This window comes from Bacteroidales bacterium (assembly GCA_013314715.1).
In the GTDB taxonomy this organism is placed as follows: domain Bacteria; phylum Bacteroidota; class Bacteroidia; order Bacteroidales; family GWA2-32-17; genus Ch61.
On record JABUFC010000018.1, the window covers coordinates 1 to 57,195 of the forward strand.

Consider the following 57,195-nt stretch of genomic DNA (forward strand, 5'->3'; position numbering starts at 1 on the left):
TTACTGTTATTGAAGCGGTGGATGCACCGGTACTCCAACTATAAGATGAACCACCACTCGCGGTTAAGGTGGTGCTTTGACCATTACATATCGTTGAAGTGCCACTTATAGATGGAGTTGGTAAGGGATTAACCGTAACATTTATGGAGCCATGTCCCGTGGTACAACCTGTTGGACTTGTTACCGTAACAGTATAGGTACCACTAGAATTTACAGTTATTGTTTGACTTGTAGCCCCTGTATTCCAATGATAAGCGGGATAACCAGAGCCTGCATTAAGTGTTACACTGCCTCCAGAACAAAAAGTGGTGGGTCCACTTGCAGTAATAACAGGATTAATTACTTCTGCTGGTACATAAGTAATATATAAATCTGCTTTATTAATACACATAGCTGTTCCACTGCATATTTGAAAAGTATTAGTTCCACCATAAACATAACCTGGTAAACCGCAAATATATGAACCTGTTGCACCAACAGAAGTTGCACAAGGATTAACATCACAAAAACACCCTGAATTTCCATCATAAGCAGTAGATACTGGTTGACCATTAACATAACCATTTATTGAAGAGCCAACACAATTAGCTGTCCAATAATATACTTGTATATTAGTAACTAAATTACCCGGTGGCACAGGGTCAACAAAAGTCATGTCCTTACATGGTGGAGTGTCTCCACAATAACTTCCCGGGGTATTGGTACACCAATAATCGGCACCGCAAACAGCACATCCACCACAAGCTTGAAATCCACCATATGTAATGGTGGTCATAATCGTTGTTTGAGCCAAAACAAATAACGAATTAATCCCAAAAATTAATAGTAATATTACTTTTTTCATGGTTTTCAATTTTAAGCAAAATTACTTATTTTTACGACATAACCAAAAAAAAGTTTAAAAATGTTAAAAAAATTAAATGTGCAATAAAATGCTAATAAACCCTGTAGTTGAGTATTATCAATTTACAGTGAATGAGGTATAAATTAGTTATTTTTTAACGTAAACTTAAAATAAAATTACTTAAATTTAATTTTAAAATTGGTCTAAAATCTTTCTCTGAAAAGAAAGTTATAGGATATTGAAATAATCCATACCTTTGCAGTATATACTTAATGAATGAAAAGTTTTTTATTTATTTTATTTGCTTTTTTGTCGATTGCTACATATGAACAAAATTTCGACAAAGCTGTTGTAATTACCGAAAAAGATTCTACACAAATACATTCAAATATGTATAGGTACAATAAGCAGTTTAAAGCAGACCTTTCAAATTATTCATTCCCAACTGATACCGGATTGTATAAAAAGGTATTTCATAATCCACCCGTTTGTCAGGGCAATACGGGGACATGCTGGTGTTTTTCTACCACATCTTTTTTCGAGAGCGAAGTTTTTCGCCTCACCGGCAAAAAAGTAAAACTATCTGAGATGTACGTTGTTTATTGGGAATATGTAGAACGAGCTATTGATTTTGTAAAAACTCATGGTAAAACTTATGTCGATGAAGGTTCAGAAGCCTCAGCTTTACTTAGGATTTATCAAAAATATGGTGCTGTACCCCTTGCTGCATACGAAGGCAAACCTACATACCGAAAGCAGCATAGCCATAGAACAATGGTGAAAGAAATAAAGAATTTTTTAGCACAGGTAAAAGAAAATAATATCTGGAACGAAGTATATGTGGTGAATGTAGTTAAATCATTGCTCAATGCAGAAATGGGCGTTCCTCCCACCTCGTTTTTGTATGACGGAAAAGAATACACCCCCCAAGAGTTCTTAAAAGAATATTTGCAAATAAATCCGGTTGCCTATTTCAATTTTATGTCAACCCTTACAGCTCGTTATTACGAAAAAAGCGAACTTATTGAAAACGATAATTGGTGGCACTGCAGAGAATATTACAATGTTCCAATCGATACATTTGTTAAACTTATTAACAAGGCACTAGAAAATCAATACAGCGTGTGTCTATGTGGTGATGTAAGCGAAGCCGGCTATGACCATAATGAATTAAAATTAGCGGCTATTCCAATTTTTGATATTCCTGAAAATCAAATAAACGAATCGTCAAGAGAAATGCGTTTACAAAACCAAACAACCACCGACGACCATTGCATTCATATGGTGGGTTATTACTATAAAAATGGAAAGTATTGGTATTTGATAAAGGATAGTAATGGAAATACCTTTGATGGTCTATTCCCCGGATATCGCATTTATAGCGAGGATTACGTTAAATTAAAAATGATGAATATTTTGATTCATGGTAATGCCGCTCGATGGTTATTAGATAGAATCGTGAAATGAATGCGAAAGAGTTAATACGAAAAATGTTACCGGGCTTATTGCCCCTTCTTATTTTTATCATAGCCGATGAAGTTTTTGATACTGTAGTAAGTTTATCTATTGCAATTGCTGTTGGTATTTTTCAAGCGATATGGATTTTTATCAAAGAAAAAAGATTCGATTATTTTGTATTGCTCGACACCGGATTAATTATAATTCTTGGTCTTATCTCCATCATATCGCACGATGAATTGTTTTTTAAACTTAAACCAGGAATCGTTCAGGTCATTATGTGCATCATGTTGCTATTTATAGCATTTGCACCTCCAACGTTTTTAGCAGCTATGATGGGACGTTATGGCTTAAACACAGAATTGAACGAAGAAAGTGTTCGTATTTTACGTAGAAACATGAAATTATTAAGCGTTTTATTATTACTCCATACCGGATTAGTTTTTTACTCTGCATTTTACATGTCAAAGGAGGCTTGGGGTTTTATAAGCGGCGTGTTACTTTATCTTATTTTTGGTGTATATTTTTTGGCTGAGTTTCTTCGTATGTATTGGAATAAAAGAAAATTTGCCAGCGAAGAATGGGTTCCACTGGTTGACGAAGCAGGGAAAATTGTTGGCAAAGCCCCTCGCTCTATGGTTCATAAAGATAAAAATTTACTACATCCGGTTATTCATGTACACATATTTAATAAAGAACGAAAATTATTTTTGCAAAAAAGAGCTTCAAATAAACTTGTACAACCTGGGAAATGGGATACTGCTGTAGGTGGACATATCTCATGGGGCGAAACCATTGAACAGACGATAAAAAGAGAAACATTCGAAGAACTTGGCATAGAATTACAAAAAACAATATTCATCGGAAAATATATTTGGCATTCCGAAATCGAAAGCGAATTAATTTATGTATTCATAACCGAATATAATAACACTATATCTCCCAAAAACAACGAAATAGATGACGGAAAATTTTGGTCAAAAAAAGAAATTGAACTAAATTTGAACAAAGGAATATTTACACCTAATTTTGAACATGAGATTCCATATATAGAGCATTTTTTCGATAAAAAAAATAAATGGTAACATGTTTATTTTAGCAGATAGCGGTTCAACTAAAACAACTTGGTCCATTGTTGACAAACATGGTCATATCATTGAAAAAGAAACAATAGGGCTTAATCCGTTGCATGTGAATAAAGAACTAATTAGCAACACTGTTTTTCATGTAACAAAAGACATCCCCTACCACGAAATTCAATATATTCATTTTTATGGTGCTGGCTGTGCGTCAAAAGAAATGCAAAAATTGGTTCAACTTGCTATAAAAGATGTTATTAATAACAATAATATTTTTGTTGACAGCGATATTTATGCTGCCGCTCATGCTTTACTCCAAAATCAAGAAGGTTGGATTGCTATTCTTGGCACTGGTTCTAATTTAGCTTATTACGATGGTAAAACTATTTTAAAACATACCCCATCGCTTGGATATATTTTAGGCGACGAAGGAAGTGGTTCATATTTAGGGAAAGAACTACTAAAACTATATGCTTATAAAAAAATAGATAAAGAGCTATGTAACGAATTTGAAAAGTTTTTAAACCTCTCATTAAACGAAATACTCGTAGAAATATACCATAAACCCAATGCAAATCGTTATTTAGCCAATTTTACGTATTTTATTAAAAAACATCGCCAACACCCCGATATACAAACACTACTCAACAATGCTTTTGAATTGTTTTTAAAAACTCACTTAGAACCTTTTATAGATAAATATTCACAAAACATTGCTTTTTGTGGATCAGTTGCTTCTATTTTTAAAGAAGAATTAATACAGGCTTGCCAATTTTATCATTTAAACATTCAAGCTATTGAATCGTCTCCCATGAAAAAGCTTATTCGCTATCATCTTAACAATAAACGTATATAACTAGTTTTCAGAAGTATTAACAAACTTAACAATTTCTTAACATACCTTCTTTTATAATATTCGACCTTTGCAAAAATATATAAAACATATAATTATGGGACTTAATAGTTTTTTTCAAATTCTTGTGCCAAAAGACAAAAAATTTTATCCTTCGTTTAAAGAAGCAACTAGCAATTTAGTGGAAGTTTCAGAAGTGCTCATTTCACTAATGAAAACTGATAACTGGGATGACAGAATAAAACTCATATCAAAAATTAAAGAATTAGAAAAAAAAGGTGATGATGTCACTCATAAAATGTTTGATATGCTCAACAGTTCCTTCATAACTCCATTCGACCGAGAAGATATTCACAATTTAATCTCATCCATTGATGATGTAGTCGATTATATAAATGGTGCTGCTCAACGATTTTTATTATATAAACCCAAATCGAACTCTACCGATTTTTTAAAACTTGCTGAATTAATTTTTGATGGTTCAAAATCAATTCAAAATGCCATTGAGCATATTGACAATTTAAAACATCCTCAACAAATAAAAGAAGCTTGCATTCACGTTAATGAAATTGAAAACCTGGCTGATGATGTTTACCACATTGCCATTTCACAATTATTTGAAAAGGAAACAGATACAATAGAATTAATAAAGAAAAAAGACATTCTTCAGATTTTAGAAAAAGCTACCGACAAACTTGAAGATGCTTCGGATGTTATTAAGTCTATTATGATAAAACAAGCTTAATATGAGTACACTTGTTATTATTATTATAGCCATTGCCCTTATTTACGACTTTTTAAATGGGATGAACGATGCAGCAAACTCAGTAGCAACTATAGTAGCAACTAGGGTTTTATCTCCATTTATGGCAGTTCTATGGGCAGCAATATTTAATTTTGCTGCTTATTTTATATTTGGCTTACATGTTGCCAATACGATGGGCAAAGGCATAGTAGAACCTCATGTTGTTGAACCTTGGTTTGTATTTTCTGCATTAGTTGGCGCTGCTGCATGGGTATGGTTATGCACTCAATTAGGTTTACCTATTAGTGTTTCGCATGCTCTTATTGGTGGTATGGTTGGACCTGCTTGGTTCGTTTTTGGACCCGATGCTGTTATAGGTTCAGGTATTATAAAAGTTGTAATTTTTATATTTGTTTCCCCTATTGTAGGCTTTATTTTAGGTTATTTATTTATGATTTTAACCAAATTTATACTTAAAAAATCAAAACCAAATAAAGTAGATGCATGGTTTAGAATATTGCAGCTCTTATCTTCAGCTTTTTTTAGTCTAGGACACGGCAGCAACGACGCACAAAAAACTATGGGTATCATAGCAGTACTTTTATTTAGTACCGGATATTTGGGCACAGAATTTTATGTCCCAGAATGGGTCGTTATTTCGTGCTATGTAGCAATTGCATTAGGAACTTTAACAGGCGGATGGAAAGTAATAAAAACTATGGGTGTAAATTTAACAGACCTTAAACCAGTTCATGGATTTGCCGCCGAAACAGCAGGTGCTACTACATTAGCCATGTCTGCGTTTATGGGAATACCGGTAAGCACAACCCATACCATATCAGGGGCTATTATGGGAGTTGGCGTAACCCGAAGAGTATCGGCTGTACGTTGGAAAATTGCTCAAAATATTATTGGTGCCTGGATACTTACTATACCAACTACAATGATAGTTTCAGGACTTTTGTATATTTTAATACGAACCATTGTTTTTTAAAAGTACATCATAACCATAAAAAAGCCTTTGTTCTGAACAAGGGCTTTTTTTATTCATATGTTTTTTCGTACTTTAGCAAAATTTTTAGCTTAAATTACCAAACTAATGAATAAATTTTGCTTTTTAATAATTATACTAACCTACTGCTCACTTTCATTTGCTCAAAAAAATATCGATTCGTGCATTACATTTCCAATGTTTTCGGCTAACTATATGCTTCAAGTTCCTTCAGGCGATATGGCTAAACGTTATGGATTAAATTCAAATGTAGGTGGCTCTTTTATGATTAAAAATAAAAAAAATATCCTAATAGAATTAAATATCAACTTCATTTTTGGAAATAATTTAAAAGGTGATGCCACTCATTTGTTCGATAGTATAAGTACTTCTAATAACCAAGCCATCATCAATGAAAATGGCGAATATGCTAAAGTCCGTACCTTTGAACGTGGTTTTTTTGCAGGAGCTAAAATAGGAAAAATTATTTCATTTGGAAAACCAAACACCAATAGCGGTATATTAGTTACACTAGGTAGTGGTTACTTACAACATAAAATTCGAATAGAAAATGATGGTAATAATGCACCTCAAATCTTAGGCGATTATAAATTAGGTTACGACAAACTACGATATGGCTTAGCAATAAGCGAATTTATCGGATATGTTTATTTTAGCAAATCGCAAGCACTAAATTTTATGGCAGGTTTTGAATTTTATCAATCATGGACAAAAAGTGGCAGAAGTTGGGATTTCAATTTAATGAAAAAAGACGACGGTCATTATTTAGACCTTTTACATTCGCTTAAAGTTGGCTGGATTATTCCTATCTATCGAAAAGAACCTCAGCCTTATTATTTTTATTAATTATGCTTTGGATATATAGGTTTTCGTTATTCGCATATAAATTATTAATTCAAATTGCCTCATTGTTTAATGAAAAAGCATCGCTTTGGATTAGCGGGCGAAAAAATATTTGGCAAAAAATATCGCAATTTCAAGTATTAGCTCAACATCAGGTTCTTTGGATGCATGTATCGTCATTAGGTGAATTTGAACAAGGTCGCCCACTTATTGAACAAATAAAAAAAAACTATCATAATATTCAAATTATCATCACCTTTTTCTCGCCTTCAGGCTATGAAATTAGAAAAAATTATACTTTTGCTGATGCTATTTTTTATCTCCCCCTTGACTCGCCCAAAAATGCTCAACGGTTTTATGATATCATAAAACCCAATTGGGTTATCTTTGTTAAATATGACTTTTGGTTTTTTTATATTCGCGAAGCATATTTACGTAAAATTCCTATTTTCCTTATTTCGGCCGTTTTTAAACCCAACCAGATATTTTTTAAATTTTATGGACATTTTTATAGAAAAATGCTTCGTTATTTCTCGCAAATTTATGTTCAAGACGATACATCCAAATTATTACTTCAAAAAATAAATATTAATTCTATTGTAGCAGGCGACACTCGATGCGACAGAGTATTGCAAATAGCTCAAAGTCCCTTACCATTAAACAACATAAGAGATTTTATTAAACAACGTGTTGTAGTTATTGTAGGAAGCGCTTGGGATAAAGACATTAAAATTCTTAAAAATATAATAGAACAAACTCAAAAAAATAATGTTTTATGGATTATTGCACCTCATGTTGTTAATGAAGAACATATTCAAGACTTAATTCAAATAATCGACCTCCCAGCTATTCGCTATACTCAAATAAACGACATCAATAATAATATTAAAAATGGTGTTTTATGGATAGATACGATTGGAATTTTATCATCATTGTATCAATTTGCAACAATTGCATACATAGGAGGAGGATTCGGAAAAGGTATTCACAATACTTTAGAGCCTGCATCATTCGGAGTTCCAGTTGTTTTTGGTCCCAACTATCATAAGTTTAATGAAGCCGAAGACATGATAAAACTGGGTGCTGCTTTTTCGATTAGTAATGCTGATGAAGCTTTTCAAATAATAAATCAATTAATTCAAAACGAAACATTTCGCTCAAAAGCTTCCATAAAAGCTCAAATGTACATTCAAAAAAGTGCAGGAGCCACACAAAAAATAATACAACAATTATTTCACTAATCTTTAATCAACTATAATTCTTTTACTTAAAAAGATAATTCCACGTCTATTTTATTTTTAGATAAAGTTGTACTTTTGCGAAAATTATTGTTTAACTAAATCCATGAAAATGAAAATTATTACATTGCTTGTTGTTTCGGGATTAAATTTTTCGCTTTTTTCACAAAATGTACTTATTAGTGGATACGTAAAAGATAAAAAAACGCATGAACCACTACCAGGTGTTAACATTGTTCTCGACGATAATTCGGGTGCTGCTACCGACGTAAATGGTTTTTATTCTTTCAAATCGAATAAAGGAGGCTATCAAACTATAAAATTTAACTTTTTAGGATATCAAACTTATTCTCAAACCATTAACTTATCAGACAAAGAACAACTTAATTTAAATGTCGAATTAGAAGAAAATATACAAGTAATTGACGAAGTAGTAGTAAGTGCTTCAAAATTTGAGCAAAAAATATCGGAAGTTACTGTTTCGATGGAAGTTATAAAACCTAAATTGCTCGAGAACAACAACGTAATTTCAATGGAAACAGCTATAAATAAAATCCCTGGCGTTGATATTACCGGCGATCAACCTAGCATTCGTGGTGGTAGCGGATACAGCTATGGAGCAGGCACAAGAGTTATGTTATTGGTTGATGATATGCCCTTAATTTCACCCGATGCAGGTGATATAAAATGGAATTTTTTGCCTATTGAAAATGTTTCACAAATAGAAGTTATTAAAGGTGCAGCATCTGCATTATTTGGTTCATCGGCACTTAACGGAGTTATTAATGTGCGTACGGCCTATCCAAAGTTTGAACCCGAAACAAAGGTTACCATTTTTAATGGAATATATATGAATCCAAAACGCAAAGAACTTAAATGGTGGGGACAAACACAACCCTTGTTTGTAGGATCCAATTTATTTCACATGCAGCGTTACAAAAATTTAGATATTGTGCTGGGAGCTAGTGGCTACAGCGATAACGGATATCGTCAATCCGAAACCGAAGAACGCATTCGCGGAAATTTTAACCTTCGATATCGATTTCCCAAAAAAGAAGGATGGGCAATTGGGCTTAATGGAAATTTAATGAATATAGATAAAACCGACTTCTTTTTGTGGCAAAATGCCGACTCCGGAGCATGGCGACAAGACCCTGCATCAGTAACTCGTAATATTGGAACACGTATTAATATAGACCCATTCTTTACATTCTATACCTCACCTAACGATAAGCATAATATTCGTACCCGATACTTTTATGTTAAAAACAGAGTGCCCGGAGATTCTTCAAAAGATAGTCATTCGGGCTTATATTATGCAGAATATTTATTCCAACATCAGGTAAAAGACAATTTTACATATAGTTTAGGTGCATTACATGTTTATAGCGATATTCAGGGCAAACTATTCGACAAACACAATGCCACCAATATAGCCATCTACGGACAAATGGACAAAAAAATAAATAAATTTAATCTATCAGCCGGGATTAGAGCCGAGTATTTTAGAATTGATAAAACAGAATCCAAATCGGTTATCAATGGTGATACTATTGTCGATATCCCTATCCAACCGGTAGCTCGTATTGGTGTAAACTATCAATTAGCCGAACATACTTTTATTCGTTCGTCATTTGGGCAAGGGTACCGTTTCCCTTCTATTGCCGAAAAATTTACTTATACCAATGTAGGTGCATTAAACATATTTCCCAACCCCAATCTAAAACCCGAAACTGGTTGGAGTGCCGAAATTGGCATTAAACAAGGAGTTAAAATTTCTAATTGGAATGGATACCTCGACGCATCAGCATTCTGGCAAGAATACAACAAAATGATGGAATACACATTCGGCTTTTATGACCCTAAAACATATAGAGCTCTTGATATTCATAACCCAGATGACCTAACAATTATTGCAACATATGGATATAAAGCACTTGGTTTTCAATCACAAAATATTGGACACGCAAAAATTACCGGCTTTGATATAACCTTTACCGGAATGGGATCATTTTTTGGCATTCCTGCAACCTTATTGGCAGGCTATACCTATACCAATCCTATTGATTTAAACGATAAAGATTCGTCCAAGAGTACATCGTCTAATATGCTAAAATACAGGTATTACCATTCATTAAAAGGCGATTTTCAGCTAGATTTTAAAAAGATTTCAACAGGCATCAGTTTGCTATATCAAAGTTATATGGTTAACATTGACAAAGCTTTTGAAGATTTAACCGGCGACGGTCCTGGAGTAGGAATTGAACTTTTACCCGGTTTATATGAATATAGACAAAAACACAACAAAGGCTACATAGTATTTGATTATCGTATATCGTGGAATATTACAGAACAAAGTAAACTATCGTTGGTAGTAAAAAATATATTTAATAAAGAATACATGGGACGACCAGGCGACATTCGTCCACCACGAAATGTTTCATTACAATATATTTTATCACTTTAAAAAACTATCTTTGCAAAAAAAACAATGACTCCTTCAGAACGATTAATTTTAGTTTGTAACGACGACGGATACTTTGCTAGCGGTATTGCATCTCTGATTGAAGTTGTAAGACCTTTAGGCAGAGTAATTGTTGTTGCACCCGAAAAAGGCGAATCAGGTAAGTCGCATTCTATTACTATGACAACTCCCATTCGTTTAAATTTAATTAAAGAAGAAAAAAATCTATGCATATATGCTTGCTCAGGAACCCCTGTCGATTCACTTAAGTTAGCATTACATCAGGTACTTGATAGAAAACCAGACTTAGTGGTTTCGGGCATCAATCATGGTAGCAATTCCTCCATTAGTGTAATTTATTCGGGTACTATGGGAGCTGTTATCGAAGCATGCCTTAATGGCATTCCTGCGGTAGGTTTTTCGTTACTCGACTATGCCACCCATCCTGATTTTACTGCTTCAAAACATGTAGCTAAAATCATAGTTAATAATATTTTACAATTTGGACTTCCCAACGAAGTTTGTTTAAATGTCAATATTCCTAAATTGCCAATTAAAAAATTAAAAGGCATAAAATTATGTCGTCAAGCCAAAGGAGTTTGGAAAGAAGATTTTGTAAAACGTCTTGATCCCCATAATACACCCTATTACTGGATGACAGGGAATTTTGATAATTTTGAACCAAACGCTACCGATACCGACGAATATGCACTTGCCAATGGATATGCTTCGGTAGTCCCTGTTAAAATTGATTTTACCGCCTATCAAGCATATAACTTTTTAGAAAAATGGAATTATGAACTCTAAATTTTCTAAATATAATCGAATTTGGGTTGGTTTAATTGTCGGTTTAATCTTTCCCATTTTGGGGTTACTTGTTCTTTATTTATTTGACCGTTCTTATCATTCATTAAGAAACTTTTTGATATTATCTTATCAATTAGGAGTAATGTCTAACCTTTTAAGCATAAGTTTATTAGCGAATCTTGTAGGTTTTTATTTTTTTCTAAATAAAGAATGGTACTACGCCGTAAGAGGTGTAATGATAGCTGTTTTAATTTGGGGAGCTGTTATTTTATTTATACGTTTAACCATTCCAGAATTGTGAAATATTATATCATCTGTGGCGAAACATCGGGCGATATGCATGCTGCTAATTTGGTCAAAGGATTAAAAAAATATGACCCAACTGCACAAATTAGAGCATGGGGAGGTAATTCGTTAATAGCACAAGGAGTAGAAGTAGTTAAGCATATTCGCGATTTGAGCTTTATGGGACTGGTCGAAGTCCTGCTTCATTTAAAAACAATCAAACATAATTTTAAATTTGCTTACAGCGATATTTTGAATTTTAATCCGGATGTGTTGATTTTAGTTGACTTTCCGGGATTTAATCTTCGTCTTGCTAAATGGGCAAAGAAAAATGGAATTAAGGTTTTTTATTATATTTCGCCTACTGTATGGGCATGGCACCAGTCTCGCGTATACCAGGTTCGCGACTATGTTGACAAAATGTTTGTTATACTGCCATTTGAAAAAGATTTTTACAAAAAATTTAATGTCGATGTTGATTACGAAGGACATCCTATTTTAGACATCTTAGCATCCGAATTGAATAAAACAGAAACTTTTACCCATTTCTGTAACCGTCATCAATTAAATGAAAAAAATATCATAGCCCTCTTGCCCGGAAGTCGTAAACAAGAATTAACTCAAATGCTAAAGGTTATGACTTCAATCACCGCAGATTTTAAAAACTACAATTTTGTTATTGCCGGTTTATCTTTTCTACCTAAAGACTTGTATTCGTTTGCATTAACATTACCTAATGTGCAAATTATATACGACGACACGTATGCTCTACTAAAACAAGCTAAAGCAGCTATTGTTACCTCTGGAACAGCTACATTAGAAACTGCACTTTTTAAAGTACCACAAATAGTTTGCTACAAAACCAATCCAATAACTTTTGCTATAGGTAAACGCCTTGTCAAGGTAAAATATATTTCGTTGGTTAATCTAATTTTAGGAAAAGAAGTCGTTAAAGAACTGATTCAATATGAATTTAACCAACAAAACTTAAAAAATGAACTTCAAAAAATCTTAACCCCCGAAGAACAAAATAAAATCCTCGATAATTATAATCAATTACAACAACTCATTGGAACATATGGCGTTTCCGAAAGAATTGCTTTTAAAATGTTGGCTTATTTAAAAAATAATGAAATTTAGATTTATCATATTGTTTGTTTTGATAATTTCCAATTCATTTGCCCAACGGTTAAAAATTGCAGTTTTTTACAATCAACATATTTCGTCTTGTATCTTAAGTGTTTATATTGGTTCATATAAGATTTTTTCAGATACAAACTACATTACCACCATTCACCAAAACGAAACCTTTTTTATTACAGCCATGGGCGATTCTGTTGAATTAAAAAATGTTGCAGGACGAATAGGTTATTACAAAAAATTACAATTCGTTGGAAACGAAATAAATAATATACTTAAATATAAACCTACTCGTCCATCATTAGGGCAACGATTTTACGATGATGATATGCTTGTTTCTGCTTCGAAAGGCTTATTATTTTTTATAAACCAAGTCGATATAGAAGATTATATTTGTGGTGTAGTAGAAAGCGAAAGCGGCTATCAACCTGCTATTGAATTCTATAAAACACAGGCTATTCTTTGTCGTACCTTTGCTTTAGAAAATATCGGTAAACATTACACAGAAGGATTTCATCTCTGCGATGGTGTTCATTGCCAGGCATATAAAGGCAAAAATTATAGCCTATCGTATCATAGTATTATTGCTCAAGCCGTTAACGACACCAAAGATCTAATTATTGTCGATTCGGAAAATAACGTGATAACAGCTACTTACCATGCCAACTGTGGCGGGCAAACTATGAATTCTGAAGATGTTTGGGGAAGAGCCAAATATTACTTACGTTCTGTAAATGATTCATTTTGTCAATATCAACGCAATACTACATGGGAAAAGAAAATTCCAATCACCGATTTCAAAACATTCCTCCGAACAAATAAGTTTTCGGAACTTAGTATTCAAAGCGATTTGTCGTTTAACCAAGCTTTTCGAAAAGCTTATTATAAAATCAATAACGATAGTGTTTCACTTCGTAAAATTCGTGAGTCGTTTAATCTTAAATCTAGCTTCTTTTCTATTAAACCCGATGGTGATTCGTTGATTTTTAAAGGCAAAGGTTATGGACATGGCGTTGGCTTATGCCAAGATGGAGCTATACAAATGGCAAAAAAAGGCTATTCGTATGCCGATATTATCACTTTTTACTTCAAAGGTGTGCGTGTTGTAAGTTACAAATCGTTGCCTTTTTATCAATCCATTCTAGGCGAATAAATCTTATTTCGTTTCTTTTTAATGATTCGCAATGGGTAAAGAAAGTAAATTTTCGTGCTTAAGCATGTATTGAAAAACCTGTAAATTACACTTTGCATAAAATTCCATTTCTTTTAGTTTATCCATTTTTTCATTAGAGTAATCGTGTAAATCGTTATTTCTATAATTATATAATTTTGAGTTTCCATTAGGATAAGAAATTAAAAGATATTCATTGTCAAAAACCCCTATTTTATCATCATTGTTAACAAAAATGTAGGGTCGTTTTTCTTTTAATAAATCTATGCCTAAAGTATTATTGATGTATGGAAGTTTTAATACCCCCATAATTGTTGGGAATACATCTATCTGCCCGCCCACATTATCAAATTTTCTTGGCTTATCAATTATTTTAGGAGCATACATAATAAATGGTATATGATGATAATCGATAGATATTTCGTAATTTGTATGAATAGGTGCACCATGATCGGCTATAAAAACAAAGATAGTATTATCGAACCATTTTTTCTTCGATGCTGCATCTAAAAACAATTTGAGCGACCAATCGGCATATTCTACTATTTGCTTTTTAATATCTGTATTATGAGGATGATAATAGTCAGGAATTACATAAGGACCATGATCGCTAGCTGTTAAAAATGCTACAAAAAAAGGCCTTCCCCTTGAATAAAGTTTATCAATAATCGGTAACGAGTATCGAAACATATAATCATCGGGAACACCCAATGTCGATTTTACTTCGTTAGTAGGGTAATCGGTTTGGCTTATTACCTGCTCAAAATCATTCGCCCTTAAAAAACCTTCAACATTATCAAACTGCCCATCGTGTGTAGTAAAGTAGGTTGTGCTGTAACCTTTAGATTTTAAAACACTTGCCATTCCGTAATAACGTACAATTGTTTTTAAATTATGACGATTAAAAATAGATGGAAACGAAAAAAGTGTTCCAAATATCCCATTATGTGTATGAATTCCAGCCGAATAAATATTCTCAAAAAAATAAGATTGTTGCGAAATGCTGTCAAGAAAAGGAGTCAAACCATCCTTATTTCCAAAACACCCCATTTTTGCAGCACTCATGCTTTCCATTATAATAACAACAACGTTTGGTTTCGGTATTAGTAATGTATCGGGACAAATATTACGTGCAATAGGAGAAGAATAAGAGGTATTTTCAATATTCAGCCATTTTTGAACATTTTCAATAGCAATTTTATCGTCAATAAATTGATAAGTTCTATTTTTATTCTCTTCAATATAACTATGAACCAAGGTAAATGTAGGATTTAAGCCAAGTTGATTCAGAAATGCATTATTGCAAAAATAAGCAGTTCCAACCCTAATGGGTGATTTTAGTTGAATACGTCCACGAATACCAAGAATAATAAGACTAATTGAAATTATCGCAATACTTAAATTCAAACCAAATTTTGCATAATAAATAGTTTTTTCTTGCTTAAAAATACGCTTCAATATTTTATAAAAAGCTACTAATAAAACAATAAGCGGAATAGCAATTACAAAATAGCGGGGCTCTTGTATAATCATAGAAAACACAAATCGAGGATTATCCATCCAATCGAAAGCTCGCATCGAAAACCTTGCAAAAAACTGGTTGAAATAAGGTATATCAGCCGCACAAATAATAAATGCAAGACTGAAAAGTATAAATATCCAATAAAATAAAAACTTTTCTATCCAAATTAGCGATTTGCGAAACAATTCCATTGTAAAGAGTAGAACCGCAGGCAATATTATAATATATCCCGAAACAACTAAATCAAAACGTACCCCCATAATAAATGCTTGAAAAATAGTCCATAAACTGTCATATTGTATATCAATACGTTTGATTTCAGATAAAAACAATATCATTCTGAAAATCAAAAATATGATTAGTACGGTTATATAAATTAAAACTATTCTCCGAAGTGTTTGCGAATGCTTAAACATTATATCTTTTCTAATCAAATTAAAAAATAATACTATTTTTAATAATTAAAATGCAAAAGTATAAAAATAATTCAAGCTGTAAATAATATAAAAGTTTAGTAAGATGATTTTTCAACACAAATAAATAATACTTTGCTATTATTAATAATCAAGAATTTACCCTAAACTTTCGGGTAAGGTTAAAATGTGGATTACGAATAATTAAAATATAAACACCTGATTTTAGCCAAGTATTAAATTCAATCATTCTTCCATTGGGCTGAACAACTACAGATTGAATGGAAGTGCCCGTAATATCGTATAATTCTAAGCGATAATTTTCGTTTTCAAAAACAGGTCCTACTACTAAACGTGAGGAAATTTTATCATAATAAGCATTTGCAGCTTCGCTAGATATATTATTTTTCAAACTATCAACAGGTTGTTGAGCCCAAATAGTCGATGTAAAAAAAACAAATGATATGATAAAACATGTTTTCATTCATCGTTTTTTACGCCAATATTTAAATTATGTTACATTTTTTTTGCCAATTCTATAACTTGATTTAACTTTTCTTGAGGAATTTTAGCTCCAATATGCTCTATAACATTACCAGCTAATAATGCAGCAATTTTTCCAGAAGTTTCTATTGGTAATTGATTGCAAAGCCCATATAAAAATCCGGATGCATACCAATCGCCTGCTCCTGTTGTATCAATAGCATTTGCTTTAATAGCCGGTATTTTGTATGTTTGTCCATTATACTTTATGAGCGAGCCTTCTTTTCCTATCTTAACAATAGCATATGAACAATATTCGGCAAGTTCGTTGAGCGATTCTTCGGGCGACTTACCGGTGAAAGCTTTGGCTTCTTCTTCGTTGGCAAAAACAATGTCAACATATTTTTTCATAAACGCTTTGATAAAGTCGAGATTATCTGCAACAATATTAAAACTTGCCAAATCGTAAGAAATAAGCATACCTTTTGCTTTTGCCATTTCTGCTACTTTCAACACCAAATCTCTATTAAAAATTAAGTATCCTTCAATGTGCATAATGGCATACGAATCGAGCCATGAATGATCAATTTCTTCAGGCTTAAGCTCAGCAGCTGCTCCTAAGTATGTAGCAAAAGTTCGTTCTGAATCGGGAGTAATCATAGCAATTGCTTTTCCGGAATTAAGTTCCGACATCGAAAAATAGCATTTAACACCTTGTTGTTCCATATCCGATTTGTAAAACTGGCCTATTTCGTCGTATCCAATTTTGCCAATATATGCCGTCGGAAAATTAAATGAAGCGATACCATACATTGTATTAGCTACACTGCCACCCGATTTTAGCGTTTTTGGAAATTTTTGAGTCAAATTTTCTATCTTTTTTATCGTTTCTTCATCAACTAATTGCATACTTCCTTTTGGAAATTGAATCGTGGTCAACAAATTATCATCTGGCAATATTGTCATGATATCTGTTATTGCATTACCTATCCCTATGATTCCTTTCATGTTACGTAAATTTTAATTTTTTTTTGAATTTTTTTTGCAAAAGTATTTCTTTTTTTCGAGAAAACATTATATCTTTGCACTCGCAAAAATTCCTCAGTAGCTCAGTTGGTTAGAGCACCTGACTGTTAATCAGGGGGTCCCAGGTTCAAGTCCTGGCTGGGGAGCCAAAAATAACAAGGGCTTCAGACAATTTTTGTTTGAAGCCCTTGTTTCATTTGCACACGATTTGCAAAAAAAATATATCAAATGAAAAAGAATAAAATTCTTGAAATTAATCAAAAATAAATATTTATCATTCGTATTATTTTGTGTGCAAATTATATGTAAAATAAAAAAAGGTTTCGGATGTTTATTATCCGAAACCCTTGTTATGGTTGGTAGCGAGAGCCGGGATTGAACCGGCGACCTCATGATTATGAATCATGCGCTCTAACCAACTGAGCTACCTCGCCATCAAAAAATCGGGTGCAAAAATAGAAAAAAATTCTTTATTAAAAAATAACAAGCTTAATTTTGTTAATAATTTAAAACTTTTTTGGCTTTACTAACATATTCATTACCTTTGTTCAAAAAATTGAGTATGAGAAGCTATTTATTATTTTTATTGGCAATATTCTTCCTAAATGCCTGTAAAAATGATAATTTCAAAAATGACGGTAATGGTTTAGAATATAAATTTATTATTTCTAACCCCAATAATCGAATAGCAACTCCTGGCGAAATTATGGAAGTTGTAATGTACTACACAACCGAAAAAGATAGCATTCTATACGATACGCGTGAATTTACCGACAAATTTAAAATTAAAATTAAAAATCCATCGGTTAATGGCGGAACCATAGACGACGGTATTTTATTGATGCACGAAGGCGATAGTGCTATTTTCAAGGTTGATGCGATACGTTTTTATACCGAGACAAAACAAGAAGAAGTTCCAAGCTTTATCAAAAAAGGAGATAAAATCATTTTCTATATTAAAGCATTACAAATATATTCCGTTAAAGAATATTTTGAAAAGAATAAACAACAACAATACATGAACGAAAAAGAAGAACTCGAAGGCTTACAAAATTATCTCAAAATTTCGAATATAAATGCTAAACCTACTGCATCTGGCATATATTATATCGAAAAGAAAAAAGGCTATGGTAAAAAGCCAACCGATACTTCTACAGTAAAAATTCATTATTTAGTTTCTTTTTTAGGAGGCGAAATTTTCGATAATACTTATGAACGTAATGAACCTTTCGAATTTCAACTTGGTAAAAACATAGTAATTCCTGGATTAGAAGAAGGCATTAAACTCATGAACGAAGGAGGTGAAGCTACCTTAATAATCCCTTCAAAATTAGCATACGGAAGTCAACAATACAAAATTATTCCTCCCTACTCTACTATTATTTTTGAAATCAATTTATTAGACGTAAAATAAAAAAACTATATAACAACATCGAACTTTAATTAAATTATATATGAAAACAACCATTTTATTTCTTACATTCAATTTATTAATTTTATTAACATTTGGTCAAATGGAAAATCTAAAAACAACAGCATCCGGATTACAGTATGCTATTTTACAAGAAGGTAAAGGTATTCAACCTCAATCAGGCGACAAGGTTGTGGTTCATTATGTAGGTAAACTAATGAACGACACTGTATTTGATAGCTCATACAAACGAGGCGAACCTTTTAGCTTTAATTTAGGCGAAGGTAGAGTTATTAAAGGCTGGGACGAAGGCATTGCTCTATTACACGAAGGCGACTCTGCATTATTTATTATTCCCCCCCATTTAGGCTATGGCAATAGAGCGATAGGTCCTATTCCTGCAAATTCAACCTTAAAATTTATTGTTCAGTTAGAAAAAGTAATCCCGGCTCCTAAAATCGAACCTTTTGACATAAAAGGAAAACCCGAAGAAACATCACCAAGCGGTCTAAAAATAATACGTATTAACAAACTAGATAAAAATGCCATCAAGGCACAAAGTGGAGACAACGTTGAAGTTCATTACACTGGTTATTTTGAAGATGGTAAAATTTTTGATTCATCGGTGCGTCGTGGCGAACCCATTCAATTTACACTTGGCAAGGGACAAGTAATAAAAGGATGGGAAGAAGGCATTTCAATGCTTTCGGTAGGCGAAAAAGCTCGTTTAATAATACCTTATCAACTAGCTTATGGCGAAAATGGTCGTCCTCCTGCCATTCCAGCTAAAGCTAATTTAATTTTTGACGTTGAACTTATTAATGTTCATAAGCCTGTAACCCCTGTTGCTTTTGATACAAAAGGGAAAGACACTATTAAAACAGCTTCAGGCTTAAAATATATTATTGTTCAAAAGGCAGATAAAAATGCACCACAAGCTCAAAATGGAAAAACAGTTAAAGTTCATTATACCGGATACTTTGAAGATGGAAAAATATTCGATTCGTCGGTACAACGCGGCACTCCTTTTGAATTTAAATTAGGTGCTGGCATGGTAATTAAAGGCTGGGACGAAGGTGTTGCTTTAATGCATGTGGGCGAAAAAGTTCGGTTTATTATTCCATATCAACTTGCTTATGGCGAAAATGGATATCCTGGTGCTATTCCACCTAGAACAAATCTTATATTTGATGTAGAATTAATTGAAGTTAAATAATAAAATTCTAAATATAAAGAGCTAAACCATATAAATTGAAAGGTTTAGCTTTTTTATTTATAAACCTAATTATTTATACGAACACCCATTACACAAATATCATCAATCTGCTCAAAGCTTCCTTTCCAATTATCAAAATAAAAGTGTAGATGTTTTTTTTGTTCTTCCATTGAATAGGTTTGAACGGATAAAAGCATCTTTTTAAAAGGTTTATATTTTAATTTTTTTCCATGTTCACCTCCAAATTGGTCGGCATATCCATCTGAAAATATATAAAGTGTATCTTCTGGCTCTAATTGTATTTCGTTACATGTAAAATTTTTATGCGAAATAAATGCCCCAATAGGTTGACTATCTCCTTTTATTTCAAACAAAATATGAGTATCAGATTCTTCAAATTTATTAACTATAAATTCATTATTTTTATTTTTTTCTCTAATCACGTACAATGGATTATTAGCACCGGCATATTTGAGCATTCTAGTTTTTGTATTTAAAGCACATAAAGCAATATCCATTCCGTCTTTAATTTCTTGTTCGGATGTATGTAATGCTTGCTGAACCAAAATATTGAGTTTATCTAAAATTTCTCCTGGTTCGATTATATTATATTCCTTAATTACTTGATTTAAGCTATTATAACCCACAATACTCATAAAAGCACCCGGTACACCATGTCCGGTACAATCAACCACAGCGAATAAAATAGTATCGCCTACTGGCATAAACCAATAAAAATCGCCCGAAACAATATCTTTAGGTTTATAAAACACAAACATTTCTTTAAGATACTTATTCATATATTGAGGCAAAGGCAATATGGCTTCTTGTATTCTCTTTGCATAAGTGATACTAGCTAAAATATCTTGGTTCTTTTGCTCAATAATATTTTTCTGATGTGTAATCTCCTCATTTTGTTCCGATAATAAAATATTAGCACGCTTTTTTTCTCGGTAGCTCCTTAAAATAACTACAGATAAACTTAAAATTAATAAAATAACAATTATGGCAGCATAAATAAGAATGGATTGTTGCTTAATTTTACTATTAGCTATTTGTATATCTTTTTCACGCTTTTCGGCTTGAAATTGCTCTTGAAGCTTTGCCACTATTTTTGCACTATTTTCATTAAATAATTTTTCACTCATAGCTTGATACTTACGAAAAGCTTCATAAGCTTGTTTATAATTTCCCATATCGGCATACAACTCTGACAATACATCGTAAGCCCTTATTAAACCTTCTTTATTCCCTAATTCATTAGCTAATTTAACAGCATTTAAGGCACTTTCAATAGCTAACTGATACATTTTTTTCTTTTGATATAAAACTGCTAAAGAAGTATAAGTACTTACTAAACCTATTTTATCATCTATTTCTTTTTTTATTTCAATCGATTTCAAATAATATTTTTCAGCAGTAGTAAAATCTTTTTTTCCATAATAACAATTAGCAATATTTAAATAAGAAGTAGATATTCCATATTGTGATGCAAGTTCTTCATAGAATTTTAGCGACAAATTAAAGTAAATTAAGGCAGAGTCGTATTTTTTTTTATTTAAATCGGAAGCAGAATAAATTAAACCTAAATTATTATAAACGGTAGCTAAACCCATAGGGTTGTTAAGTTCTTTAACCAGTGATAAAGAGTGCAAAAAATTTTTTAATGCCATTCCATAATTTCCCTGATAGTAATATATTAATCCTATACTATTGTAACTAGAAGCAATTCCTTTTTTATCTTTTATTTTTTCTCTTATTTTAAGACTCTCTATATAATAACTTAAAGCTTTGTCATAATCTGAAGTCTTTTCATAAACTCTTCCTATGCTATTTTTAACATCTGCTATATTTTTAATACTATCTAAATTTTGATAATAATTAAGCGCTTCATTGTAATAATCAATTGCTTTTTTAAACTCACCCATGTATTCATATTTCTCTGCTAACACTAAAGAGTATTTTGCTGCAAATTTTTCGTTTTTTTGATTTTTACTTCTATTTAATGCTTCTTTGGCAAATTTTATATAAAGTTTATCGTTTCTATCATAAAGTGCATTTAATAATTCTTCATAAGCTAATAAAGAAACACTATCATCTTTATGCTGAATAATAACCCGTAAAAGACTGTCAACTTTTACAGCATATGAATATGAAAATATGAGACAAACAAACAAACAAACAAAACTAAATCGCTTTAACATATACAGTTTAATTTTTCAAAAATACAAATCTTTATTCATTTATTTGATTAAGTTTAAAATATTTTTTATTCCTATAATGTTTCTATTTCTTTCTCATGTATATTTGCAAAAATATGAAAAGACAAATAAGGCTCATATGGTTTTTGCTTATCTTTTCGAATTTATTTTCGCAAACTAATTCTACTTATTTGTATAGTTTTTCTTTTCATCGTGGTTTTATTTTTCCACATCGTCCTTCATTAGCATATTTTATTAACCAGCATATTTCAGAATATAATCTAGAATGCTTAAAACAATTAAACGATTCATCAAAATGGCACCTCCATTATCGTTTCCCTTATTGGGGTGGAGGTATTTATTATTCTAATCTCAAAAACGACTTATATACCGGAAAAGTATATGCCATCTATTCAAAAGTTGATATTTCAATATGGGCTAAGAAAAAATTTATGATTCACTACTCCATGGCTACTGGATTAGCTTATTTAACTAATCATTTTAATATATCCGACAATTATTATAACATTGCCATTGGCTCTTCATTAAATGCCTATATCAATTTTGGCATATACTACAGTCATAATATTGAAAAATTCCGTTTTTCATCGGGTGTTTCATTTACGCACTACTCTAATGGATCATGGAAAAAACCTAATCTTGGTTTCAATATTCCGGCATTATTTATAAATATAGGATATCACTCCTCGCCACCACATGTATTTAATCATCAAATAAAATTAAAACAAAACTATAAATCGTTTTTACAATATGACATTATGCTTTCTATTGGTAAAAGGCAAAACTATCCTGCCGATCCAAACCATTATATTGTTAACAATTTAGCATTTACACTCGAGAAAATGGTATCGAATAAAAGAAAATGGGGCTTAGGAATGGATATTTTTTACGATCCCTCTATTCCTATACGCCATCAAGAAATTCCTAATTTTAATCAATATACACCCTATATAAGAGGGGGTATAAGGTTATCGCACGACTTAATTTTAAACCAACTTTCAATCACTTTTCAAACAGGAAGCTATGTTTACGACCCTTTTTTACCCGACGGCTATATTTATAGTAAAGTAGGTTTAAGATATAATATTAATAGTTGGTTAAGAGCTAATTTACTCCTTAAATCTCATTTTTTTAAAGCCGATGTTATTGAATTTGGAATATCGACTTACCATAACCTTAAAAACAAAAATCATTAATATAATTAACATTATTTCAATTATTTAAATAAAAAAACAGCGTATTAAAATACGCTGTTTGGTGTTTAATAATTATTTTCAATTTTACATACAAAAATTTTAAAATCTAAAACCCAAAGTGGCAATCATGCCATAATTGTTATTAGTTAATGAAACAGCATTGTTTGTAACAATGGATGGATCGTATAAATAATATTTTTCTTTTTGCGTAGAATACAAAAATCCTAAATCAAAATAACTATAATCTCCCTTTATACCAAATCCTATTGAATATATTGTTTTATCAGCATTGGCATTAACTTGATTAGATTCATAGGGGCTTTGATAGTAACTATACCCTCCCCTTATTAAAAAATCAGATAAACGTAACTCTACTCCAGCTCTAATATTTCCAACTGGTCTATATGCTTTTTCAATTACACTATTTTCAATATCAAAGCCATAAGAATTAGAATATAATCGTGCCATTGAATAATCAACATATTCATATTCTAAAGCTACATTTACAAAAGGCACTTTTTGTTCATCAGTTGAATTATAAACTACAAATCCTATGCTCGCAATGGCTTTAAAAGGTGTTGTCAATTCATAATCAAACAAGCCTTGTTTAGATTTAATTTCCTTTCCATCGCCATGTAAATTATCATTAAATGATGACTTGATTGAACTACTATAACTATCTGTCAAATTAAAGAATGTGGAAGTATGCATTGCTAATCCCAAACGGAACCAATGAACAGGAGTGTAAATCATTCCAAACTTAAAATTAAAGCCTGAGCCCGTAGTTTTTAGTTCTTTATTGAAATCGAAATAATTGAATGATGGAATGGTATCTTTATCGTCCTTTTCTGAATAATATGAAAATTCTCGATAACGAACCGATTGAATACCCATGCTCATACCTATAAACAGTTGATCTTTATAATTTCCAGAAATAGCAAATAAATACTCACCCATTCCTCCTTTAGTATTAATGGTCTTTGTTTGCTTTTCGCCATAATTTGCGAATGCTGTTTTATATAAATTTGTTCCGTTAGTATCCGGATCAATAATATAAGCATCCCAAGCTAATCCTTCGTTAAATCCATCTAATTCATCTACCTTCTTGCCATTTGCTAGAGCTGCAAAATAATCAGTCATCGAAGACTGATTATTATACCCATCAATACTTACTATACGTGAAAAATCATTTAATCTATTGTATGCAAAAGCAAACGAAACCGACTTCCAATCTGTTTCTTGACCATTATTATGATTTAAAACAAAACCTATATTTCTTTGAAAATGATATCTGAAATTATCTCTTGTGGTATTATTATATAAGGCACTGGATCGATTCAAAGCAAAATAGGGTGATATTGTAATTTCAGAGCCTTTATATTTACCTAATACTGCTGGATTTATAGATATAGCCGACATATCAGCAGCTAATGAGCTAAAAGCCCCTCCTGTCGACATAAATCGTGCTGTACCCATATAATAGTTCTGCGAATAACGCAAAGCATCAACTTCATTTTGAGCCACCATTGAAATTGATATGCTTATAAATAAAATTACCAATATCTTTTTCATATTCGAAAGTTTTTAAAGGTTTATATTTAACGACGACGACCACCACCTGAAGTACTACTTGAACTGCTACTTCTTGAATTACCAGAATTATGACTTGGTTGAGAGAACGAAGGCGTATGCGTTCTGCTGGGCTGAGAATACGAAGGACTGTGCGAAGGCTGAGAATGTGATGGAGCATTATTTCTTGAAGGTTGAGGAACTACTTCACGATTATATGAATTATTTTCTGGTCTTCTATATTCGATAGAATTATTTTCTCTTTGCGGCTGAGAATAAGTAGGCCTACTATTATTGGGCATTTCGTTTATAGTGCGATTGGGGCGTTCGTTTGAAGGAGGAAACGATGATTGAGAAGGTCGACTTATGCCATCATTTGTTTCAGGACGTGAGTATGTTGGACGAGCATTTGAAGGTTCAGCTAACTGGGGTCTATTATTTATGGGGCGATCGTCTAAATTATTTAATGAAGGTTGATTAGGACGAGAATTAGAAGGTTCGGATATCTGTGGTTTATTGTTCAATGGACGATTATTCGATGGTTCTGCACCAACAGAAGGTTTAACTGGTCGTTTATTGCCATCAGAACCGGATTGCTCATTTATAGTAGGGGTTCTTCCATTTAAAGGCTTCTGTTCAAAACCAGTTGAAGGTTGACGTTGTGCTGGTTCAATACCTTGATTAGTTGTTACGGGTTTTCTACTATTATCTTGTATACCATTAGGATTTTGCTGAATATTTGCAGGTCTAGTTGAATTAGCAAAAGTTGGTCGACTTAATACTTCATTATGAGTTTGCTGATGATAATTACTTACAAAACTATTGTAAGGATCTCTTCCTCTGGAACCACTCGATGAACCATCGCCTCTATGACCATAAAAAGTACCATCGTGACTATTGTAGTAGAAATTATGGGCATATGCATCGTAATATCCATCCCAATATCCATTCCAATAACCATCATGATAACCATTCCAATAGCCATGATGATAACCGTGATGATAACCATACCATCCATAACCATAGTATCCTGCATAATAATAATATGGGTGATAGCCCCAAAAAGGATGATACCAAGGATAATAAAAACCTACTGCATAATAAGATGGATAATAATAATATTGATAAAAAGGCCACCAATGGAATCCAAAATAAATACTAATACCCCAATCCCAAGGGTCATAAGTATACCAATAAGTATTAGTATAATACGAATCGTAATAACCACAACCTATATAAGGATCGTGAAATCGGCGTAAACGAGCTGAATATTCATAATCATAATAATCATCCTTATCAAATGAATAATAATTATTCGTTACGTATTTTTCTTGCGAATCGCTGCTGGTATTTTTTTCAACATTGGCATCGCTGGTTGACATATTCGATTCATTATTTTGATAATAAGCATCGCTTGAATTTGTTGTTTTTTCAGGAGTTGCAACAGTTTCATGCGATGAGACAGACGGCGAGCTATAAATATCGTCGCTGTATATAGCCGATACATGCTTTGTTGAAGAACAACTCATGAGTCCTAAGACTACGGCTGCCGATAATAATAATTTTGTTTTCATGGATAGAACCTCCTATCTGTTTTATTGTGTAAAAATACTAATTTTGCATCAATTTTTTAATATGATTTACAAATACTATACCAAAACTAGAAAAATATGGCAAAAGTTTTAACTCCCAAAGAACAAGATTATGCTCAATGGTACAACGATTTGGTACTAAAAGCAGACTTAGCAGAAAATTCGTCGGTACGTGGTTGTATGGTTATCAAACCCTATGGATATTCGATATGGGAAAAAATACAACAAACATTAGATAAAATGTTTAAAGAAACAGGACATGTAAATGCCTATTTTCCACTATTTATTCCGAAATCTTTTTTTAGTAAAGAAGCCAGCCACGTAGAAGGTTTCGCAAAAGAATGCGCAGTTATAACCCATTATAGATTAAAAAACGATCCTAAAGGCAAAGGTGTAATTGTAGACGAAGGAGCTAAACTCGAAGAAGAGCTAATTGTTCGTCCTACATCTGAAACCATTATTTGGAATACTTATAGAAACTGGATACAATCATACAGAGACCTTCCATTACTTATAAACCAATGGGCGAATGTAGTTCGCTGGGAGATGCGAACACGTCTTTTTTTGAGAACAGCTGAATTTTTATGGCAAGAAGGGCATACGGCTCATGCCACAAAAGAAGAAGCCATGGCAGAAGCTCAACAAATGATAAATGTTTATTCAAAATTTGCAGAAGAAACGCTGGCAATACCCGTAATAAAAGGAGCTAAATCTGAGAATGAACGATTTGCTGGCGCACTCGAAACCTTTACAATTGAAGCAATGATGCAAGACGGCAAAGCCCTCCAAGCGGGCACATCACATTTTCTGGGACAAAATTTTGCCAAAGCGTTTGATGTTAAATTTCTTAGCTCTGAAGGCAAACAAGAATATGTTTGGGCAACCTCATGGGGTGTTTCGACTCGACTTATTGGAGCCGTGATTATGGCCCATAGCGACAACAATGGTCTTGTTTTGCCACCTAAAATTGCTCCTCTCCAAGTCGTCATTGTACCCATATATAAAAGTGATGAAGAACGCACTAAAGTTTGTCAAGAAGGCGAAAAAATTTTTAATGAAATTAAAGCTGCAGGAATTTCGGTAAAATTTGATGATAGAGATACCCACAAGCCAGGATGGAAATTTGCCGAATATGAATTAAAAGGAGTTCCTATAAGAATTGCCATAGGACCTAAAGATATTGAAAACAATACTATAGAAGTAGCTAGAAGAGACACCTTAGAGAAAAGTATTGTGAACAGAAATGAATTATTAAACCATATTACTTCACTCATCGAAGAAATTCAAAAAAATATCTACCAAAAAGCTCTAACTTTTAGAAATGAACATACCTACCAAGTTGATACATATGAAGAATTAAAATCAAAAATTGAAAATGGAGGCTTTTTTATGGTTCACTGGGACGGCACAAAAGAAAGCGAAAAAGTATTAAACGAAGAGCTAAAGGCAACTATTCGTTGTATTCCTTTTGATTCTATAAAAGAAAATGGCAAATGCATTATTTCAGGAAAACCCTCTACTCAAAGAGTATTAGTAGCTAAAGCCTACTAAATATAAGCTGAATATTTTTAATAACTAAATTGAATAGTTAAGTTTTTTTTTATTAACTTTATGGCTTGAATAATTCTTAATCAAAAGACTTAATGAGCTCAACCATTTCTAAAACCAAATCGTTAATAATTAACACTTTATCAGAAAAATCTCTGGTTAAGCGATTGGTTTTAGAAGCGTACAAAGAAAGCTTCGAATTATTCAAAAATGCTATAATTCAATTAACTCAAGAATTAAATTCTGAATTTAAAAACAAATCGGTAGAACATGAGATAGAATACAATATTGGAAATTCACACATTGAGCTATACTTTGGCACTGAAGTTATTGTATTTAGTTTTCAGAACTCAATTTTTGAAATAGACAAAGGGCATTCTATCTGGTCTCATTCGTATATTCAAGACCACCCACTTAATTCATATGTTGGGATTATTCATGTTTATAATTTTTTACGCGATTCATACAAAAACAATCAAAATGAAGATTTAGGCTATTTGATTGCTCGCATTTTCGTAAACCAAGAAAAACATTATTTTGTTGAAGGCAAACGACAATTAGGTTTTTTATATAACGATTTTTCAACCAATGTAAGCTCAACTGAAGATTTTAAAAAAATTATTGAATCGTCTATACTCTATTGCCTCGATTTTGATATGTTAGTTCCACCCTACGAAGACGTTAGCATTATTAGTGTAGAACAAATAAAAATGATTATTAGTAAAGCCAAATTTCAATCGGCGAAACGATTAGGATTTCAATTTTATAAAAATGACACCACAGTTTAAAAATATAAATATGAAAAAGATAAAAGTATTATTAGTAGTCGGGATGGTTTCAATTACCATGTTTTTTTCGTGCACAAATACAACTACTGAAAACAATAGCATTTCAACCGATACTGTTAGTAAGCCTAAACTTACTATTAAAGATCGTTTAAATCAGTATGCAACTTTCCCACTTGTAGTAGATTTAAGTTCATATAGTGAGCAAGAAAAAGAAATGCTTAGTTATTTAATAGATGCTTGTAAAATTATAGATGAAATTTTCTGGCGTCAAGCCTACGGCGATAAAGACACATTGTTTAAAAAAATTAAGACTGAAGAAGAAAAAGAATTCTGCATAATAAACTATGGACCATGGGATAGAATTAACGACAACGAACCTTTTATTGAAGGAGTTGGCAAAAAACCTTTAGGAGCAGGTTTTTATCCTCCCGATATTAAATACTTCCCATTTATCGATATGAAATTTGAAGATAAATTAAGTATGTACACCGTAATAAAACGTGCTGAAGATGGCTCATTATATACCGAGCCTTATCATGTAGCATACAAAGATTTACTTACAAAAGCCGCCGATTATTTAAAGAAAGCTGCACAAAAATCACCCGATAAAGCTTTTGCAAATTATTTAAATAAACGAGCCGAAAGTTTACTTACCGATGATTATTATTCAAGCGATATTTTGTGGGTTGATTTAAATTCAAAATACGATTTAGAAATAGGTCCCTATGAATTTGAAGAAGATAAATTTATTAATACCAAAGCTGCCTACGAAGCCTATTTAATGATAAAAGATATTGAATGGAGTAAAAAATTTGAATCCTATTCATCGCATCTGCCCGAAATTAAAAACAGTTTTTCTATTCCAGAAGACTATAAAAAACAAATTGTTTTAGCCAATACCAATATTGGTGTTTTTGATGCTATATACTATGCAGGATGGCCCAATGCCGGTCCTAAACAAATATCAACCAATCGCCCTAAAGATGGCAGAATTTTAATGGAAAAAGGTAGTCGAAAGCTACAGTTCAAAAACAGTATGAAAGCAAAATTTGATAAAATATTAAAGCCCATAGCCGATGTTATTATAGCAAAAGAACAACGTACTAATGTTAAATTTGAAGGTTTTTTTATTAACAATGTAACCTACGAAATTGCCGACGCTATAATGGTTAAAACAACTGTAAATGGCAAAGGTCCTGTGAAAGATGCACTAAAAGATTACTTCCCTACCATAAATTCATTAAAAGCCGATATACTTAATATGTACATACTTTCAAAACTACAAGAGATGAAAGTTATAACAGATGCTACCTTAGAAGATAATTATGTTATTTTTGTTGCCAATATAATACGTTCTGTTCGTTTTGGTGCTGCATTTGCTCAAGGTTCTTCAAACATCATTGCATTTAATATGTTATATAAAATGAAAGCTTTTGAACGCGATGATGCAACAGGTACATACAAAGTAAATTTAGAAAAAATGAAAGAAGTTATTGGCAAAATTTCAAAAGATATTCTTACCGTTCTTGCCGAAGGCGACTACCCCACTGCCAAATCTTGGATTGAAATTTATGGCACCATGTCGCCCGAACTTCAAAAAGATATTGAAAAAATCAGCAAATCTGGAATACCTATCGATATTAAATTTGAACAAGGTAAAGAAGTTTTAGGTCTAAAATAATAACAAGCTTATGAAAAATATTGCACCTTTCGTTACTTTATTAGTAATGATACTATTTTCGTGTTCAGAAAATAAAAATGAATCGGTTGATATGAACCAAACATATTACGGTAGCTACTTTATCATGAATAATGATAATAAAATGATTGAAAATGATATAAATGTTATTATTCAAAAAGATAGCATCCAACTTTTTGAAAACGATTCTTTAATTCTTCATCAAAAATTCCAAATAAATAAACAAAACAACGATACTATTCAACTGAATATACCTCAACAGCCATTTGAAATAAAATATATAAAATCGAACCATAGTTTAATTGTAAAAGGATACAACAACAATAATTTTACTCTTTTAACTTATTCTGACCTTATGAAGAAAAAAGTTGATGAGTATGCTGTAGTAAAGTTGACAGCCAATATTAGCCATTTAAGTGAAAAAGACAAAGCATTACTCAACAAACTTTTTGATATCGCCCCCATAATGGACGAATTATTTTGGGAACAAGTTTGTCCACAAAAAGACAGTTTATTAAACTCCATTTCTGACGAAAATGCTAAACGCTTTTTTATTATCAATTATGGGCCATACGAACATCTTCGAAATAATAAACCATTTATAGATGGTGTTCCTCCACATTCAGACAGAATGACTTTCTATCCACAAGATATGACCGTAGATGAATTTGAAAAATGGAATAATCCCGATAAAACAAACTGGTACACTATTATTCGCAGAAACGACAAAGGCGAACTCATAAGCATACCTTATTCTGAATTTTATAAAGAAAAATTAAGCAAAGCAGCACAAATGCTAGATGAAGCTGCAACACTTTCTGAGAATAAATTATTTGCTAATTACTTAAAAGAAAAAGCCCAATCGTTCCGCACCAACAACTACTTTCCAAGTGATATGGCATGGATGGATTTAAAAGATAATACACTCGATTTTGTTATTGGTCCTACCGAAAGCTATAACGATGGATTGTTTGGTTATAAAACATCTTTCGAATCGTTTATACTTCTAAAAGATATAGAATGGAGTAAAAAGCTTGCTCATTTTGTTGAATTATTACCTCAAATTCAGTCAAATCTTCCTGTTGATGAAGCTTACAAACAAGAAAAACCAGCAAAGAACAACGATTTAGGTGTATATGAAGCATTGTATTACGCTGGCGATTGTAATGCCGGTAGTAAAACTATAGCCATAAATCTCCCAAACGACAAAAAAGTAAACGAATTGAAAGGCAGCCGAAAACTTCAACTAAAAAATATCATGCAAGCAAAGTTTGAACATATACTAAAACCTATTGCACAACAAGTTATTGACGAAAGTCAATTAACTAATATTAATTTTGACGCTTTTTTTGAAAATGTAATGTTTCACGAAGTTGCTCACGGCTTAGGTATTAGTAAAACCATAAAAGATAAAAAATTAGTTACCGATATTTTAAAAGACACCCATACATCACTCGAAGAAGCAAAGGCCGATATTGTTGGTTTATATATTGTAACATGGTTATACGACCATAAGCAAATAACCGAACATGCATTATTAGATAACTATGTTACCTTTTTAGCCGGCATTTTCCGTTCAGTTCGTTTTGGTGCATCGAGCGCCCATGGAAAAGCCAATATGATTGAATTTAATTATTTAAACGAAAAAGGTGCCTTTGTTTTTAATGAACAAAAAGGGAAATACACCGTTCAACTAAATAAAATGCGTGAAGCTGTGGCTAGCTTAGCTAATTTAATTCTCACCACTCAAGGCAATGGCGATTACATAGGTGCAAAAGAAATTCTAAAAAATATGGCAGTTGTAAAACCACAATTACAAAATAGTTTGTCTAAAATAGCAGCAGCTGGTATTCCACGTGATATTGTCTTTGAACAAGGTAAACATTTGCTTGGATTACAATAATTGAACACATAACACGTTATTGCAAAATAATCAATCCATAATGAAGCTTATTGTAAGCATTATTTTTATTTTATTTAATATCGTTGTACTTGCCCAACCATATTTACTTAAAGGAAAAATAACAAACAAAGATTACCAAGCACTCGATAATGTAAACATATTTATAAAAGAAACACCTAATGTAGGTACTAGCACTGACATAAAAGGTAATTTTGAACTTAAAATTAAAGATGCAGGCACCTATACATTAAAATTTTCACACTTAGAATATATAGATACCACCATTATAGTTAACATTCCTAATATTACTTTTTTAAGATTAATTTTACAAGAAAAAATAGAAAATTTGCCACAGCTCACCGTTAATGCAAATCAAAACAAAGAAAACAATATCGAAAAATTAAATCCTAAATTAGTAAACATTATACCCGACGCTTCAGGTGGTATTGAAGCTACACTAAAAACGATGCCAGGTGTTAGCAAAACCAATGAACTAAGTTCGCAATATTCGGTTAGAGGTGGTAATTTCGACGAGAACCTCGTTTATGTTAACCAAATAGAAGTATATCGTCCAACTCTTATTCGTAGCGGTCAACAAGAGGGTTTAAGTTTTGTAAACCCCGATATGGTATCAAATATCTACTTCTCAGCTGGTGGTTTCGATGCTAAATATGGTGATAAAATGTCTTCGGTACTTGATATTCAATACAAAAAGCCCATTCAACACGGGGCACATTTTACTGCTAGCCTATTAGGCACATCATTTACTCTGGAAAACAGCAGTAAAAACCATCGTTTCACTCATATTAGCGGGTTTCGTTATAAAACTTCGCAATATTTATTAAATTCTCTTGACACAAAAGGCGATTATAAGCCACGTTTTTTTGACTATCAAACATATATTACCTACGACATAAACGAAAACAACGAATTAAGCTTTTTAGGCAACATTGCACAAAACCATTATCGCTTTATTCCACAAACCCGCGAAACCTCGTTTGGTACAATCGACGAAGCATTAAAATTAAAAATCTATTTTGATGGCCAAGAAAGCGATAAATACACTACTTCGCTGGGAGCCATTTCGTTAACTTCACGCCCATCGGAAAAAACAAAGTTATCATATACAATTTCTGTCTATTATACAGACGAACAAGAACGATACGATATACTAGGACAATATTTTTTAAATGAGCTCGACAAACAACTAGGCTCTAATTCTATGGGCGATAGTTTGATGAATATTGGAGTTGGTACTTTTTTAAATCATGCACGAAATTATTTAACATCAACTATTTTATCGCTTCAACATACAGGTTCTCAAAAGTTAGATGACAATAAAATAATTATATGGGGAATTAATGGACAACATGAAAAAACAAACGATAATTTACATGAATGGGTAATGATAGACTCAGCAGGGTACTCTATTCCTTATACCGACTCTATTGTGGGCATTTACTCATTAATTTACGGGAAAAACCAACTTCAGCAAACAAAAGCTTCAGCTTTTGCACAATATTCAAATAAAATTAATTTCGACAGCACGTCTTTATCTTATACCTTTGGCATTAGAACAACCTACTCCAGTTATTCTGATCAAATTTTATTAAGTCCAAGAGCATCGTTTATATTTCATCCCAACTGGCGAAGAAACATAAATTTTAAATTTTCTACAGGATATTATTATCAACCACTTTCGTATAAGGAAGTTCGTTTAATCAATGGTGCTATAAATTATCATTTAATTGCACAACAAAGTATTCATTTTGTTTTAGGTAGCGACTATAATTTTACAGCTTGGAATCGTTCATTTCGTTATATCAGCGAATTGTTTTACAAACGATACAATCATTTAATTCCTTACCAAATCGAAAATGTACGAATTCAGTATTTAGGTCATAATAATGCGATTGGTTATGCTGTTGGCTTAGACATGAAAGTAAATGGTGAATTTGTTCCGGGTGTAGAATCGTGGGTTAGTTTATCCTTATTAAAAACCCAAGAAGATATTATAGACGATTTTTATTACAAAAATATCGATGGTCAATTTACACGCGTTGAACCCGGTTATATTCCTAGACCAACGGATCAACTCATCAATTTAGGTTTGTTTTTTCAAGATTACTTACCCATGGACCCTACTTATACCATGCAACTTAGTTTATTATTCGGCAGTGGGCTCCCTTTTGGACCTCCCAAATCTGAACGCTACGAAGCAACCTACCGTATGCCCCCTTATCGACGAGTAGATATTGGATTTTCAAAAATTTTAAAATCCCCAGAACAAGAAATAAATTATGGCATCCTAAAATATTTTGATAAACTCTGGATTGGTTTAGAGGTTTTTAATTTACTCGATATTGACAATACCATTTCTTATCAATGGGTTAGCGATATCAGAGGGCACGAATACGCGGTCCCCAATTATTTATCATCTCGACGTTTAAATATAAAGATAATTGCATCTTTTTAAAAAAGAATTATTATGGAAAAAACTCCTATTTCTAAACTTGGCGAATTTAAATTGATTGAACATCTTACAAAAGACACACCCCATTTTCATAAAGAGACCCTAAAAGGCATTGGCGACGATGCTGCTGTAATTTCGGTATCAAAAGGGAAAAAAATATTAGTTACTACTGATTTATTAGTAGAGGGCATTCATTTTAATTTAGTATATACTCCATTAAAACACTTAGGCTATAAAGCTGTTGCGGTTAATTTATCTGATATTGCTGCCATGAATGGTACTCCTAAGCAAATAACAGTATCGATAGCCATATCTTCTAAATTTTCAGTTGAATCTTTAGAAGAGCTATATGCTGGTATTTATGCTGCTTGTAATAAATATAATGTAGACCTGATTGGAGGCGATACTACTAGCAGCCTAACCGGCATGCTAATTTCGATAACTGCTATTGGTGAAGCATCAGAAGATGAAATTGTATATAGAAACGGAGCAAAAATAGATGATATGATATGTGTTTCTGGCGATTTAGGTGCCTCATATTTAGGACTACAATTACTCGAACGCGAATATAAAATGTTTAAAGATAATCCTAAGGTTCAGCCCGATTTTAGTGGAAAAGATTATTTATTACAACGACAATTAAAGCCAGAGCCGCGTTTTGATATTTTAAAAATATTCAAAGAAGCTGGAATTAAACCCAACTCAATGATAGACATTTCGGACGGTTTAAGCTCTGAATTAAATCATATATGCAAACAATCGAATGTGGGCGCTAAAATATATAATCATAAGATCCCTATCGATGCTATAACAGCTTTAACTGCTGAAGAATTTAATATGTCGCCTGAAACAGCAGCATTACACGGTGGCGAAGATTATGAATTGTTATTTACCGTTTCGCCCGAACATCTTAATAAACTTTTAAATATAAAAGACATTAGCATATTAGGTCAAATAACCGAAGCACATGAAGGCATAAAATTAAAACTGCAAGGTGGTAGTGAAGTAGATTTAGCTGCAAAAGGATGGTTAGCATTTGGTGAACCTTAATCTAAACAATGAAACAAATTACTTTTAATATTTTCCCAAATAGTATGTTGTTCAAATAATCGAAGTGCATGTTTTATATCTTTTTCTATATGCTTTTTTAAAGTATCGAGCGAATCGAATTTAATATCGTCTCGTAATCGTTCCATAAAGAAAACTGTAATAACTTTATCGTATAAATTATCATTAAAATCAATAATATGTACTTCCATAGATAATTGTTTTTGCGAAATATTTAAAGTTGGGCGATAACCAATATTTAATACGCCTTTATAAAAATGACCATTAATATCAACCCAAACTGCATATACCCCAGGCATGGGTATAATTTTTTCGCTCTCTGAAATATCTAAATTTGCCGTTGGAAAACCTAATTTTCGTCCAATTTTTAAACCATCGATAACTTTAGCCATGTAAATATAAGGATAGCCTAACATTTTATTTGCTTCGTATAAATTTCCATTTTCGAGTGCATTTCTGATTTTAGTTGAACTAATAGTAATTGTATTGATTTGTAAAGCATCTATACGATGTAAGTTAAAATGGTATTTCAATGCTAATTGTTTTAAAACATCAAAACTACCTTCTCTGTCTTTACCGAACTGATGATCGTATCCAATTACAAGGTCTTTCAATGATAATTGTTTTAGCAAATGTTCTTCAATAAACTCTTGAGCTGTTTTTTGAGCAAATTCTTTACTAAACTCTTGAATAAAAACATATTCTATTCCGTATTTTTCGAGTAAATATATTTTTTCGGCCTGACTATTTATATTTTTAAACTCGCCTTTGCCAAGCACTTTTCTTGGATGTGGAAAAAACGTATATACAACGGCCTGGCAATTATTACTTTTTGATAATTGTTTACAATATTCTAAAACCGCTCTATGCCCAGAATGAACTCCATCGAAAGTTCCTACCGTTACTACTGAACAATCGAGAAAAATATTATCGCTAGATTGAATAATCTTCACGTTAAAAATCTTTAAAAGTGCAAAGTTAGCATTAAAATAGTCTCATATATGTTAAAAACTCAAATTTTTTCATTTACTTTTGCTAAAATTTTAGGATATGCAAAAAACTGTACTAAGTTTATTTATTTTTATCCTATTTGTTTCATGCTCGTCAGATTTCGAAGGTTTTAAAATAAAAGGTAAAGTTAATGGTGGAAAAGGCAAAACTATATTTTTAAGTTACTCTGGCCAAACCGACTCTGTGAAAATAAACTCTGATAATGAGTTTGAATTTAATGGCACTCTATCGGAACCCGATTTTTGTAACTTATATTTAGATAGAACCAATCCTATCTTATTATTTATTGACTCTATTAACAACTTTACTATTGAGATTAAAACCGATGCTGAAAATTTTGCACAAAATTACAGTGTAAGCGGTTCTAAAACATCGCAACAAATAAAAGAATTACAATCAAAACTCATACAAACGTTTCAAAATGTTAAAAATTTATACAACACGATGATTGCAAATAACAACGATACACTCCATCGAGATTCCATTCAAAGTTTGTATGTAAAAAAAAGCAATGAAATTGTACAACAGCACCGGCAATATGTATTTAATTTTATTAAACAAAATCCTTCTTCTTTTGCTTGTTTACCTGCTATTTATCAAGCTTTCGACAGTAGAAACCCTCTTTTTAATTATGAATGGGATGCTTATTATTTCAATTTTATAGATTCTGCTTTAAATACCTCTCATCCCAATTCAATGCATGCAAAAGAATTTCATGCACAAGTATTACAATATAAACAGCAATTTGCTAATCTTCAATCTACACAATTAAACACTCAAATACCAACAGAAGCCCCTGACTTTCTGCTCAACACCTCTAATGGTAATACCTTTCGCTTATCGTCTTTGCGAGGTAGCTTTGTTTTGCTCGATTTTTGGGCATCGTGGTGCAGTCCATGTCGTTACGAAAACCCCAATTTAGTTAATGCATATAAGAAATTTGCAAAAAAGGGGCTCCATATTGTACAAGTTTCTCTTGATAAAGACAGAAACGCATGGTTGCAAGCTATCGAAAAAGATAACTTATCGGCTTGGACACATGTTAGCGATTTGCAATATTGGAACTCGCCTGTGGCTAAACTATATAACGTACAAGCAATTCCGGCTAACTTTTTAATTGACCCCAATGGAAAAATTATTGCTCAAAATTTGCGTGGCGAACAATTATTTTCTACATTAGAACAAATTTTCTCGTCAGTAAAAAAACACAAAAAAAAGAAGTGAAAAACTTATTTATTGTTGGACTACTTATTTTTAATTTTAACTTACTTGCACAACACTATTTTCAACAAAAGGTTGACTTTGATATTCGAGTTACATTAAACCCTTCACTCAAGGTTTTAAAAGGATACGAAAAAATAACTTACTATAATAATTCTCCTGATACACTTTATTATATTTTTTTTCATTTATACCCCAATGCTACTAAAAGTAAGACCCAAACAGCATTAGCCAGACAAATGTTATATAATAAAAATTATTCACTATATCATCAACAAGAAGAACATCTTGGCTTTATAGACAGTCTTGCATTCAAAATAAACGGGATGGAAAATAATTTTTCAATTTTAAAAGACTCACTCGACATAGGAATACTTCGCCTAAATAAACCTTTAGCACCCCACGAACATATTATAATAGAAACTCCTTTTTATGTTAAAATTCCTATTGCAGGATTAACACGTATGGGTTATTACGAATCTAACTTTGGCATTACCCAGTGGTACCCTAAACCTGCCGTATACGATAATAAAGGTTGGCACCCTTATCCTTATTTAAATGACGGTGAATTTTATAGCGAATTCGGGAACTATAACGTTGAGATTACTGTTCCTATTGAATATACCATTGCAGCGACAGGTAATTTAAAAGACACAAACGAACAAATACGATTAAATAATTTAATTTCATTATCTAAACAATATTCGAGCAGTGAAGAATATATTAATGCTCTTTCAAAACTATCTTATACATCGCAAAAGTTTAAAACTCTTCGTTTTATACAAGATAGTATTCATGATTTTGCTTGGTTTGCCAGTCCTTATTTTAAAGTTGCTAAAGACTCAGCTGTTATTAACGATAAAATTATTTATACTTACGCTTTTTATAGTCCTGAAAATCATTTAATATGGCATAATGCTGCAAAATTTGTAAGCGATGCTGTTCAATATTACTCAAATAACGTAGGAATTTATCCCTACAAGCAATGCACAGCAGTAGAGATGCCATATATTACCGAAGGTGGTATGGAATACCCTACCATTACATCGATTGGTATTTACCATGACGAAAACAGCTTACAGAATGTAATATTGCACGAAGTTGGACATAACTGGTTTTATGGAATTTTAGCAAGTAATGAACGCAATGAACCTTGGATAGACGAAGGCATAAATAGTTTTTACGAATCTAACTATTACCCAACCATCCCATACAAGCCAAGAAATGATTGGGAAATACTCTTTAATTTACTAAACACTTCTAAATTTAATTCATTTTTATTAATAGATTATTTTTATTTTTCTGGAAATGCAAGACCGATAGGATTAAAGTCAGAATATTACAACCAAATAGAATATTATTTTAATGCTTATCATAATACAAAAACCGTCTGGCACTTCATAAAAAACTATATGACGGATAGCATATTTAACAGAGCTATGCAAAGTTTTTATGCACAAAAAGCTTTTCAACATATACATTCACTCGATCTTAAAAATCATTTCAGTACATTTACAAACAAATCGCTCAACTGGTATTTTAATGATTATTTGTATAATACTCATCGAAGCGATTATAAAATAAAACATATTACCTTCTATGAAGATTCTATAGACATAAGTATAAAAAACAAAAATAAAACGGCCTTTCCATTTAGCCTTAGCCTTTATGATTTGAACAATCAAATCATTAAAGACACTCTATTAGAGGGAAATGTAAAAAATTTCAGCATTAACCTTAAATTTTCTCCCAAACATTTAAAAAAAATCATTATTAATTCTAATGAAAGCCATTTATCTTTTATTGAAAGCAATTATAGTAATAATTTATATAATCATCGAAAATTTTTACCACGACTCAAACCATTATCGATTCGACTAGCTGGATTTATTGATAAACCTCAACACTATGATATTTTAGTTTATCCCCTTAGTGGATTTAATTATATTGACAAAAACATGATTGGACTTGTCTTTTATGCTCCACAAATACCTTATCCGTCATTCCAATTCAGACTAATGCCAATGTACAGTATAAAAAACAAAAGCATACTGGGATCGTACTATGCTGAAAAATTTTGGAGCTTAAATAAAACCATACGCTACATTAAAAGTAATATTTTATATCAATCATATTCATATCCTAACAATAAATATCAAAAACTCTGGCAAGACATACATTTTTCGACCGAAATTCCTTTAACTTTTTATAAAATGCTTGATAAGTGTAATATTACTTATCAATTAACCCTCGATTATGCGACCTTACCTTTTTATCCATATAGCCATGAATTATATTTCAAAAACAGTTTAAAAATTGAAAAACAATTTCAAATATATCAAACCCAATTTACAACAAGTTTAGAAAATCATTCCCATTTTGCAAAAGTAAAATTAAACGGTCACTTGTTTTTTCCATTTAAAAACCTTAAAAAAGGATTTGAAGCTGACTATTTTTTAGGATTCTTTATTTTTAATCGCAGTAATTATTTTATATATAATTTATTTTTATCGGGTACAATTGGCATCAACGATTATTTATACCAAGATGTTTTTGTAGATAGGTTTTACGAATCAAATCACACTTTTTGGCAACATCAATTTATTCAAAACGATGGAATGTTTAGTTCATTTATTCCAATAAGTTCGAATCATTGGATGACCAGTTTACGAACCACCCTTGCATTCCCTTTTCCGCCTCCTCTTTACCTATATGGAACCATGGGTACTTACTATCAAGCCAAAAATGCTTGGGTAGGTTCAACACAATTTCCTTGGGAAATAGGTTTTGAATTTAGAATTATTAAAAATATATTTGCAGTCTATTTACCAGTAAAAATGTCTAAAGATATCTCCGAATTTCAAGATTTTATGTATGGTGATACTTACATAAGTCGAATTAGATTTATGTTTCGCCTATCGGCCTTAAATCCATTTAAATCAACTCAAAAAATACATACGTTTATTGAATAGATCGACTAAAATATATTTTGTGAGCGATGCTCACTTAGGTTTTCCAAACGCTGCCGAAAGCTTAAAGCGTGAAAAACTTCTTGTACAGTGGCTTGACGAAGTTTCGCAAGATGCCTCAGAAATTTATTTATTAGGCGATATTTTTGATTTTTGGTTCGAATACAAGCGAGTTGTTCCTAAAGGTTATACTCGTTTTTTGGGTAAAATATCACAATTAACCGATCAAGGCATAAAAGTTCATTTCTTCACTGGCAATCACGATCTTTGGGTGTTCGATTATTTGCCCAATGAAATTGGGGTAGAGGTTCATCGCGATAGAGAAATACGAATTATTGAGGGGAAAAAATTCTTTATCGCTCATGGTGATGGTTTAGGTCCTTCTGACATAGGATTTAAATATTTAAAAAAAATTTTTAAAAACCGTTTTGCCCAATGGTTATTTGCGCGTATCCACCCTAACTTTGCTGTAAGAATGGCTGTTCGATGGTCGCAACATAACCGATACCACGAAAATCCTAAAAATTTTAACTTTTTAGGCGAAGATAAAGAAAGACTGATTCAATATGCTAAACGCAAAATTGAAAATGAACACTATGATTTCTTTATTTTTGGACATAGGCATTTGCCCATTGAATTTATGCTTAATAAAAATACAAAATTTGTCAATTTAGGCGATTGGTTATTTCATTTTACTTATGCAATTTTTGATGGAAATAATGTAACTTTACATCAATATTTAAAAAAATCCGATAATGGAACACACCTATAAATATATTATTGTAAAAACTTTTGGCAATAAAAGCAGTGAGTTTTTAAAATGCTTGCTTATACGTAGAAAAGTATTTATTGAAGAGCAATGTATAAGCGAAGATATTGAAGTTGATGACCACGATGAACATTCGTATCATTATCTACTTTTAATTAATGAATCAAACGAGAAACAAATACCCATAGCAACAGGACGTTGGCGTATTACAGAAAAAGGCATCAAATTAGAACGTTTTGCCGTTTTGAAAGAATATCGCAATCAAGGATACGGAAAGCATATTTTAGATAATATTTTAAGCGATACGATTCCATTTAACAAACCTATTTATCTACATTCACAAGAAACAGCAACAAACTTTTACTTAAAAAACGGGTTTACAATAGAGGGTGAGTCATTTTTAGAAGCTAATATTAAACATTATAAAATGGTTTACAAAAGTAAATAATATAAAAAAGAAGCTGCCATTTCATGACAACCTCCTTTTTTATTATTAATAATTTAATTCCTTAAAAAGGGCGTGCATATTTCTTTAATAATTTACCTTCTTTGGTAAACCATTCTGCAAGTCCATAATAGCTAGTACGACTTCCTTTAATAGCGTAATTATTTATTGATTTTTGATTTCGCTTTAAGCGGAATAAAGATGAGTGAATGGCCGAAAATGAAGCCTGTTGTTCTTCTTTGTCTAATGATAATTCTTTAATGGCTCTTTCGTTAATTTCATTTACAGTTAAAGGATAACCTGTCAATCGAATAACATCGTACACATAATCACTCCAAAGTATATTCTTCTTTCTACGATAATTTTCAGGAATGATTTGCGTTACTTCTGCTTTTACTTCTTCTTTTTTATTCTTTTTCGATTTTTTACCATAATCAAACTCTATTACGGGAATTGACTCATCGTTCATAATATCTAAGAACTCTTTTACTGCTGGGTCAGTTTGAGCTCTTTTTTCTATATCTTCCCAACGGGTCAACATTTTTTGCTGAGTAATAGTTTCTTTCTTTTTAGAAAATTTAAGTACTTTTTCTTCTTTTTCGGGTTTTACAACAATTTCTTTAGCGTATATTTCTTTTGGCATTAAAGGCTTTTTAAATTCACTGATATCTACATTGACAGGGTAACCAATTTTATCAAGTGTTCTTTTTATTTTTTCAACTTTTTTAATTAAAGTTTGAAGCTGTTCTAATAATACTTCGCGCATCGATTCAATATCTTCAGAAGCAAAATCTATTTTTTTCATATACATTGTTATTTATATTCATTGTTTTACAAAAGTATATTTTTATTTTTCTCAAACAAAACTTTTTGTCAAAATTTTTGTTAAAATATATTTTATTTTTATATATGATTTTCAAATAGTAAAACCTGCAAATAAAACATTATATTATAATATAAAAATAATTTTGTCAAAATACTATCTTCTTTTTATCTATTAACCATTACATAATTTCAAAAGCCTAATTTACCTATTTTGCCTATATAACATTTTGCACGCTATTCCCATTCAATGGTAGCAGGTGGTTTTGAGCTAATATCGTAAACCACTCTATTTATACCTCTAACATTATTAATAATTTTATTTGATACTTCGGCTAAAAATTCATAAGGTAAGTGTACCCAATCGGCTGTCATGCCATCGGTACTATGAACAGCACGCAAGGCAACTACTTGATCGTAGGTACGCTCATCGCCCATAACACCAACAGAGTGAATAGGCAAAAGGATGGCACCCGCTTGCCAAATGCTATCATACAAGCCTTTTTCTTTTAACATAGAAATATAAACATCGTCCACTTCTTGGAGCAAACGAACTTTATCTTTGGTAATATCGCCCAATATTCTAATGGCTAACCCAGGTCCAGGAAATGGATGTCGTTTAAGAATATTTTCGGGTAAATGAAGCTCTGCTCCTACTCTTCTAACCTCGTCTTTAAATAAAAATTTGAGCGGCTCAATAATTTTCAGATTTAGTTTTTCAGGCAGTCCTCCAACATTATGGTGCGATTTTATGGTAGCCGAAGGTCCATTTACCGAAACCGATTCGATTACATCGGGGTAAATAGTGCCTTGAGCTAGCCAACGAACGCCCTCTATTTTTTTAGCTTCGCGTTCAAAAACATCAATGAACGTTTTACCTATAATTTTACGTTTTTTTTCAGGTTCTGAAACATGAGCAAGATTGGTTAAAAATTCGTCTGAAGCATCAACACCTATTACATTCAAATCAAGGCTTTTATAGGTATCGAGTACTTGCTCGTACTCATTTTTTCGAAGCAATCCATTATTAACAAAAATACAAGTAAGTTGTTTGCCTATAGCCTTGTTGAGCAAGAGTGCAGCAACCGAAGAATCGACCCCACCCGATATAGCAAGTATCACTTTATCATTTTTTACTGTATTTCGAATATCGGCAATAGTAGTCTCGATGTATGCAGCAGGAGTCCAGTTAGCAGAGCATCCGCAAATGTCAATCACAAAGTTTTTGAGCAATTCCTTGCCTTGTACGCTATGATATACTTCAGGATGAAATTGTATAGCAAATGTTTTTCTATTTAAATCGGCAAAAGCTGCAACGGGTATATCTTTGGTTTTTGCAATAATCTCGAAGCCTTGAGGAAGAGTAATTACACTATCGGCATGCGACATCCAAACTTGTGAACCTTCGTCAATTCCTTTAAAAAGTGGATTTTGCTTATTAAGATCAATGATGTGAGCACGACCATATTCTCTATGAGCCGAAGCATTAACAACACCGCCATAATATTGTGCCAAATATTGGGCACCATAACAAATACCCAAAATAGGTACTTTGCCAATATATTCTTCCACAGGTAATTCGGGATGATTTGCATCTCTTACCGAAAATGGACTACCCGAAAAAATAATTCCTTTAATTTCGGCTTCTAAATTGATTTTTTTATTAAAAGGAACTATTTCGCAATAAACATTTAATTCTCTTATATTACGTGCTATAAGTTGGGTATATTGTGAACCCGAATCGAAAATAATAACCTTTTCGTTGTGCATTTTTTCTGCAAACTTACATAATTATTTGAATACATCCTATTAAGAAAAATGAAAATATATCAGATTTTAATATTAGTCTATTTGTTTTATTATACTTTCTACATCAACATTTCTGATATAAGAGGGAATGTTAATAAATATATGATGAAAACCATAATTACCTTGTTTCAATTCTTCTAATGCTTGTTCTTTTGTCCATCCTTGAAAAATTATTCGATACATGGCAGCAATTAAGCCTGTCCTATCGCTTCCATGCTTACAATGAAAAAGCAACGGTTTAGGAGCTATTTTTAAGATTTTCAATGCTGCAATAACATCCTTGTCTTTTATGCAATATGCATTCATTTCTATTTCATATAAATTAAAGTCTTGTGAACGAAGAAAATCTATATCGTTATGAAATTTTCGAAAATTTAAAATAGACTTTATGCCCATTTGCTTTAAAAAATCAATATCTAAACTATCAGGCTGCTCACTTCTATATAAACTATCGTTTATTTTAAAAAGATTTGTAAAAGAATTAGCATTTACTTTTTGGGCCCAAGCAGCATTTCTATTTTGTGCAATGGTAATTGTAAAAGTTATCAATAAAAAGAAAATAGAAAAAATTAGTTTCATTTTTATTAAATTAAAATATCTGTAATAACAGCTATTCCATAACATAAACCGGCGTAGCTATTTATAGTAGCAAAAGCCATATTTACTGTTTTTTTATTAAAATTTTTTCGTACAATAACCTGTTCCAAAAGAAGCATCAGCGAAAAAACAATAACCCCTATCCAATAAACAAAGTGCCATTCAAACAGAAATCCCGTGAACAAAACAGCAATAATAGCCAATAAATGCAGGCTTAAAGCAATATTTAAAGCCTTTTTAATCCCCCAAATCGATGGTATAGAATTTAACCCATGCTTTTTATCAAACTCGGCATCTTGTGTAGCATAAATCACATCGAAACCACTCACCCAAAAAATAACAATTAACGAAAAAGGAATAGGAATCCACGAAAACGAAGCCGAAAATACCATAAACGCTCCAAGCGGAGCCAATGCCAAGGCAACGCCCAACCATATATGCGATAAATATGTAAAACGTTTGGCATAACTATAACCTAATATTATTATTAAAGCAACAGGCGATAGATAAAACACTAAAGAATTAACAAAATAAGTACATACAATAAACAAAAGTGCATTTAAAATGGTAAACATCAAAACCTGTTTAGGTTTGTAAATACCTTTAGGTATTTCTCTATTTTTAGTGCGAGGATTAAGTGCATCTATAGCAGCATCGGCATAGCGGTTGAAGCTCATAGCTGCACTACGTGCAAAAAACATACATAGTATTACCCATACAAACAATACCCAAGGCACTTGGTTGTAATGACCATATTTATAGCCCAATACTGCTCCAATTAAAGCAAAAGGCATTGCAAATATGGTATGCGAAAATTTAATGAGCGAAAAATAAGTACGTATCTTATTTAGCATGATTAACGCAATAATTTGGTATAAATATTCCAATTTTCTTCGTCAAAAACTACAAAATAAAGTTTTTCAAGAAACGAATCTTTTTCAAGTATTTCTCTACAAGTATGTATGGCTATAATACCGGCTCTATCTTTAGGAAAGCGATACACCCCTGTACTTATATTAGGGAATGCCATCGTTTTTATATTATTTTCTTTAGCTACTTTTAACGACTGTATGTAACAAGAAGCCAATAGTTTATCTTCATTATTTTTTCCATTATTCCAAATTGGTCCAACCGTATGAATAACATACTTAGCTGGCAATTTGTAACCTTTAGTTATTTTAGCCTCACCAGTTGGACAACCATTTAAGGTTCGGCATTCTTCGAGCAATTCCTTACCGGCAGCTCTGTGAATAGCACCATCTACTCCACCACCTCCAAGCAAGGTAGTATTCGCAGCGTTAACAATAGCATCAACTGCTAAAGTAGTAATATCTGCTTTTAAAAGATAGATTTCGGTATTTCCAAACTTAGTCTGCAACATAACGCCAAGGTTTTAATGCCCACTCTTTAGCGTAAGCAACGCCAATTCGTGGAGTTGTTTTGTAATTCAATTTTATACCACTCTCTTCAAGCCACAAACCATTGTCGGGAATAAGTAATTTTGCATTGAGTGTTTTATCTATTTGAAGATATTTAGTAAGTCTTCCCGGTCCTGATATTTCTTGTGTTCCTCGTATCAAAATTGCTTGTGGGTGGTCTTTTTTTCCCGTTACAATATTAAGCATAAAATACATACCGTATATTAAGTAAATGTAAATATGTCCACCCTCTAAATACATAACTTCTGTTCTGGGTGTTCGTCCCTTGCTTGCATGACAGGCAAGATCTTCTTCACCATAATAAGCTTCGACTTCATTAATAACTAAACGGACAATGTTGCCTTCGTGTTTTCGCACTAAATACTTACCAAGCAACATGGGAGCTAATTGTAAGGCATCTGCCTTAAAAAAATCTAATGTTAATACTCTATTTTGTCTTCTTTGTCCTGCCATTTTTTAAATGCTTCTAGTGCTTCTTCTCTCATCATTTGAATAAATGGCGTATGACGTTCTTTCATTGGGCGCTGAATTTCTTCGTAAATAAAAGCGTCGTCAAAGTCGATAGCTCTAGCATCATCTTTGGTATTGGCAAAATAAACTTTATCAAGATGTGCCCAATATATCGCTCCAAGGCACATAGGACAAGGCTCACACGAAGTGTAAATTTCGCATCCCGATAAATCGAAAGTTCCTAATTCTTTAGCAGCCAGACGAATGGCATTAACTTCGGCATGAGCAGTTGGATCGTTAGTTAAAGTTACGCTATTAGCCGCTTTAGCAATAATTTTGCCATCTTTAACAATAACTGCACCAAAAGGACCTCCACCTTTATCAACATTTTCGGACGATAAGCGAATCGCTTCGCTCATAAATTCATTGTGTTTTTCGCACATATTCTTTTTTCTACAAAAATACAATTTAATTTCGATAGTAATGACTTTAATTCATAAACATCAATTAAAAATATTGAATTATTTGAGATTTTTCTGACTTTTCTCTTCTTTTGTTTACCTTTGAGTAAATTTTACACATAGATGAATGGATAAGGAGCTGCCTTTTTTAGTTTTTATTCGACAAACTATAGCAGAGCATTACAAAAATGGATATTTTTTTGTGTTGCTTGGTTTCCTATCGTTGACCATTTTTTTCAATTTTTATTTTCGGCTCGAAAAATCGTTGATGTATCCACTTGCAAGTCATGTTTCCGGTATTTTTATTTATATTTTATTTTATGGTTTTGCTTACTTTTCGATGTTGTTACTTGTTCTTAAGAATAAAAAAGCATTATGGAAATCGAAGCGTTTATGGTTTTTGAGTTTAGGTGTTATCGTTTCGCTGTCGGTTTCGGCGACCTATTTTTACATAACACCTATCATTCACAGTGTAGAAAACCCAGAGCATCGTTATTTGGTACGCAAAATTCTGGTTAATAGCAGGAATATTTTTTTTGTTGCTTTTCCTGCTTTGCTTTTATGGAGATATATTAAAGACAAAGAGGATGCTTTTTTTTGGTTTTCGTTTAAAAAAATAAAATTAATTCATTACGTACTATTTCTATTGCCGGTGGTTTTCTTAGCTTATTTAGCCTCCTTTTCCGATTCATTTTTAGTTACCTACCCTACATTTAAAACGCATCTTGCATCTAACATGTTAGGTATTGACAAATGTATATGGAAGTGGATTTACGAAGGGTTATATGCTTTTGATTTTGTTTGGGTTGAATTTTTATTTAGAGGGCTATTAGTGATAGGTCTTTTTCAGGTTTTAGGAAGAGATGCGGTTATTCCTATGGTGAGCATGTATTGTTTTCTGCATTTTGGCAAGCCATTAGGCGAAGCTATTAGTAGTATATTGGGCGGATATTTTTTAGGACTATTGGCTATTTACTCGCGATCTATTGTTGGCGGATGTTTTTTACATATAGGTGTTGCACTTTCGATGGACATTTTTGCAACTTTAAGATTATAATCTAGATTAAATCATTATGTAATTTACTTTTATCAATTTGTTATATGTAATAACTTATAAAATACATATCTTAGCACAATTTATTTTTTTATGAAGTTCGGATTATTACTTTTTATTTTACACTGGTGGCTATTTACTTTTGCTCAGCAATTAAATGTCCAGATTTTGGTCAAAGACCAAAAAAAAGAATTGCTTTACGGAGCTCATGTTCAACTAACTTCAATCAATACGGGCAAAACATTGAATGGCATTACCAACGAGCAAGGCAAGGCTGTTATCGAAAACGTGAATGAAGACTTATATCGCTTAAAAATAAGTTATGTGGGTTATAAAACCTTAGAGACAACTGTAAAAGTGAATGCTCAGGCACGTTATTTTGAATATAAATTGCAATCGGATGCCATTTCGTTAAACGAAGTAACCGTATCAGCTCCTAAACCCATCATTAAGCAAGAAGAAGACAAAACTATCATCGACCCTGAGCCGGTCGCAAATACGAGTACCAATACCATGGAAGTGATTGAGAGCACACCCGGTTTATATGTCGATCAGGATGGCGGAGTGTTTATTTCGGGAACCACGCCGGCTGCTATTTACATCAATGGGCGTGAGCAAAAGCTAAGCAGCCAAGACATTGCTACTATTTTGCGAAGTTTACCTCCCAATAGTGTAGAAAGAATTGAGGTGATGCGAGCTCCATCAACAAAATACGATGCAGCTACATCGGGTGGCATTATCAATATTATTTTAAAGAAAGGAGTTCGCATTGGTCGTTTTGGCTCATTCAATATAGGAGCTAACCAAGGAAATATGGGAAACCGATTTGCGGGTTTTACCTTCAACAATAGCTTAGACAAAACCAATTTATACCTGAACTTTAATTATAACTACGATGGTCGTTTAGACGAACTAAATATTAACCGTGTTTTAAAAAACGATACTTTGTTAAGTCAATCGACATTAACCAAGAACGCTGCACACCAGTTTTATTTGGGTTACGGTGTGAATTATGAAACCGCCGATAGTTTAAGCTTTTCGTACGATGGCAGAATCAATGCAGGTTTAAGAAACCTTATTGCCGAAAACAAAAATTCAATTGAAAATCAATATGACTTTTTATTATCCGATAGCAGAAATAATACCGAAACAGAATCGAGCTTTTTTAATTTGCAGCAAGATTTTGGAATGATTAAGAAATACGACACATTAGGTTCGCAATGGGAGAATAAATTGAGTTATAGTTTAAATTTAAGTCCTGCTCAGCAAAACTTTTATATTCATTACTTTTACCCTCTGGTTTTTGATGGAGAAGGTAGAGCCAATAATACACAAAACAGGCATTTTATCGTTGCTCAATCAGATTTAACATACACTTTACCTTTTAAAATAAAAATGGAAACCGGACTTAAAGGGTCTTTTCAAAATTTAACCAGCCAATCGAACTATTTTAATTTGACGAATGGAGAAGAGATAAAAGATACCATACGTACAAAAGCATTTATCTACAATGAATTGATCAATGCTGCTTATTTGCAAGGCTCCAAAACATTATGGGCTGGCATTATTTTAAAAGCCGGTATTAGGGCAGAGCACACCTATATGCATGGTAAACAAACTATTCCAACAGATACTTCGTTTACTCAAAACCGAATAGATTTTTTTCCTTACATATATTTAAGCCGACGAATCATAAAAATGATGGGCATAGAGCTCTTTTCCTATGTTATTTATCGTAAAACCATTACGCGTCCCAATTATCAAGATTTGAGTCCGGCTATTCGTTATATCGACGAGTTTACATACGAAACCGGAAATCCCTTATTGAAACCACAATATACCGATAACATTGAATGGAATATTAGCTACAACGATATGCCGATTTTTGCTTTTGGTAAAAATTATACACGAAATATTTTTTCGTCGGTTGTTTATCAAGACACTGCTCATCCACAAATTGTTATTCGCACATTAGATAATTTAGGTTCTAACGAACAGACTTACTTCAGAGGAATGGCTGGTATTCCTCCGGGTGGAGTTTATTTTTTCGGCATAGGGGCTCAATATAATTACGATGTTTACGATGGATCATATCAAAATCAGCCTTTTCATTACCAAAGAGGCAGTTGGCGTTTTTTTACGTTTCATCAATTGAAGCTTACAAAAGAAACAAAATTGACAGTAAGTGGTTTTATGATGACCAGCGGCATGTGGAATTTTTATGAATTAAAAAACTTCGGACAAATAAATATTGGATTGAGTCAAAACTTTTTTAATCGTAAACTAACAGTAACTATCAACATGCGCGATGTTTTACATACCAACGTCAATAAATTTACCTTCAATGTTGGTGGAATATACAGCTATGGCGACCGTTACACCGATAATCAGCGTATTGGCATTAACATACGATATAATTTTGGCATTAAAACAAAAGAAGAGCGTAAGGCAATGCTAAAAATGAATGAAGAAGAAAGTTCTGAAAATTAAATTTGTATTTTTTTTTAAAACATTTCTATCAATTATTTCTTCAATCTTAAAAAATCAATAAATAAAAGCTACTTTGTTTTATAGTTATCATAAAATTTACCTTAAATACTATTTTAAAATTATTTTGTACTTTTGTTGAATCTTAAATCAAAATTTTTTAATTATGGAAGAAAATTCAATGGTTTTAAACAAGGAAATAAAATCGAACCTTTTGTCTATTTCAAAATGGTTAAAGTTTTTTTCAATTTTAGGACTTGTAGTTATAGGCATGATGTTTATTTCATCGATTTTTTTGCTTATAACACAAAAAGTTCTAAACCCCATATTTGAAAATTATGAATATAATAGCAATTATTTTATGCCCAATATTTTTATTTTTATGTCTATTTTTTATCTTTTTCTTTCTATTATTTATTTATTTCCAATAATATATTTATTAAAAGCTTCAATAAAATTAGAAAAAGGGCTCAAAGAGAACCAACAAGAAACAGTATCGAACGGAATTTATAATTTAAAGCTTCATTTTAAATATATGGGGATACTCACTATTGTTTTAATATCTCTTTATCTATTATTTATATTAGGAATTATATTACTTGTTTCTTTCCAATAATATAAATTTATTACTGGTCTTCCTTTTCGGTTTCCTTCAATAATTCAGGTCTGAGGCGTTTTGTACGTTCTATCGCTTGTTCAAACTTCCATTTATCAATTTCTTTTTCGTTGCCCGAAAGCAAGACTTCGGGCACACGCCAACCGTTAAATTCGGCTGGTCTGGTATAAACCGGAGGAGCCAATAAGTTATCTTGAAACGAATCTGAGAGCGCCGACATTTCATCGCCAATGGCTCCGGGCAAAAGCCGCACTATGCTATCGACCATCACCGCTGCTGCCAGTTCGCCACCAGTTAGCACATAATTGCCAACACTAATTTCGCGTGTAATTAAATGCTCGCGTACACGATGATCGATACCTTTGTAATGACCACAAAGAATAAGAATATTTTTCTTTAGTGAAAGTTCATTAGCCAACTTCTGATTGAAAAGCTCACCATCGGGCGAAGTGTAAATAATTTCATCGTACTCGCATTGCTTTTTTAAATGCTCAATAGCGTTAAATATAGGCTCTACCATAAGCACCATTCCACCCTTGCCGCTATAAGGATAATCGTCCACCTGACGATGCTTATACGGACTAAAATCGCGTAAATTGTGAACGTTAATCTCCACTAATTTTTTTTCTTTTGCCCGTTTAACGATAGAATGGTTCAGCGGACTTTCAAGCAACTCTGGCAATACAGTGATAATATCGAAACGAAGACTCATTTTTGAATTATAAAGTTAGAAGTTTGATTTATTGATTGATAAACTTTTTGATGATTTTGCAAAGATAGCAGTAAGCTCTGAAGATTCATTTATTAAAATTTATAATTCTTTAATCAGGTCCAAATCTTTAATAAAGTTAAGCCAGAAATTTGTTTCATGTGTAATTATTTTTTAATTTTTAAATTAAGGTTCTCGTCATTCTGACGAGATGAATTTATTCTCATGGCTATTTCATCTGTTTCTTCAAGTACAATTTTAATTTTATTGGTAAAGTCTGCTCTTGATTTAGCTCTCGTACATGCACTAAAGTTAGCAGCAACTGAAGAAGCTGACCGTAAATTTTGGTAAGAGATAACTTCAGAAGCTTTTGTTTTAGGTAATAATTCAATAAGCTTGAAAACTTTTATTGCAAAATCTTTAGTCCTTAAAGTTAAATCTCTTTTTTCCATGATTATCTAACTTGTTTATCTTTATTAAATTCTGACTTTCAACTTCTCACTTCAAACTTTGATTATTTTATTACTTCCATTTCTTTTATGAGTCTTTCATTTTCTGCGTACTTATCGATAATAAACAAAACATAACGTATATCGAGTACTACATTGCGGCAACGTTGTGGATCGTATTGAATATCGCTCATTGTGCTTTCCCATGTTCGGTCGAAGTTAACACCAATTAACTCACCATTGGCATTTAACACAGGACTTCCGCTATTACCACCTGTTGTATGATTATTGGCAATAAAGCAGGTATGCATAACTCCCTTTTCGGCATAAGCCCCAAAATCTTTGTTTTTCCAAAGTGTTTTTAATTTAGTAGGAATGGCATAATCATAAATCGTAGAATCTTCTTTTTCCATCACACCATCAAGGGTTGTAAACCAATCGTATCGGATGCCATCTTGAGGTTCGTACGAGGCTATGTTTCCATACGACAATCGAAGGGTTAAATTAGCATCGGGATAGAAATTTTTATCGGTCAACATTTCTTTCTGTGCTTTTATAAATATGCGATTTAAGCTATCTATTTTTATATTGAGCTTAGAACTTAATGGTTCTATCTGACTTTGATATAACAAAGCGGTTTCATTCCATATCTTAAAAAACACCTCGTTTGCCAACATTTTTTTAACTTTATTGGGCGAAAAAGTTTTCAATATTTCTATTTTTTTTATATCGGTCAAAAACGATTGTTTATAGATGTTTTCAGCACATTTATCCCAGTTGTTTTTATATTTTTTCTTTAAATACAAAAGTGTTTTAGGTGTATATTTTGCATCTACATTTTGCATAAACTCACCTATAAGTCTGGCAAATATTTTTTTATCAATCACCATGTTAAAATTCTTAAAAAATCCTTCTGCCGATGAATAAAATTGGTTAAGGTTTGTTTTTATTTCGTCTTCGTTTGCCGCCGACACTATTTTTTTCAGATTCTTGGCAAAACTAATCATCTCGACTCCCATCAATCCTTCAAAATAATAAGTTTCGACAAAGCTCAATGGGCTTAATTTTTCGTAAGTATTTTTGTATTCTTTAATTATGTTTCCATATTGCAACGAACGCTCATATTCGATATTCGCCCAATTATCAAATTCAACTTCAAAAGCTCGTTTGTGTTCTATAGTGCGAAGTCTTTTTAATCCATTATTTTCGCCAATCCACTTTTTCCATGCATTGGCTATACCTGCTTGCTTATTGGCATATTGAATACGAATAAATCGGTTGGTATCCATAGCTGCCTTAATTACCTGTAAACGCAAATCGCGTAATCTGATTTGGTGAGGATTTTCAACATTTTGTATCATTTCCACAGCATACGAAGGTATATATTCTTGTGTAGTTCCGGGAAATCCGAATACCATTGTAAAATCACCTTCTTTTACACCTGCAATATTAATTTTAAAATGCTTTTTGGGTTTGTAAGGCACATTATCGGGTGAATAATCTGCCGGTTCGTTATCTTTATTAGCATATACACGAAAAACAGAAAAATCGCCAGTGTGTCGAGGCCACATCCAGTTGTCGGTATCGCCACCAAATTTCCCTACCGACGAGGGTGGAGCACCCACTAAACGCACATCACGAAATACTTGATAAACAAACATAAAATACTGATTGCCATAATAAAAAGGCTTAACTTCGACGCTATATTTTTTATTCTCCGCATGTTTGTTTTTTAACTCCTCTATAGCCTTAGCAATTATAGAACCACGTTGCATTTCAGTTGCATGGTCAGGAATATTTTTAAGTACGTAATCGGTAACATCTTCCATTCGCACCAAAATGGAAACGGTCAAACCCTGATTAGGCAATTCGTCTTTAAGCTCTTTTGCCCAAAAGCCATCGGTTAGGTAATCGTGCTCAAGCGTGCTGTGACGCTGTATTGAACCATATCCGCAATGATGATTCGTAATTAACAAGCCATGTTCAGATACAAATTCACCGGTGCACCCTCGACCAAACAAAACTACAGCATCTTTCATACTTGCTTTATTGATACTGTATATATCTTCGGGAGATAATTTAAAGCCCTTTTTCTTCATTGCTTCGTAAGTCTGATTCCCTAAAAGCATCGGAATCCACATTCCTTCATCGGCAAGTGTTTTAAGAAAAACAGTTAATGCCATGCCGAATAATAAAAAATACTTCATCTTTTTTTAATTTTATTATCGACAAAGTTAACGGAAAGGAGCGATTTTTCAAAACTCATTTTTGGAACAAAAAAATAGAAATAATTAAAAAAGAAAGTATGGGTTCAATCAATATACCCATTCTTTCTACAGATGATGATGCAGAAATTATTTGGAAAGCCGTAAAAGAAATTACAAGTAATCTATTAGAAAATTACTCAAAAAAAGGTATTTTACAATTTATACCTTTTCATCGTTCTACTTATGATTGGAAAAATGAAATTTTAGAAGCGGGAACAGAGATGGAAGTTTATTATTATCATGAGACCTTTGCAAAACTAAAAAACGTACTCGTTTATTGTGATAAAAATTTCAAATTTATTTTAATTATTTGTATTGTTTTTTATCTATTACATTAGAATAATCTAAATGAAAAAAAAGCAATGTGTAACTCTCACGTCATGGCAAGCAAACGTATCCCCTAACTGTCATTGCGATTCTTCTCTTAAAAAAGAGAAGAAGAAGCAATCTCCACCACACACATATCACAATGGTAACGAGCATCAGTAAGATTGCTTCTCCCGATTTCTCGGGATCAAAACACCATGCCAACCCTTCATTCGCAATAACGGGAAGGGATGGCAATAACAAAAAAGAGTTTTGCAAAGGTCTTATTTTATTATTTTCTAAACATTTTGGCATATAATTTGATAAATCAATAAGTTATTTAAATAAATAATAATCAATAAATCATATTAATGAAATCATTTTTTTCTAAAATCCTAAAAAGGACAGGAAAAACTCAAGCAAATCATAAAGAAACTACTCATTATTCAACAAGTATAAAAACACCTAAGCATCCTGGTCATGTTAAAGTAAATGCCTTTTTTTTGATATGTCAGACATCGCAAGACAAAAAAATAAAAATAATTAAAAAAGAAAGTATGGGTTCAATCAATATACCCATTCTTTCTACAGATGATGATGCAGAAATTATTTGGAAAGCCGTAAAAGAAATTACAAGTAATCTATTAGAAAATTACTTAAATAAAGAAGGTATTTTACAATTTATACCTTTTCATCGCCCTACATATGATTGGAAAAATGAAATTTTAGAAGCGGGATCAGAGATGGAAGTTTATTATTATCATAGCAAAGATTTCTATGAGCAAAAATTTAAGTTATATAATGAAGGTTATATTAAACAAATCAATGATCCTAATGTTTTAAAAAAACTTGAAGATTTATGTAAATTCTATAATTTAGATCCTGCTAATTATTTGTAAAAAATCATAGTCAACAATAGTTTACTACAAAATTATTTTCAAAATATCTGAAAATTTATCACTGTTTAAAGGTTAAATCCTTAAAACACATAATTGCTTTAATTATATTATCAAAATTAATACTCAAACAAAATATAATAAATAAAAATAAAATATAATCTGATGTTTTGACTTTATATATTTTTATACAGATTAAAACATGTAAAGAATATAACACTATGAGTCCTTTGCAAGGCTATTAACATGCAAATATGTGATTGTTAATAACTTATTGATGTTTTTATTTAAAATTCCAGAAATAATGGTTATTTTAGCGTTATGAAATTAGAAAAATCAGGAAATATGAC

At 32.1% G+C, this 57,195-nt stretch carries 48 protein-coding genes and 2 tRNA genes; 31 read left to right on the forward strand and 19 right to left on the reverse strand.

Translation table 11 applies throughout. From position 1 onward, the window contains the following. A partial coding sequence (locus HPY79_05645) for a hypothetical protein (GenBank protein NSW45278.1) occupies window positions 1–844 on the reverse strand: 844 nt, incomplete at its 3' end. A 276-nt stretch (window positions 845–1,120) separates the two neighbouring features. Between HPY79_05645 and HPY79_05650 the strand changes: the two genes are divergently transcribed. The 12 genes from HPY79_05650 to HPY79_05705 all read left to right on the forward strand — a co-directional run bounded on the left by HPY79_05650 (window position 1,121) and on the right by HPY79_05705 (window position 13,921). Next, window positions 1,121–2,311 (forward strand): peptidase C1, encoded by a 1,191-nt coding sequence (locus HPY79_05650; protein ID NSW45279.1) that lies wholly within the window; start codon window positions 1,121–1,123, stop codon window positions 2,309–2,311. Further along, window positions 2,308–3,387, forward strand: a complete 1,080-nt coding sequence (locus HPY79_05655) for an NUDIX domain-containing protein (protein ID NSW45280.1) — start codon at window positions 2,308–2,310, stop codon at window positions 3,385–3,387. Before HPY79_05650 ends, HPY79_05655 begins: the two co-directional genes overlap by 4 nt. Before the next feature lies 1 nt (window position 3,388). Next, a complete protein-coding gene (locus HPY79_05660) occupies window positions 3,389–4,237 on the forward strand; it encodes a hypothetical protein (GenBank protein NSW45281.1) in 849 nt (282 codons plus the stop codon). A gap of 94 nt (window positions 4,238–4,331) precedes the next feature. Further along, window positions 4,332–4,979, forward strand: coding sequence for a DUF47 domain-containing protein (locus HPY79_05665; protein ID NSW45282.1), 648 nt, complete (start codon window positions 4,332–4,334; stop codon window positions 4,977–4,979). Window position 4,980: 1 nt separating this feature from the next. Beyond that, the gene (locus HPY79_05670) at window positions 4,981–5,973 is read left to right on the forward strand and encodes an inorganic phosphate transporter (GenBank protein ID NSW45283.1); all 993 of its coding nucleotides are present in this window, start codon (window positions 4,981–4,983) and stop codon (window positions 5,971–5,973) included. A gap of 105 nt (window positions 5,974–6,078) precedes the next feature. After that, the gene (locus HPY79_05675) at window positions 6,079–6,837 is read left to right on the forward strand and encodes a hypothetical protein (GenBank protein ID NSW45284.1); all 759 of its coding nucleotides are present in this window, start codon (window positions 6,079–6,081) and stop codon (window positions 6,835–6,837) included. Between the two features lie 2 nt (window positions 6,838–6,839). Continuing rightward, window positions 6,840–8,075 (forward strand): 3-deoxy-D-manno-octulosonic acid transferase, encoded by a 1,236-nt coding sequence (locus tag HPY79_05680; protein NSW45285.1) that lies wholly within the window; start codon window positions 6,840–6,842, stop codon window positions 8,073–8,075. Window positions 8,076–8,184: 109 nt separating this feature from the next. Further along, window positions 8,185–10,539 carry a TonB-dependent receptor gene (locus tag HPY79_05685; GenBank protein NSW45286.1) on the forward strand — a complete coding sequence of 785 codons (2,355 nt, stop codon included), beginning with the start codon at window positions 8,185–8,187 and terminating at the stop codon, window positions 10,537–10,539. 24 nt (window positions 10,540–10,563) lie between these two features. Beyond that, a complete protein-coding gene (gene surE, locus HPY79_05690) occupies window positions 10,564–11,343 on the forward strand; it encodes a 5'/3'-nucleotidase SurE (protein ID NSW45287.1) in 780 nt (259 codons plus the stop codon). Next, window positions 11,333–11,644, forward strand: coding sequence for a hypothetical protein (locus HPY79_05695; GenBank protein ID NSW45288.1), 312 nt, complete (start codon window positions 11,333–11,335; stop codon window positions 11,642–11,644). Before surE ends, HPY79_05695 begins: the two co-directional genes overlap by 11 nt. Then, entirely contained in the window at window positions 11,641–12,768 is a 1,128-nt protein-coding gene (gene lpxB / locus HPY79_05700) for a lipid-A-disaccharide synthase (protein NSW45289.1), read from the forward strand. Before HPY79_05695 ends, lpxB begins: the two co-directional genes overlap by 4 nt. Beyond that, window positions 12,758–13,921 carry a SpoIID/LytB domain-containing protein gene (locus HPY79_05705; protein NSW45290.1) on the forward strand — a complete coding sequence of 388 codons (1,164 nt, stop codon included), beginning with the start codon at window positions 12,758–12,760 and terminating at the stop codon, window positions 13,919–13,921. Before lpxB ends, HPY79_05705 begins: the two co-directional genes overlap by 11 nt. A gap of 18 nt (window positions 13,922–13,939) precedes the next feature. Here HPY79_05705 and HPY79_05710 read toward each other — a convergent pair whose 3' ends face one another. The 3 genes from HPY79_05710 to HPY79_05720 form a co-directional block, all read right to left on the reverse strand. Further along, entirely contained in the window at window positions 13,940–15,799 is a 1,860-nt protein-coding gene (locus HPY79_05710; GenBank protein NSW45291.1) for a sulfatase-like hydrolase/transferase, read from the reverse strand. Between the two features lie 226 nt (window positions 15,800–16,025). Next, a complete protein-coding gene (locus HPY79_05715; protein ID NSW45292.1) occupies window positions 16,026–16,358 on the reverse strand; it encodes a T9SS type A sorting domain-containing protein in 333 nt (110 codons plus the stop codon). 32 nt (window positions 16,359–16,390) lie between these two features. Continuing rightward, window positions 16,391–17,365 carry an adenosine kinase gene (locus HPY79_05720; GenBank protein ID NSW45293.1) on the reverse strand — a complete coding sequence of 325 codons (975 nt, stop codon included), beginning with the start codon at window positions 17,363–17,365 and terminating at the stop codon, window positions 16,391–16,393. A 90-nt stretch (window positions 17,366–17,455) separates the two neighbouring features. Here HPY79_05720 and HPY79_05725 point away from each other — a divergent pair. Continuing rightward, window positions 17,456–17,532, forward strand: a tRNA-Asn gene (locus HPY79_05725). A gap of 208 nt (window positions 17,533–17,740) precedes the next feature. On the opposite strand, the gene HPY79_05730 is transcribed toward HPY79_05725, so the two are convergent. Next, window positions 17,741–17,817, reverse strand: a tRNA-Met gene (locus HPY79_05730). Window positions 17,818–17,945: 128 nt separating this feature from the next. Between HPY79_05730 and HPY79_05735 the strand changes: the two genes are divergently transcribed. Together HPY79_05735 and HPY79_05740 are read left to right on the forward strand one after the other, a co-directional pair. Continuing rightward, entirely contained in the window at window positions 17,946–18,797 is an 852-nt protein-coding gene (locus tag HPY79_05735) for an FKBP-type peptidyl-prolyl cis-trans isomerase (GenBank protein NSW45294.1), read from the forward strand. Window positions 18,798–18,837: 40 nt separating this feature from the next. Further along, entirely contained in the window at window positions 18,838–20,010 is a 1,173-nt protein-coding gene (locus HPY79_05740; protein ID NSW45295.1) for an FKBP-type peptidyl-prolyl cis-trans isomerase, read from the forward strand. Between the two features lie 65 nt (window positions 20,011–20,075). On the opposite strand, the gene HPY79_05745 is transcribed toward HPY79_05740, so the two are convergent. Beyond that, window positions 20,076–22,214, reverse strand: a complete 2,139-nt coding sequence (locus tag HPY79_05745) for a tetratricopeptide repeat protein (GenBank protein ID NSW45296.1) — start codon at window positions 22,212–22,214, stop codon at window positions 20,076–20,078. A gap of 113 nt (window positions 22,215–22,327) precedes the next feature. Between HPY79_05745 and HPY79_05750 the strand changes: the two genes are divergently transcribed. Then, window positions 22,328–23,428, forward strand: coding sequence for an acyloxyacyl hydrolase (locus tag HPY79_05750; GenBank protein NSW45297.1), 1,101 nt, complete (start codon window positions 22,328–22,330; stop codon window positions 23,426–23,428). Between the two features lie 99 nt (window positions 23,429–23,527). Here HPY79_05750 and HPY79_05755 read toward each other — a convergent pair whose 3' ends face one another. Both HPY79_05755 and HPY79_05760 read right to left on the reverse strand, forming a co-directional pair. Continuing rightward, the gene (locus HPY79_05755; GenBank protein ID NSW45298.1) at window positions 23,528–25,000 is read right to left on the reverse strand and encodes an outer membrane protein transport protein; all 1,473 of its coding nucleotides are present in this window, start codon (window positions 24,998–25,000) and stop codon (window positions 23,528–23,530) included. Between the two features lie 26 nt (window positions 25,001–25,026). Beyond that, on the reverse strand, window positions 25,027–26,571 hold the full coding sequence (locus HPY79_05760; GenBank protein NSW45299.1) for a hypothetical protein: 1,545 nt from the start codon (window positions 26,569–26,571) through the stop codon (window positions 25,027–25,029). A 96-nt stretch (window positions 26,572–26,667) separates the two neighbouring features. Here HPY79_05760 and HPY79_05765 point away from each other — a divergent pair, with 96 nt between their 5' ends. The 6 genes from HPY79_05765 (at window position 26,668) to thiL (ending at window position 36,050) form a co-directional block, all read left to right on the forward strand. After that, window positions 26,668–28,140 carry a proline--tRNA ligase gene (locus HPY79_05765; protein NSW45300.1) on the forward strand — a complete coding sequence of 491 codons (1,473 nt, stop codon included), beginning with the start codon at window positions 26,668–26,670 and terminating at the stop codon, window positions 28,138–28,140. 92 nt (window positions 28,141–28,232) lie between these two features. Beyond that, window positions 28,233–28,925 (forward strand): hypothetical protein, encoded by a 693-nt coding sequence (locus HPY79_05770; protein NSW45301.1) that lies wholly within the window; start codon window positions 28,233–28,235, stop codon window positions 28,923–28,925. Window positions 28,926–28,935: 10 nt separating this feature from the next. Then, window positions 28,936–30,606 (forward strand): Zn-dependent hydrolase, encoded by a 1,671-nt coding sequence (locus HPY79_05775; GenBank protein ID NSW45302.1) that lies wholly within the window; start codon window positions 28,936–28,938, stop codon window positions 30,604–30,606. Between the two features lie 10 nt (window positions 30,607–30,616). Next, entirely contained in the window at window positions 30,617–32,527 is a 1,911-nt protein-coding gene (locus tag HPY79_05780) for a Zn-dependent hydrolase (protein ID NSW45303.1), read from the forward strand. Window positions 32,528–32,567: 40 nt separating this feature from the next. After that, complete coding sequence (locus HPY79_05785; GenBank protein NSW45304.1) at window positions 32,568–35,003, forward strand: TonB-dependent receptor; 2,436 nt, start codon at window positions 32,568–32,570, stop codon at window positions 35,001–35,003. A gap of 12 nt (window positions 35,004–35,015) precedes the next feature. Further along, entirely contained in the window at window positions 35,016–36,050 is a 1,035-nt protein-coding gene (gene thiL / locus HPY79_05790; GenBank protein NSW45305.1) for a thiamine-phosphate kinase, read from the forward strand. Here thiL and HPY79_05795 read toward each other — a convergent pair. After that, entirely contained in the window at window positions 36,047–37,021 is a 975-nt protein-coding gene (locus HPY79_05795; protein ID NSW45306.1) for a bifunctional riboflavin kinase/FAD synthetase, read from the reverse strand. The two genes, thiL and HPY79_05795, sit on opposite strands and share 4 nt — an antisense overlap. A 97-nt stretch (window positions 37,022–37,118) precedes the next feature. Between HPY79_05795 and HPY79_05800 the strand changes: the two genes are divergently transcribed. From HPY79_05800 to HPY79_05815, 4 genes are read left to right on the forward strand one after another with little or no spacing between them, the layout of a single operon-like run. Further along, window positions 37,119–38,303, forward strand: a complete 1,185-nt coding sequence (locus HPY79_05800; protein ID NSW45307.1) for an AhpC/TSA family protein — start codon at window positions 37,119–37,121, stop codon at window positions 38,301–38,303. Then, window positions 38,300–41,272 carry a M1 family metallopeptidase gene (locus HPY79_05805; GenBank protein ID NSW45308.1) on the forward strand — a complete coding sequence of 991 codons (2,973 nt, stop codon included), beginning with the start codon at window positions 38,300–38,302 and terminating at the stop codon, window positions 41,270–41,272. Before HPY79_05800 ends, HPY79_05805 begins: the two co-directional genes overlap by 4 nt. Further along, window positions 41,265–42,041, forward strand: coding sequence for a UDP-2,3-diacylglucosamine diphosphatase (locus tag HPY79_05810; GenBank protein ID NSW45309.1), 777 nt, complete (start codon window positions 41,265–41,267; stop codon window positions 42,039–42,041). Before HPY79_05805 ends, HPY79_05810 begins: the two co-directional genes overlap by 8 nt. Beyond that, window positions 42,025–42,486, forward strand: a complete 462-nt coding sequence (locus HPY79_05815) for a GNAT family N-acetyltransferase (protein NSW45310.1) — start codon at window positions 42,025–42,027, stop codon at window positions 42,484–42,486. Before HPY79_05810 ends, HPY79_05815 begins: the two co-directional genes overlap by 17 nt. 61 nt (window positions 42,487–42,547) lie before the next feature. On the opposite strand, the gene HPY79_05820 is transcribed toward HPY79_05815, so the two are convergent. The 7 genes from HPY79_05820 to HPY79_05850 form a co-directional block, all read right to left on the reverse strand. After that, window positions 42,548–43,288: a hypothetical protein gene (locus HPY79_05820; GenBank protein NSW45311.1), complete on the reverse strand. Its 741-nt coding sequence runs from the start codon at window positions 43,286–43,288 to the stop codon at window positions 42,548–42,550. A gap of 254 nt (window positions 43,289–43,542) precedes the next feature. After that, window positions 43,543–45,075, reverse strand: a complete 1,533-nt coding sequence (guaA, locus tag HPY79_05825; protein NSW45312.1) for a glutamine-hydrolyzing GMP synthase — start codon at window positions 45,073–45,075, stop codon at window positions 43,543–43,545. Between the two features lie 72 nt (window positions 45,076–45,147). After that, on the reverse strand, window positions 45,148–45,693 hold the full coding sequence (locus tag HPY79_05830) for a tyrosine-protein phosphatase (protein NSW45313.1): 546 nt from the start codon (window positions 45,691–45,693) through the stop codon (window positions 45,148–45,150). A gap of 5 nt (window positions 45,694–45,698) precedes the next feature. Beyond that, window positions 45,699–46,565 (reverse strand): UbiA family prenyltransferase, encoded by an 867-nt coding sequence (locus HPY79_05835; protein ID NSW45314.1) that lies wholly within the window; start codon window positions 46,563–46,565, stop codon window positions 45,699–45,701. Window positions 46,566–46,567: 2 nt separating this feature from the next. Continuing rightward, a complete protein-coding gene (locus HPY79_05840) occupies window positions 46,568–47,092 on the reverse strand; it encodes an O-acetyl-ADP-ribose deacetylase (GenBank protein ID NSW45315.1) in 525 nt (174 codons plus the stop codon). Next, on the reverse strand, window positions 47,079–47,603 hold the full coding sequence (locus HPY79_05845) for a DNA-3-methyladenine glycosylase (GenBank protein ID NSW45316.1): 525 nt from the start codon (window positions 47,601–47,603) through the stop codon (window positions 47,079–47,081). The genes HPY79_05840 and HPY79_05845 overlap by 14 nt, the downstream gene beginning before the upstream one ends. Further along, entirely contained in the window at window positions 47,570–48,043 is a 474-nt protein-coding gene (locus HPY79_05850; GenBank protein ID NSW45317.1) for a nucleoside deaminase, read from the reverse strand. The genes HPY79_05845 and HPY79_05850 overlap by 34 nt, the downstream gene beginning before the upstream one ends. Window positions 48,044–48,188: 145 nt before the next feature. On the opposite strand from HPY79_05850, the gene HPY79_05855 reads away from it, so the two are divergent. From HPY79_05855 to HPY79_05865, 3 genes are all read left to right on the forward strand, one after another. Further along, entirely contained in the window at window positions 48,189–49,118 is a 930-nt protein-coding gene (locus tag HPY79_05855; GenBank protein NSW45318.1) for a hypothetical protein, read from the forward strand. Between the two features lie 90 nt (window positions 49,119–49,208). Beyond that, window positions 49,209–51,605: an outer membrane beta-barrel protein gene (locus tag HPY79_05860; protein ID NSW45319.1), complete on the forward strand. Its 2,397-nt coding sequence runs from the start codon at window positions 49,209–49,211 to the stop codon at window positions 51,603–51,605. Between the two features lie 163 nt (window positions 51,606–51,768). Next, window positions 51,769–52,218 carry a hypothetical protein gene (locus tag HPY79_05865; GenBank protein NSW45320.1) on the forward strand — a complete coding sequence of 150 codons (450 nt, stop codon included), beginning with the start codon at window positions 51,769–51,771 and terminating at the stop codon, window positions 52,216–52,218. Between the two features lie 10 nt (window positions 52,219–52,228). Here the strand turns inward: HPY79_05865 and trmD are convergent, their stop codons facing one another. The 3 genes from trmD to HPY79_05880 all read right to left on the reverse strand — a co-directional run bounded on the left by trmD (window position 52,229) and on the right by HPY79_05880 (window position 55,583). After that, complete coding sequence (gene trmD / locus HPY79_05870) at window positions 52,229–52,930, reverse strand: tRNA (guanosine(37)-N1)-methyltransferase TrmD (GenBank protein ID NSW45321.1); 702 nt, start codon at window positions 52,928–52,930, stop codon at window positions 52,229–52,231. 164 nt (window positions 52,931–53,094) lie between these two features. Then, a complete protein-coding gene (locus HPY79_05875) occupies window positions 53,095–53,379 on the reverse strand; it encodes a four helix bundle protein (GenBank protein ID NSW45322.1) in 285 nt (94 codons plus the stop codon). 62 nt (window positions 53,380–53,441) lie between these two features. Next, window positions 53,442–55,583, reverse strand: a complete 2,142-nt coding sequence (locus tag HPY79_05880) for a S46 family peptidase (protein NSW45323.1) — start codon at window positions 55,581–55,583, stop codon at window positions 53,442–53,444. Between the two features lie 98 nt (window positions 55,584–55,681). Between HPY79_05880 and HPY79_05885 the strand changes: the two genes are divergently transcribed. Both HPY79_05885 and HPY79_05890 read left to right on the forward strand, forming a co-directional pair. After that, window positions 55,682–55,981 (forward strand): hypothetical protein, encoded by a 300-nt coding sequence (locus HPY79_05885; GenBank protein ID NSW45324.1) that lies wholly within the window; start codon window positions 55,682–55,684, stop codon window positions 55,979–55,981. Between the two features lie 339 nt (window positions 55,982–56,320). Further along, window positions 56,321–56,848, forward strand: coding sequence for a hypothetical protein (locus tag HPY79_05890; GenBank protein ID NSW45325.1), 528 nt, complete (start codon window positions 56,321–56,323; stop codon window positions 56,846–56,848). Window positions 56,849–57,195 lie beyond the last annotated feature (347 nt).

What these genes read in the sequence shown, in the direction of transcription:
- HPY79_05650 (NSW45279.1), top strand. Translation starts at nt 1,121, where the DNA reads ATGAAAAGTTTTTTATTTATTTTATTTGCTTTTTTGTCGATTGCTACA.
- HPY79_05655 (NSW45280.1), top strand. Translation starts at nt 2,308, where the DNA reads ATGAATGCGAAAGAGTTAATACGAAAAATGTTACCGGGCTTATTGCCC.
- HPY79_05660 (NSW45281.1), top strand. Translation starts at nt 3,389, where the DNA reads ATGTTTATTTTAGCAGATAGCGGTTCAACTAAAACAACTTGGTCCATT.
- HPY79_05665 (NSW45282.1), top strand. Translation starts at nt 4,332, where the DNA reads ATGGGACTTAATAGTTTTTTTCAAATTCTTGTGCCAAAAGACAAAAAA.
- HPY79_05670 (NSW45283.1), top strand. Translation starts at nt 4,981, where the DNA reads ATGAGTACACTTGTTATTATTATTATAGCCATTGCCCTTATTTACGAC.
- HPY79_05675 (NSW45284.1), top strand. Translation starts at nt 6,079, where the DNA reads ATGAATAAATTTTGCTTTTTAATAATTATACTAACCTACTGCTCACTT.
- HPY79_05680 (NSW45285.1), top strand. Translation starts at nt 6,840, where the DNA reads ATGCTTTGGATATATAGGTTTTCGTTATTCGCATATAAATTATTAATT.
- HPY79_05685 (NSW45286.1), top strand. Translation starts at nt 8,185, where the DNA reads ATGAAAATTATTACATTGCTTGTTGTTTCGGGATTAAATTTTTCGCTT.
- surE (NSW45287.1), top strand. Translation starts at nt 10,564, where the DNA reads ATGACTCCTTCAGAACGATTAATTTTAGTTTGTAACGACGACGGATAC.
- HPY79_05695 (NSW45288.1), top strand. Translation starts at nt 11,333, where the DNA reads ATGAACTCTAAATTTTCTAAATATAATCGAATTTGGGTTGGTTTAATT.
- HPY79_05705 (NSW45290.1), top strand. Translation starts at nt 12,758, where the DNA reads ATGAAATTTAGATTTATCATATTGTTTGTTTTGATAATTTCCAATTCA.
- HPY79_05710 (NSW45291.1), bottom strand. Translation starts at nt 15,799, where the DNA reads ATGATATTGTTTTTATCTGAAATCAAACGTATTGATATACAATATGAC.
- HPY79_05715 (NSW45292.1), bottom strand. Translation starts at nt 16,358, where the DNA reads ATGAAAACATGTTTTATCATATCATTTGTTTTTTTTACATCGACTATT.
- HPY79_05720 (NSW45293.1), bottom strand. Translation starts at nt 17,365, where the DNA reads ATGAAAGGAATCATAGGGATAGGTAATGCAATAACAGATATCATGACA.
- HPY79_05735 (NSW45294.1), top strand. Translation starts at nt 17,946, where the DNA reads ATGAGAAGCTATTTATTATTTTTATTGGCAATATTCTTCCTAAATGCC.
- HPY79_05740 (NSW45295.1), top strand. Translation starts at nt 18,838, where the DNA reads ATGAAAACAACCATTTTATTTCTTACATTCAATTTATTAATTTTATTA.
- HPY79_05745 (NSW45296.1), bottom strand. Translation starts at nt 22,214, where the DNA reads ATGTTAAAGCGATTTAGTTTTGTTTGTTTGTTTGTTTGTCTCATATTT.
- HPY79_05750 (NSW45297.1), top strand. Translation starts at nt 22,328, where the DNA reads ATGAAAAGACAAATAAGGCTCATATGGTTTTTGCTTATCTTTTCGAAT.
- HPY79_05755 (NSW45298.1), bottom strand. Translation starts at nt 25,000, where the DNA reads ATGAAAAAGATATTGGTAATTTTATTTATAAGCATATCAATTTCAATG.
- HPY79_05760 (NSW45299.1), bottom strand. Translation starts at nt 26,571, where the DNA reads ATGAAAACAAAATTATTATTATCGGCAGCCGTAGTCTTAGGACTCATG.
- HPY79_05765 (NSW45300.1), top strand. Translation starts at nt 26,668, where the DNA reads ATGGCAAAAGTTTTAACTCCCAAAGAACAAGATTATGCTCAATGGTAC.
- HPY79_05770 (NSW45301.1), top strand. Translation starts at nt 28,233, where the DNA reads ATGAGCTCAACCATTTCTAAAACCAAATCGTTAATAATTAACACTTTA.
- HPY79_05775 (NSW45302.1), top strand. Translation starts at nt 28,936, where the DNA reads ATGAAAAAGATAAAAGTATTATTAGTAGTCGGGATGGTTTCAATTACC.
- HPY79_05780 (NSW45303.1), top strand. Translation starts at nt 30,617, where the DNA reads ATGAAAAATATTGCACCTTTCGTTACTTTATTAGTAATGATACTATTT.
- HPY79_05785 (NSW45304.1), top strand. Translation starts at nt 32,568, where the DNA reads ATGAAGCTTATTGTAAGCATTATTTTTATTTTATTTAATATCGTTGTA.
- thiL (NSW45305.1), top strand. Translation starts at nt 35,016, where the DNA reads ATGGAAAAAACTCCTATTTCTAAACTTGGCGAATTTAAATTGATTGAA.
- HPY79_05800 (NSW45307.1), top strand. Translation starts at nt 37,119, where the DNA reads ATGCAAAAAACTGTACTAAGTTTATTTATTTTTATCCTATTTGTTTCA.
- HPY79_05815 (NSW45310.1), top strand. Translation starts at nt 42,025, where the DNA reads ATGGAACACACCTATAAATATATTATTGTAAAAACTTTTGGCAATAAA.
- HPY79_05820 (NSW45311.1), bottom strand. Translation starts at nt 43,288, where the DNA reads ATGAAAAAAATAGATTTTGCTTCTGAAGATATTGAATCGATGCGCGAA.
- guaA (NSW45312.1), bottom strand. Translation starts at nt 45,075, where the DNA reads ATGCACAACGAAAAGGTTATTATTTTCGATTCGGGTTCACAATATACC.
- HPY79_05830 (NSW45313.1), bottom strand. Translation starts at nt 45,693, where the DNA reads ATGAAACTAATTTTTTCTATTTTCTTTTTATTGATAACTTTTACAATT.
- HPY79_05835 (NSW45314.1), bottom strand. Translation starts at nt 46,565, where the DNA reads ATGCTAAATAAGATACGTACTTATTTTTCGCTCATTAAATTTTCGCAT.
- HPY79_05840 (NSW45315.1), bottom strand. Translation starts at nt 47,092, where the DNA reads ATGTTGCAGACTAAGTTTGGAAATACCGAAATCTATCTTTTAAAAGCA.
- HPY79_05845 (NSW45316.1), bottom strand. Translation starts at nt 47,603, where the DNA reads ATGGCAGGACAAAGAAGACAAAATAGAGTATTAACATTAGATTTTTTT.
- HPY79_05850 (NSW45317.1), bottom strand. Translation starts at nt 48,043, where the DNA reads ATGTGCGAAAAACACAATGAATTTATGAGCGAAGCGATTCGCTTATCG.
- HPY79_05855 (NSW45318.1), top strand. Translation starts at nt 48,189, where the DNA reads ATGGATAAGGAGCTGCCTTTTTTAGTTTTTATTCGACAAACTATAGCA.
- HPY79_05860 (NSW45319.1), top strand. Translation starts at nt 49,209, where the DNA reads ATGAAGTTCGGATTATTACTTTTTATTTTACACTGGTGGCTATTTACT.
- HPY79_05865 (NSW45320.1), top strand. Translation starts at nt 51,769, where the DNA reads ATGGAAGAAAATTCAATGGTTTTAAACAAGGAAATAAAATCGAACCTT.
- trmD (NSW45321.1), bottom strand. Translation starts at nt 52,930, where the DNA reads ATGAGTCTTCGTTTCGATATTATCACTGTATTGCCAGAGTTGCTTGAA.
- HPY79_05875 (NSW45322.1), bottom strand. Translation starts at nt 53,379, where the DNA reads ATGGAAAAAAGAGATTTAACTTTAAGGACTAAAGATTTTGCAATAAAA.
- HPY79_05880 (NSW45323.1), bottom strand. Translation starts at nt 55,583, where the DNA reads ATGAAGTATTTTTTATTATTCGGCATGGCATTAACTGTTTTTCTTAAA.
- HPY79_05885 (NSW45324.1), top strand. Translation starts at nt 55,682, where the DNA reads ATGGGTTCAATCAATATACCCATTCTTTCTACAGATGATGATGCAGAA.
- HPY79_05890 (NSW45325.1), top strand. Translation starts at nt 56,321, where the DNA reads ATGAAATCATTTTTTTCTAAAATCCTAAAAAGGACAGGAAAAACTCAA.